Below are 56870 nucleotides of genomic sequence, written 5' to 3'. Positions count from 1 at the left end.
ATCGCTTTCGCGCCGCTGCACGGCGACGATCGCGAGAGCCTGATTCGCAACGCGGACACCGCGATGTATCACGCCAAAGAGAACGGGCGCGGCAAGTTCTGCGTGTTTGCGGCAGAGATGAACCAGCGGGTCTTTGAGTATCTGTGGCTGGATACTAACCTGCGCAAGGCACTGGAACTGGATCATCTGCTGGTGCACTATCAGCCAAAAATCGACAGCGACGGCCAGGTCCGCAGCGCTGAAGCACTGGTACGCTGGAACTCACCAGAACGTGGTCTGGTCTCGCCCGCTGACTTTATTCCCTATGCTGAAGAGTCAGGGCTGATTGTGCCGCTGGGACGTTGGGTCATGCTCAACGTGCTGAAGCAGATTATCGCCTGGCGTGAGCAGGGCATTTTTCTGCGCGTCGCCGTCAACGTTTCGGCCCGTCAGTTGATTGATCAGAGCATCTACACTGACCTGAAACAGGCGCTGCACGAGGCTAATATCACCGACTGTCCCATCGATATTGAGCTGACCGAAAGCTGCCTGATTGAGAATGAAACTGAAGCGCTGACACTGATGAAGCAGTTTCAGGAACTGGGCGCACAGGTGCACCTGGATGACTTTGGCACCGGTTACTCCTCGCTTTCTCAGCTGGCACGCGTGCCAATCAATGCCATCAAACTCGACCAGAGCTTTATCCGCGATATTAATAAGCAGCCGGTTTCACAATCGCTGGTGCGTGCTATCGTCGCCGTCGCCAAGGCGCTCGATTTGCAGGTAATCGCTGAGGGTATTGAGACCCCGGATGAAGAGAAATTTGTCCTCAAAAGTGGTGTCGATGGGCGTCAGGGTTACTATTACGCAAAACCAATGCCCGCGGAACAATTTGGGCATTGGCTGGCTAAGCATCCTGCCCGCGTTTAACGCTGGTGTAGATTAACCCGCTTTACGCAATGATGCGCTGTGGCGGTTTTGTAACTGTACCAGGCGTTCCATGTAAGCAATATCTTTGGGTTCGATAGTGAAGGCATAATCCACCCAATCTTCAGTGATATCCATCAGCTCAGCGCGTGACAGTTGCAGCACGCGCTGACGCGCTTTCAGCATTGCCCGCACGCCATTGAGCTTAGGCCGTAACGTATCGATAAAGGTGCGTGTGGCGCGATAGCTGTCGCCAGGCTGGAAGACTTTATCCACCAGTCCGCGCGTCTCATACCACTCCGCGCTATGGGACTCCCCTTCACAGATTAACTCCTCTGCCAGCTTCATGCCGGAACGACGTGCCACCAGCGAGTAGCCGCCCATGCCGGGAAACAGGTTAAAGGCAATTTCCGGGAAGCCCATCCGCGCGTTGTTCTGCGCCAGAATGAAGTGATGCGCCAGCGCCGCTTCAAATCCACCGCCCAGCGCACTGCCTTCAATCATCGCCAGCGTCACCGCGCCGGTGTCAAAACCGCGTGCTGCTGAATGGATGCAGTCCACACAGGCACGGGCATAAGCTCGCAACGCCTCACGACGGTTATTGCGAATGCACTCGACGAAGAAGCGCAGATCGCCACCGGCGTTAAACATCTGCGGCACCAGTGAGCCGGTGACCCAGAAATCGATTGGCAGACCGGCCCGCTGAGCGGCATAGCTCAGGTTCATGATCTCCTCAATCAGTTCGTGGTTGAAGCTTGGACGGGGCTGAGCGCGCAGCATCATCCACATGGTACGACGCCCCTCTTCGTAATAGGCGACTAACTGCGTAGTGTTGCCGACTTCGGTAAATAATCTGCACGTTGGTTGGTTAATAACTGTCATTGTCTCATCCTCTGTTTATATTTTGATGCGTTAAATACGCCACATCAGCGTAATGCAGAGTGAGGCCAGACCAAATGAGAGATTGATTTACAACATAAAATCCAGAGTGATCCCCGACTGGCGCGTCGGGGATTGATTAAGCGGGTTACTTAATAGCGGCACGCTGCCCGACGGCAACATGAAGACGCTTAAGACGTTTTGAATAGATGGCGGTGATGATGGGCACCAGCACAGAGGTTACAATCACGGAAGTGGCAACCAGTGCCGTGGCCGCCGGGGCAACCGGTTTAAAATGCGGCAGCATTTCGGCAATCAGCACCGGTGTTGCCACCGCCGCGCCTGCCGTACTGGAAGCGGCCACGCCAGCCGTGCCATCTCCCCCGCCAATCAGCCGATCGGCCAGAATAAGCGGGATGCCGGTAATGATGATGACTGCTACGCCCAGCATGATGCCCGGCAGACCGGTTTCCGCAATCACCCCAAGGTTAATGGTGTTACCCAGGGCAAAAGCGAAGAAGGGAATCAGCGTATGTACCGCTTTTCCGAAGAAGTCGCGCAACTCCGGATCAAGATTCCCTAATGCAAAGCCGACCACGAACGGCAGGATCGCGCCGACAAACACGTGCGGCTCGAATGAGGCGATGCCGGCGGTGCCCAGAATCACCATGGTCATCAATGGCCCGGACTCCAGCGACATCAATACGAAGGCGCCCGCTTCTTCTCTGGAACCATACTGTTGCATGATGGAGGCATAATGACCGCCATTGGTCATATCCATCGCGGCGACCAGCGCCAGCGTCGATAAGCCGGCAAACATCCCCACTTCTACGCCTTTTTTCGGCATCACCCGCGAGGCGATTGCCGCTACCACCCGTGCCACGGCAATTTTAGTGAGCACCAGCGTGCCTGATTTACGCAGTACTGTTCCAGTGGCGCTGAGTTTTATCGATGCCCCCATACAGAAGAACCAGACGGCCAGGATGGGCACGGTGCCGGTAATCAGACCGTTGGTGAAAGAACCGAAATATTTCCCGGCTCCTGGTGAGAAGGTGTGACAGAGTGCACCGATAAACAGCGGTATGAGCATCATGCCACCCGGAAGTTTATCTATTGCCCGTTTGATGTGCATATTAATGTCACCTTTGCTATGCCAGAGGATAGAGCTGGAAGTGCCCGAAGGCGATGCAGGCAAAGTAGTGACTTGAGGTAATCAAAACAGTGATCGATTCAATAGATTGAAACGGTGCTTTATTTTATTGATGCTTTGTTTTGTTAACTATGATGGGGATCGCCATACCCGTTTCATAAGAGACAAAAAACGGGACGCCATGGCGCCCCGCCTGTTATTTCTGGCCGTACCAGGCGTTCTCGCCATGCTTTCGCAGATAGTGCAAATCAAGCAGCGTCTGATTGATAGGCGGGAGGTTAGCGGTCAGTTGCTGGCTGAACAGACCCATATAGGCCACCTCTTCCAGCACAACCGCGCTGTGCACGGCGGCATGGGCATCTTTCCCCCACGCAAAGGGGCCATGGGAGTTAACCAGCACCGCCGGGATCGCCAAGGGTGACAATTCACGCTGCGCGAAGGTCTCGATGATCACCTGGCCAGTATTCCACTCGTAGTCGTGCTGAATCTCTTCATTGCGCATTGCGCGGGTACAGGGAATCTCGCCATAGAAGTCATCAGCGTGGGTGGTTCCCCATGCCGGAATGGGGCGTCCGGCCTGCGCCCAGATAGTGGCATGCCGCGAGTGAGTATGGACGATACCGCCCACCTCCGGCCAGGCAAGATAGAGCGCGCGGTGCGTCGCCGTATCCGATGATGGTCGTTTATCCCCTTCTGCCACCTCACCAGTCGCCAGATCGACTACAACCATATCGTCGCGCTTCATCACGTCATAGCTTACGCCTGAGGGTTTAATCACCAGCAAACCCTGTTCGCGATCAACCGCGCTGACATTGCCCCAGGTGAAGGTCACCAGGTTATATTTGGGTAAATCCAGATTCGCTTCCAGAACCTGTTGTTTAAGATGTTCCAGCATGCCTTTTCTCCTGCTGACAATCGTCCCTGAATTTTGCGGAGTCAGACGCCAAAGGGTTATGGAGCAAATGGCTATAAACGCAGAAGGAATGGCTGTGAATCCAAAAATGTGTGGTGATTTAAGAATTTTCTATCTTCGGGATTTATCCAGAATGCTTAGAATCTTCTCAGGCAATGCGTGGACCTGTCGGATCCGGCATTGTGCCTCACCCGCTACAAACGGTTTGTCCATGGTGATCACATTTCGATGCCGACACGGATGCGGCAATGATGCGACACAAGCGGGCTGAGTAAATATCGGAGCTATACTAAGAGTGTTGCCTCTGTGAGCACATCAAAGGAGAAGCATATGACAACAACAATGAAACGAATCACTGCCGTTGTACTGGCGACCACGTTAGCTGTTGCACTGAGCGGCTGTTCTAACTGGTCTAAACGTGACCGCAACACCGCGATTGGCGCGGGCGCGGGTGCAATTGGTGGTTCAGTATTGACCAATGGTAGCGCACTCGGCACAGTCGGTGGTGCCGCTGTCGGTGGTATTATCGGTCATCAGGTCCACTAAGGATCTTATTAAAAGAATAATCGGCTACGCTAAGCATCTGCATGACAATCGGGCTACTCTGGTAGCCCGATTTTTTTTATTCAGCCGCCCGCCAGTCTGACCTTCATTCCTTTGGCTTCCAGCAGCGTTTTCAGTAAGTCGCGTTTATCGCCCTGAATCTCAATAACGCCCTCTTTTACCGAACCGCCACAGCCGCACTTCTTTTTCAGTTCAGCTGCCAGCATCGTCAGAGCCGCATCATCCAGGTCGATGCCGGTGATCAGGCAGACGCCTTTGCCCTTGCGTCCGCTGGTCTGACGCTGGATCCGCACAACACCATCCCCTTTTGGCCGTTCCGCTTTTGGCTCAGGCTGCGTTATGCGCCCGCTGTCGGTTGAGTAAACCAGTGGATTGTCATTCGCCATTATTGTGTCTCCAGACTGTCCAGGATCGCCTGCAGGGCGGCGGCGGGATCGGCGGACTGCGTAATCGGACGCCCGATAACCATGTAGTCCACGCCCGCCTGCTTCGCCTGTTGCGGTGTCATGATACGACGCTGATCGTCGGCATCGCTGCCTGCCGGACGAATCCCCGGCGTGACCAGCGCAAACGCCTGACCCAGCGCCTGTTTGAAGCGGACCGCTTCATGTGCGGAACAGACCACACCATCCAGTCCGCACGACTGGGTCAGCTTTGCCAGTCGCTCTGCCTGTTCGGCAGGTGAAAGCGTAATGCCCAGCTCTCTGAGATCGTCGGCATCCATGCTGGTCAGTACGGTCACCGCAATCAGCAGGGGCGCATCTTTACCAAAGGGAAGCAGCGACTCACGCGCCGCATTCATCATCCGCGCCCCGCCGCTGGCATGGACATTGACCATCCAGACGCCAAGATCGGCCGCGGCAGCCACGGCATGCGCGGTGGTGTTAGGAATATCATGAAATTTAAGATCGAGGAACAGCTCAAAGCCGCGCTGCTGCAGAGTGTTAACCAGCGAAGGACCAAACAGCGTAAACATCTCTTTGCCCACTTTCAGGCGGCAACTGCTGGGATCGATCTGGTCGACAAAACGCAACGCGCTGTCGAGGTCATGATAATCCAGCGCTACCAGAATCGGCGAAGCGGTCACGTTGTGGGGTGAAGGCATGGCATTTCCTCTGCAGTGAGCACCCGCAGGCGCGATTGACAAACGGCAAGCATTCTACCTGCGGTGTCTGGTCATCACAATCGCCGGTGCCCCTCTGCCAGGCAATAAATGTACTTCTGCTGAAGCCTCCTGGTTATTACCTTTATAGTATGTTGTAACTATTAAGGGTGCTGATTCAGTTATAATGGCTGCTTTACTGGCCGTCGAGACCGCGGATAGGCTTTACTGAAGACCACGTCCGGCAGGATGGACAGTGCCAGTAAAGCGCATGTGCGGTAAAACCACACTTCTGGCAGCGATAGCGTGGCTTGGTGCGGATCTGTTCACCCACCATGTCGCGCAGTACCATCAGACTTTCTTTGGCCCGGCCATCTTCTGCTTCACGCAGGTTCAAATCCATCAGACGATGGAAAACACGCATTGTCGGATGCCGCTCAAGCTGACGACTGATGTAATTTTGTGCCGCTTCAGCGCCCTGCTGCTGTTCAAGAATATCTGAAAGATAAAGTTCCGCTGCCGCGCCGGTGTTCTGTTCCACACAGCGCTGCAGAAAGTCTGCCCATGCGTCATGCTGATTGAGCCGCTGGAAACAGGTCTCCAGCATGCCCAGCGTTTCACTCACCAGCTCTTTATCCTGATCCAGCACGCGCTGGAGATGGCTCACCGCTCTGGCGAAGTCTTCTTTTTCCATCAGAATACGGCCCATCATGATAGAGATGCGTGCACTGTTGCGATCGGCCGCCTCCCCTTTCTTCAGCAGGCTCATGGCACGATCCAGATCGTCGCTGCTCATCGCCTGTAACGCCAGTTCACAGTAGAAGTGGGCGATTTCACCTTTCTGTTTCTCTTTGCCGAGCTTAACCAGGCGTTCTGCGACCTCGATGGCCTGTTGCCAGTCACTGGTGGCCTGATGAATCAGCAACAGCTGCTGTAGCGCGCCAATACGAAAATCCGTTTCATCGGTGAGCTGCTTAAACATATCTTCTGCGCGGTCATATAAGCCCGCCGCCATATAGTCGCGACCCAGCTGCTGAACGGCAAGCAGACGCTGCTCGTAGCTCAGGGAAGCACTTTCCATTAAAGCCTGATGGATACGGATAGCGCGGTCGACTTCTCCACGCGATCGGAACAGGTTACCCAGCGTCAGATGTGCCTCTACCGTGCCGCTGTCCTCTTTTAGCATGTCGAGGAACAGATCAACGGCTTTGTCCTGCTGATTTGAGAGCAGGAAATTGACGCCCGCCACATATTCACGTGACAGCCTGTTGGCTTCCTGTTGCTTATCCTGATGCGCGCTGCGGCGGCCCATATACCAGCCATAGGCAGCCGCAACCGGCAGTAACAGAAACAGCAATTCATGCATTGAGGATTATTCCCGGCCAGCCGGAGAAGATGGCGTGGTCGCCAGGGCGGTGCCCTGCTCAATTTGCGTCTGCATACGCTTAATTTTACGGTTGGCATTGGCCAGTGAAACACGGGTCCGTAACCAGAACAGCCCGCATATGACCCAGCCAAGCACAAAACCTGCGCCAAACAGGGATGCCAGTAACGTCGAGATGCTGAACTCACCCTGCGCCAGCAGATAATTAAAAGTAATGACCTGATCGTTATGCGCACCTAAAGTGACGGAAATGATAAAAATGACCAGTACCACTAAAAAAATCAGCAAATATTTCACAGTGCATCCTGTTGTGAGGTTATCAGATAGAATTATGCCAAAAATCCAGCATAAATGCTGCTCCCAGCAGCATCGGGCGAGTCGCTTTTGCGCAGGCCCGACTAATAATATGGGGTCTCAAGGGAGAATTACAATCAGGGCTCCCGCTGTGCCACCTCTTTTTGCTCTTCCGGCGGCAGCGTCAGGGGGCCGCAGAAGCGCTGCGCCAGCCAGGTCGCAACGGTGACCAGCAACCAGGAGAGCACGGTTGCCATCGCCAGATCGCGCGGCCAGTGCATGCCCAGTAGCAGGCGGCTCGCCATCACGCCCATCGCCCACAGGAAAATCACCACCACGGTTTTATAATGCCGACGCGGCCAGAGCAGCCCCAGTGCCAGTAGTGCCCAGCTGGCGGCAAACATAGTATGCCCCGACGGAAAAGCAAAGCCGGTTTCAAATGCCCAGTGTCGTTTCAGCCAGCCCGGAATCTGCGTCTCATCGGCAATCAGTGACGTCACCATCTCACCACGCTGTTTACGCTTCAGTTCGTAAAACGTCTTCTCATCCAGCCCATGATGCTGCTCCAGCCAGATCACATAGGGACGCGGCTCCTGAATCTGCTCTTTGATAAAAGATTTGGTGTATTGACCTGCCAGAATAGTGGCGTTCATGATCAGCAGCAGCAGGATGGCAGGCTTCAGGCGAAAGCGCAGGCACCAGAGCATCCAGGCGCTCAGCAGCACGCTGGTGACAATACCCCACGGATTGGTGACGGTTTCCGTCATCCAGAAGAGACCTTTCAGCAGCGCATTGCTTTCGCCTGGCTGCCAGCGCCAGCCGGTAAGCCAGACGGCAACCGGCATGATGAGCAACAGCAGCATTCCGAAGGTGGTACGACGCGAAATCTTAAACATCCTCTTCCCTTATCCTGGTGTCAAATGGCAACATTTGCATAACTTTAGCTTAAAAAAGAATAACATAACCGTTGCCGATTGGATAATTGTGCTTTATCACTGCAATTGGTCGCAGAGATTACCAGCCCGCTTACGGGTTGTGGCACAATATTGCACGTTTGTCAGGCCACACTGGCCTGTGCGCTATCATGATGATAGTGCATCCTCTGAAGGTTCTGGAGAGTCACATGCAGCTTAAACGGGTGGCAGAAGCCAAACTGCCCACGCCATGGGGAGATTTCCTGATGGTTGGTTTTGAAGAATTGGCAACCGGACATGACCATGTTGCACTGGTCTTTGGCGATATTAATGACAACGAGCCGGTACTGGCGCGCGTTCACTCTGAATGCCTGACCGGCGATGCACTCTTCAGCCTGCGTTGCGACTGTGGTTTTCAACTGGAAGCCGCGCTCAATGCCATCGCAGAAGAAGGTCGCGGCGCGCTGCTCTATCACCGTCAGGAAGGCCGTAATATTGGTCTGCTGAATAAGATCCGCGCCTACGCATTGCAGGATAAAGGTTATGACACCGTAGAAGCGAACCATCAGCTTGGTTTTGCCGCCGATGAGCGCGACTTCACCCTGTGCGCAGATATGTTCAAACTGCTGGGCGTGAATGAAGTACGCCTGCTGACCAACAATCCGCGCAAAGTGGAGATCCTCAGCGAAGCCGGGATCAACATTATTGAACGTGTGCCGCTGGTCGTGGGACGTAATCCGAAGAATGCGCACTATCTGGATACGAAAGCGGAAAAGATGGGGCATCTGCTGCCGAAGTCATAAATGAAAAAGCCGGGTCTCCCCGGCTTTTTTGTCAGTCCAGCATATTGCGGATAACGTAGTGCAGGATGCCGTCGTTGCGGTAATAGGTCAGCTCATTACCGGTATCGATGCGACAGCGGGTGTCCAGCTCTTCTTTACTGCCGTCAGCACGGGTCAGCGTGACTTTCACGCTGCAGCCTGGCGTCAGTGCCTGAAGATCTTCCACGTCGATGTACTCTTCACCGGTCAGCCCCAGCGTTTTGCGGGTCACGCCCTGCGGGAACTCCAGTGGCAGAATGCCCATCCCAATCAGGTTAGAGCGGTGAATACGCTCAAACGATTCGGCAATCACGACCCTTACCCCCTGCAGACGTGGCCCTTTAGCAGCCCAGTCGCGGCTTGAACCAGAGCCGTACTCCTTGCCTGCAATGACCGCCAGCGGCACGCCTTCCGCCTGATATTTCATCGCCGCATCGTAGATGGCCAGCTGTTCGTCACTCGGGTAGTGTCGGGTATAGCCGCCCTCCACGCCTGGCACCATCTCATTGCGGATACGAATATTGGCAAATGTGCCGCGCATCATCACTTCATGGTTACCGCGACGCGACCCATAAGAGTTAAAGTCGTTGCGCTCAACGCCGTGTGACAGCAGATAGCGTCCGGCGGGACTTTCCGCTTTAATGCTACCCGCTGGTGAGATATGGTCCGTGGTGACAGAATCGCCCAATATGGCGAGCACCCGCGCACCGCGAATATCCTGCACCGGCTTAGGCTCTTTCTCCATATCATCAAAGAACGGTGACAGGCGAATGTAGGTCGAGCCTTCATCCCAGTCGTACGTTGCCGCTTCACTGACCCTGATCGCCTGCCACTCTGGCGTGCCATCGAAGACTTCGGCGTATTCTTTGTGAAACATATCGCTGGTGACCTGCTGCACGGCTGTGGCTATCTCTTCCGGCGACGGCCAGATATCTTTCAGATAGACCGGCTGTCCCTGGCGATCGTGGCCCAGCGGCTCCGTCTGCAGGTTGATCTTCATGTTACCCGCCAGCGCGTAAGCCACCACCAGCGGCGGCGAAGCCAGCCAGTTGGTTTTAATCAGCGGATGAATACGACCTTCAAAGTTGCGGTTGCCGGATAAAACAGCACCGACCGTGAGATCGCCCGCTTTGATCGCAGACTCAATCTCATCTTTCAGCGGACCGGAGTTACCAATACAGGTGGTGCAGCCATAGCCTACCAGGTTAAAGCCCAGCTCGTCGAGATACGAGGTCAGCTGCGCGACGGCCAGATAATCGGAAACCACTTTGGAACCGGGTGCCAGCGAGGCTTTAACCCACGGCTGACGTTTCAGACCACGCTCTACCGCTTTCTTCGCCAGTAAACCGGCTGCCATCAGCACACTTGGGTTAGAGGTGTTGGTACAGGAGGTAATCGCACTGATCACCACCGCGCCATCGGTCAGTGTGTGAGTCAGGCCGGTGTCGCTATCGGTATACTCAATAGTTTTATGCGGTTTTTGCGCCTGATTCACTTCCAGCTCATTGCTGGCATCAAACGCGGCGGGCACATCGCCCAGCGACACCCTGTCCTGCGGACGTTTGGGTCCGGCCAGGCTCGACTCTACCTGGTTCATATCCAGTGCCAGGGTACTGGTAAAACGCGGCTCATCGCCGGGATTACGCCACAGACCCTGCGCTCTGGCATAGGCTTCCACTAAGGCGACCTGATCGGCATCACGTCCGGTCAGCGTCATGTAGCTCAGCGTGACGTCGTCGACCGGGAAGAATCCGCAGGTCGCACCATACTCCGGTGCCATGTTGGCGATGGTCGCACGGTCGGCCAGCGGCAGATCGGCCAGGCCGTCACCGTAAAACTCAACGAATTTGCCGACGACGCCATGCTTACGCAGCATCTGAGTAACGGTCAGAACGAGGTCGGTTGCGGTAATGCCTGCGCGCAGTTTGCCGGTGAGTTTGAAACCTACGACATCCGGGATCAACATGGAGACAGGCTGACCCAGCATGGCTGCTTCAGCTTCGATGCCCCCTACTCCCCATCCCAGCACGCCGAGCGCATTGATCATGGTGGTGTGAGAATCGGTACCAACCAGCGTGTCGGGCCAGGCATACTCTTCGCCATTGAGGGTTTCATGCCAGATCGCCTTGCCGAGATATTCCAGGTTCACCTGATGGCAGATGCCGGTTCCCGGCGGCACAACGCGGAACTTATCAAACGCTTTCTGACCCCAACGAAGGAAAACGTAGCGCTCATGATTACGCTCCATTTCCAGCCGGACGTTCTCTTCAAAAGCGTCATCATCACCAAAATGGTCCACGGTGACCGAGTGGTCGATAACCAGATCGACAGGCGACAGCGGATTCACTTTAGCTACATCGCCGCCCAGACGATTCACCGCTTCGCGCATGGCCGCCAGGTCGACCACGGCCGGGACGCCGGTAAAGTCCTGCATTAATACGCGGGCTGGCCGGTAGGCGATTTCGCGGTCGGCATGAGCATCTTTCTGCCAGTCAACCAGCGCCTGGATGTCCTCTGTAGTGACAGAGTCGCCATCCTGCCAGCGCAGTAGATTTTCCAGCAGAACTTTAAGAGATTTTGGCAGGCTATCGATGTTGCCGAGATGTTGAGCCGCGCGGGGAAGACTGAAGATGTGATATTTGTTGGTGTCGACCTGCAATATTTCCTGACTCAGCTCGCGTAGGGTAGACGACATAGCTCCTCCTTTTTCGTTCATGGTCTTAAACCTTAGTGAGACAAAGGTTTATGTTAAAGATAGACCACAAATTCGTTAACGTTTTGATTACAACACAAATTGCTACAATCGCCGAAAACGAAAATGCCCCGTGAGAACACGAGGCATCAGAAAGAGGTGATTTAATTCAGATTACAGCGTTATCCACACCGCCGCAGACCAGAACGCAAAGGAGAAAGCATACGCGCTAAGCCAGGACATTTTAATAATATTCATTTGGTACACTCCTTCGCCGTAATCGGGCGTAAAAGTTTTTGTGGTCGCCTGTCAATCGGCGACACCCTTTGGTCTTACAGGATGTGGAAAGGGGCATTTAAAAGCCCACCGGGAACTCCGGTTATAAAAGAGCAGTGACGAATAAATGGTCTTACAACGTTATTTGTTTTCAGGGTCCAGAAACGACTCAATAAACAGTCGCTGGTTATCACTCAAATCCCATGACTTGGGGATAGACACTTTTTCGTCCTTTGCAAGAGCTTCTTTTCCTTTGCAGGATACTGGCTTGTGCTGACCCGTGGTCAAAGAACGTTTATGACTGAGTGTATGTGCCCACATGGCTTTAGCCCCAGATACGCCAAATCATTAACGCTACAACCACCCAGAACAGCGCAGAGGCAGCGAATACGGTTAACCAGGCATTGCGACGCGTATTGCCAGTACGCTCAACCTTGGTGCTTTTTACCGGGAAACCCGGTTGTACGGTCAGTCGTGTATTCATAGTTTTTGATAATCACTCTCAACAAAATGATTGATAACATCGATTAAGATTTAGGAGTAATCCTAAACGCGTTAAGGCCAAAAATCCAGTTATTTTTATTGAGTAAAACGATTAACGGTATTAATCAATAGGCTTAAGTAACGTAAGAAATCATTAACTCCTGAACGAATATTTAATTAAACAGTCAGCTGGTAAATTTGAGTTAATTTAAAAAAAGATCCATTCAAAACTAAAGACTCATCTAAAGAACCTTATGTTTACTGGCTTCACACATCAGCTCTTAACTGGAGTATGGGAATAATCCTGGCGAGTCGCAAAGTGACATCGTTAAAAGTGTGTTGTATTTCGCATTTAAGAAAGCCCAACCGAAAAACATGTGATCTATGTTTCATTTACAAAAAAACCATAACAACTTTTGATTCTCATTTGGCGCTAATGCCTGGCAACAAAAAAGGCTGCACCAGGCAGCCTTATGTTGTCGCGAAGAGCATCAACGCTATTTAAATGGCAGCTTAATGTCCTTAAACATCGCCTCAATGTCTTCGTTTGAGCGCAGCGCCACGGCGGTATCCACCACGTCGCGGGTCAGGTGTGGCGCAAAACGCTGGATAAAATCATACATATAGCTACGCAGGAAGGTGCTGCGGCGGAAGCCAATCTTAGTGGTACTGTTGGTAAAGATATCGGCGGCTTCAATACGAATCAGGTCAGGATCGGCCACCGGGTCAACCGCCATACTGGCAATAACCCCTACGCCCAGACCTAAACGGACATAGGTTTTGATGACGTCGGCATCAGTAGCGGTGAAGACGATACGAGGTGTTAACCCTGCCCGATTAAAGGCCGTGTCGAGTTCTGAGCGCCCTGTAAAGCCAAAGGTGTAGGTCACCAGTGGATATTCAGCCAGTTCTTCGATGCTCACCTGCCCCTTCCCGGCCAGCGGATGATCCGCCGTGACGACAATCGCACGGTTCCAGTGGTAGCACGGCAGCATGATGAGATCGTCATAGAGATGCAGGGCTTCAGTGGCTATCGCGAAATCCGCATTGCCCTTGGAGACCGCTTCGGCGATCTGGGTTGGTGAACCCTGATGCATATGTAAAGAAACACGCGGATAGCGTTCGATAAATCCCTTGATCACACCTGGCAGTGCGTAACGTGCCTGGGTATGTGTGGTAGCGACATAAAGCGAGCCTTTATCCGGCCAGGTGTGCTCGCCGGCCACGGATTTGATCGCATCCACTTTTGAGAGGACTTCACGCGCTATACGGATGATCTCTTCCCCTGCAGGCGTCACCTGAGTGAGATGTTTACCGCTGCGGGCAAAAATTTGCACGCCCAGCTCATCTTCCAGCATACGCACCTGTTTGCTGATGCCGGGTTGAGAGGTGTAGAGACCTTCCGCTGTCGAAGAGACATTGAGATTATGGTTCACCACTTCGACGATATAGCGCAACTGCTGTAATTTCATATCTATTCCATCCCGGTAAGTTACAGAGTCGCATCCCCGCTTGACGTATAGTCGCAAGGTTCAAGAAATGCTATGCATCAGGAAAGGTCGGAAATGCTATAACAACTATATCAGTTTAAGTGACAGAGTAGAACGGATTGATATAAGGCTCAGAAAAAGGCCAGCGAGCGCTGGCCTGGATGTGGTGCGTTGTCAGTGTCAGTGTCAGTGTCAGTGGTCAAATCGGGCAAGCACAGTAAGAAGAAGGCCAGCAAATGCTGGCCTGTGAATTACTTTTTCGCTTCCTGCCACTTGCCATCTATATAGAAGGCGGACCAGCCGGTTGCCTTACCCTCTTTTTCAGAAGAGACATATTGCTGTTTGGTTTTGCGGCTGAAGCGCACCAGCGTTTTATTGCCTTCCGGGTCGGCTGCTGGCGCGTCGGCCAGATATTTCAGCTTCTCGGGCAGACGATCTTTGAAGCGCTGAAGCTCCTCCACCAGCGGTGCACGTGTTTCGCGTGATTTTGGGAAGGTGTTGGCCGCGAGGAAAACACCCGCTGCGCCGTCACGCAACACGAAGTAAGCATCGGACTTATCACACGCCAGCTCTGGCAACGGAACCGGATCTTCTTTCGGCGGTGCAACTTCACCACTGCGCAGAATCTTGCGGGTGTTTTTGCACTCTTCGTTGGTGCACGCCATGTATTTACCAAAGCGTCCCATCTTCAGGTGCATCTCAGAACCACACTTCTCGCACTCCACCACCGGGCCGTCATAGCCTTTAATGCGGAACTCGCCCTTCTCGATTTCGTAACCGTCACACTCGGGGTTATTGCCACAGACGTGCAGTTTACGTTCGTTGTCGATCAGGTAGCTGTCCATCGCGGTGCCACACTTCTGGCAGCGACGACGGGCACGCAGGGCGTTGGTTTCAGCATCATCTCCTTCCAGAATATTGAGGACTTCATTTTCCGGAATCAGATTGATGGTCTGTTTGCAGCGTTCTTTAGGCGGCAGCGCATAGCCGGAACAACCCAGGAAAACACCGGTACTGGCGGTACGGATTCCCATCTGACGGCTACAGGTCGGACACTCAATCGAGGTCAGCACCATCTGGTTCGGCTGCATGCCTCCTTCTTCAGGATCTTTCTCAGCCAGCTCAAGCTGCTGAGTAAAGTCGGCGAAGAAGTGATCGAGAACTGCTTTCCATTGTGCCTCGTTATTGGCCACCTGATCGAGGTTGCTCTCCATGCGGGCAGTGAAATCGTAGTTCATCAGTTCGCGGAAGTTCTCTTCCAGACGATCGGTGACGATTTCACCCATTTTTTCCGCATAGAAGCGGCGGTTTTCTACCCGCACGTAGCCGCGATCCTGAATGGTTGAAGTTATGGCTGCGTACGTGGATGGACGACCAATGCCGCGTTTCTCAAGTTCACGCACCAGTGACGCTTCGCTGAAACGCGCCGGTGGCTTGGTGAAGTGCTGCCCCGGAAGAAGCTGTTGCAGATCCAGAACATCACCCACGCTGACGGCAGGCAATGTACGATCTTCATCATTCTTACGCAGCGCTGGCATGACTTTGGTCCAGCCATCGAAACGCAGAATACGGCCTTTTGCTTTGAGTTTAAATTCACCTGCCGCCGCTGTAATGGTGCTGGAATCATATTTTGCTGGTGTCATCTGACAGGCAACAAACTGACGCCAGATCAGCTGATAGAGTTTCTGCGCATCGGCTTCCATATCCTTCAGCTTTTCCGCCACCACTTCCACATCGGAAGGACGAATCGCTTCGTGCGCTTCCTGGGAATTCTCTTTGCTGGCGTAAGTAATGGCGGTTTCAGGCAGATACTTTTTACCGAAATTGCTTTCGATATAGCCACGCGCCATCGCGACCGCATCCTGACTCAGGTTGGTCGAGTCGGTACGCATATAAGTGATGTGACCGGCTTCGTACAGGCGCTGAGCCATCATCATCGTTTTCTTCACGCCAAAGCCCAGGCGGGTACTGGCAGCCTGCTGCAGTGTCGAGGTGATATAAGGCGCGCCCGGCTTGCTGCTGGTCGGCTTATCTTCACGGTCGATGATCTCATAGCGCGCTTTTTCCAGCAGCGTTACCGCGGCATAGGTCTCGTCGCGAGTGACCGGACGGAAGGCTTTATCACCTTTGTGCGTCACGTCCATGGACAGTTCATCGCCTTTTGGCGTAGTCAGTGCGGCATTAACTTCCCAGTACTCTTCGGGAACAAAGGCTTTGATCTCACGTTCACGTTCCACCACCAGGCGAACCGCAACAGATTGCACACGTCCGGCCGAGAGGCCACGGGCGATTTTTTTCCACAGCAGTGGCGAGACCATATAGCCTACCACGCGGTCCATGAAACGACGCGCCTGCTGAGCATTTACCCGGTCAATATTCAGTTCGCCCGGCTTTTCAAATGCCTGACGAATCGCATTCCTGGTGATTTCGTTAAAGACCACGCGGCTGAAGCGCGAGTCATCACCACCGATCACTTCCCGCAGGTGCCATGCAATGGCTTCCCCTTCGCGGTCAAGGTCGGTTGCGAGATAGATGTGGTCAGCATTGGCGGCTAACGCCTTCAGTTCAGCAACGACTTTCTCTTTGCCGGGCAGAATCTGATAGTCCGCTTCCCAGCCATGATAAGGGTCTACACCCATACGGCTGACGAGTGCGGCTTTCTCATCTTTTTTAACTTTTTTGACTTTCTTGTCAGTTGAAGCGTCTTTGACTTTCTTATCTGTCGAAGCGTCAGCACTCTTCTTCGCGGTTGAACCACTGGTCGGCAGATCCCGGATATGACCCACGCTGGATTTAACCACGTAGTCACTACCCAGGTATTTATTGATTGTTTTAGCCTTTGCCGGGGACTCAACAATAACGAGTGCTTTACCCATATTTACCTTTACCTAATGAAAACATCCTGCTTAACGGGAGAGGATTGGATGCCCAAAAACCCAGTGGGTTCAATATTGCTGCGCCTGTTTAACATTTCAAGGCGGAGGGGTCAATCTCAGATCAGATGATGTAGCCTGCTGCAACCGCATGATAAAGCGTGCTTTTTCCATCTGAACTCTTCGCACATCCCGGTGCAAAATCCCTGAAATCGGAATCGCCCACACTCTACCTGATAAAATCTGTTACGCAACTTAATTAGCACTCAGCCCGAACTTACGCCAGGTTTTCATCGTTCAGAGCGATTTGTCACAGCGTGTGACAGGCCAGTAATATAGAAAGGATTTGGATGCTGTCAAAAAGGAGCGAATAAATGCAGAGATCAACTCAGGCTATTTCCCACCAGGCGTTGCTGGAAAAGGCCAATGCGCTGATTAAAGAACATGATGATTATTTAGCAGGCATGCAGGCGGATGAGGTAAGTCAGCAGGCGGATGTGCTGGTCTTTCGCGGACCGTTCTTTCTTGATGCAGATGGACTGCCGACCGCGAAAACCACGGCGGTGTTTAACGTCTTCAAATACCTTGCTGTGGAGCTGTCACCACGCTATCACCTGGAATAAAAAACCCGGCACAGGCCGGGTTTTGCATCAGAGTAGTGGCTTTTCGCCGCGCTGCCAGAGTTTCAGCAGCAACCGCTCAGCCACCGAGCCGGCGCTCCGGGTAAAACGGTCCATCATTTTACGACGGCGGGCGTAATGCACGCCAAGTACGCTGAACTGATCCATCTGACGGATGATCAGGTCATCGCTGGTGCCGATTTCGTCAATCAGGCCGAGATCGAGCGCCTGTCGACCATACCAGTGCTCACCGGTTGCTACCCGATCGATGTCGAGCGACGGGCGCATCTGGTGAACAAACTGCTTGAAGAGCAGGTGCGTTTCATCCAGATCTTCCTGAAATTTCTCACGCCCTTCTTCGGTATTCTCACCAAACAGCGTGAGCGTGCGCTTGTACTGTCCTGCGGTATGCAGCTCAACATCAATATTGTTACGCTTCAGCAGGCGGTTGAAGTTAGGGATTTGCGCAACCACACCGATGGAGCCAATGATGGAGAACGGTGCCGCCACAATGCGATCAGCCACACAGGCCATCATATACCCCCCGCTGGCTGCTACTTTATCTACTGCCGCCGTGATGCGCAGACCCGCATCGCGCAGGCGCTGCAGCTGCGACGCTGCCAGGCCATAGCCATGCACCACGCCGCCAGGGCTTTCCAGCCGCAGCAGCACTTCATCGCCAGGCTGCTTCACCGCCAGCACAGCCGAAATCTCTTCACGCAGTGAGCTTACCTCACCGGCATCCATGCTGCCTTTGAAATCAAGAACGTAGAGCGTGGGCTTAACGCTCTCTGTCTGTCCTTGCTTTGCCGCCTGCTTTTCCGCTTTGGCTTTCAGCTTTTCGCTTTTTTTATGATTTTTTTGCCAGACTTTTTGCGCCTGAGGCTTCATTTTTGCCAGCTGCAAATCCTCTTTCATCTGCTGATAGTCATCACCCAGATGGGTCAGACGAAGCTGACCGCTTTGTGCCCGTTTGCGTAATGCGGCATTCATAATAATCATGACAATTGCAGCGACGGCAACCACCAGCGTCACCGCTTTTGCTAAAAACAGTCCATACGTTGAAATAAAATCCATCAGGTCGCCTTAGTCACAAAGAATAAAAAAACAATTCGCCAGTTTAGCCGTTTTAACCTGCTTCGTCGCCTGAAATGCCAGCAGCCGGCACAGAATGGGTGGTCTGGCGATTGCGCCCATTCGTAAATTCAGGCATAAAGCGGAATCATGCTGTTTTCGCTGGAGGACCCCGCTGTGCATTATCAACCGAAAAGCGACCTGCTCAATCACCGTATTATCCTGGTCACTGGCGCTTCAGATGGCATTGGCCGGGAAGCGGCGCTGACGTATGCCTGTTATGGCGCTGAAGTGATCCTGATGGGCCGTAACTCTGAGAAGCTTCAGCAGGTCAAAGAGGCAATCGATCAACTTAATAAATGTGCTGCTCATACCGTCGTGTTTGATCTGGCTGAAGCGACACCGGAACGTTGTCATCAGATAGCAGAACAGCTGTCACAGCAGTTTTCGCGTCTTGACGGCGTGCTGCACAATGCCGGTATCCTCGGCGAAATCGTGCCGCTGGCGGAACTCGACCCTCAAATCTGGCAGCAGGTAATGAACATCAACCTTGACGCTACTTTCTTCCTGACCCAGGCGCTGTTGCCGCTGCTGTTAAAGTCAGATGCCGGTTCACTGGTGTTTACCACCTCCAGCGTAGGCCGAACCGGTCGCGCGGGCTGGGGCGCTTATGCCGTCTCTAAATTTGCTACCGAAGGCATGATGCAGGTGCTGGCGGATGAGTATAAAATGCAGGCGCTGCGGGTGAACTGCATTAATCCGGGCGGAACGCGGACTAAAATGCGCGCCAGCGCCTTCCCGCAGGAAGATGCGAATAAGCTGAAAACCCCTGCCGATCTGATGCCGCTCTACCTTTATCTGATGGGTGATGATAGCCGGCGCAAAACCGGTATCAGCTTTGATGCGCAGCCGGGCAGAAAACCCGGAGCCGCAGAATAATGGCTGACGATCGTCATCAACAGCGTCAGCAGCGGCTAAAGGAGCAGGTTGATTCGCGAATTGCGGCAGCCACCGAGGTGCGTGGCATCCTGATGGTGTTCACCGGCAATGGCAAAGGCAAAACGACTGCGGCTTTTGGCACCGCCCTGCGCGCTACCGGACATGGCAAGCGTGCGGCGGCGATTCAGTTTATTAAAGGTGACTGGCCGAATGGTGAGCGTAACCTGCTGGAACAGCATGGTGTAGAGTTTCAGGTGATGGCAACCGGTTTCACCTGGGACACGCAGAACCGCGAAACGGATACCGCCGCCTGTCTGGCCGTGTGGCAGCATGCAAAACGGATGCTGGCCGATGCGCAGCTTGATCTTGTGGTGCTCGACGAAATTACCTATATGGTCAGCATGGATTATCTGCCGCTGGACGATTTGATTATCGCCCTGCAACAGCGCCCGGCGCATCAGAGCGTAATCATTACCGGACGTGGCTGTCATCGCAGCCTGACTGAAATGGCGGATACGGTGACGGAGATGCGGCCGGTGAAGCACGCCTTTGATGCCGGTATACAGGCTCAGCAGGGAATTGACTGGTAACAGAAAAAAAACGCAGCCCTGGGGCTGCATTTTTAGCGATCGGGCAACACGATTAACCGGAGTTACGTTTGCTGCCCGGATTGCGACGTGGCGTGCTGCTCACTTTGTTGTGGCGTTTCACAGCACGACGAATCTGGTTCGCCTTGGTACGACGACGATCTTTTTCGACCACCAGCCTGGTGACCGTTTCATCTTCCAGTTCCACCAGGTTACGCAGATAGTTAACCGCGGGCAGATTCAGCTCGGTCCAGCCACCGCGTGGCAGGCCTTTTGGTAACGTGATATCGCCATAACGGACACGCATCAGACGACTGACCTGCACACCGACCGCTTCCCACAGACGACGCACCTCACGGTTACGTCCTTCGGTCAGGGTGACGTTGTACCACTGGTTAATGCCTTCTCCACCACCAAACTTCAGGGTTTTAAACGCAGCCGGACCATCTTCCAGCTGAACGCCCTTGCTCAGCTGACGAATTTTATCGTCGTCAACCTGACCAAACACGCGTACCGCATATTCACGTTCCACTTCACGGCTCGGATGCATCAGGCGGTTCGCCAGTTCACCGTCGGTGGTGAAGAGCATCAGACCACAGGTGTTGACATCCAGACGGCCAACGGCAATCCAGCGTGAGCCTCGCAGACGCGGCAGACGGTCAAACACTGTCGGGCGGCCTTCAGGATCGCTGCGGGTACAGAGTTCGCCTTCCGGTTTGTAATAAGCCAGCACGCGGCAGACTTCGGATGCTGATTCAGCAATCGAAACCAGATGGCCATCAATACGGATTTTCAGGGATTTGCTGCTTTCGATGCGGTCGCCTAAGGTGGCGATCTTGCCGTCAACGCTGACACGGCCGGCAGCAATCATTGATTCGATTTCACGACGCGAACCATGACCGGCACGCGCTAAGACTTTCTGTAACTTCTCGCTCATTGAGCTTCCTCTTTGTCGCCTTCCCAGGCGTCATGATTAGGTGATAATCCTTTCTAAATCAATAGGTTAACCTAGTAAGGCTGCCCCATTATACAGGCATTTAACGCTGAAGTAACGCGCTTTATCAGTCGCCAACAGCGAATAAAGAAGAGTGAGCCTCTGATAGTTTCAACTCTGATAATCTTTACGATGATTAAAATAAGGTTCCTTGCAATGATTAGAAAATATGTTTAATAAAATGCATGTGTTGAAAACTTTATAGCTAAAGAGAGTTAAATTTCCTGACCACTCTTTTGCCGTTAATGTGATGTTCGGAAGATAAAAACCTTAACGCTATCTTACACTTCCACGACTCCGGCCTTACCTTTAATCTCCTGAAAAAAAACATCAGATCCAGCACAAAAAACCACATATAAACGTCTTTTTGATATAACAAGCCATAAACATCACAAAACATCAGATTATTCTTAATGAAGATTTATTTAAAACCTTATTTCTCATGACATTTGTTTTTTATAAGATTTAATAAATTGTACGACACTATTAAGCTGATACACTGTATCTCAGCAGCACAATAAAAAAGCAAAGCCCGTGATAAAGAGGCCTTGCGACATTGCAGTCTGGCTTTTGCCAATCGTTAATAAAAATAGTGTTTTTACATTAATCCAATAAACCGGCGCATCCGGAGTTGTTGCGTTAATACGGTTCAGTGATGAACCCTGCTTGCATGTCAAAAATCTTCACCAGGGATTTCCAGACATGCCTGAATAAAGAAAAACATCATGAGAAACCTGTTTCTGTGCCCGGTGCTTGCTGCACTGGTGCTGAGCGGGTGTTCCGTGGGCCACACCGAGTACAGTCGTACGGCGATGCAGCACGTAGATATGAGCGTGACTGGCATTCCGACGATCCTCGGTCTGGGGACACTGGGCACCAGCATTCCTCTGACGCCTGAGTATAGCCTCACGGCTGCGCACGTGGCTAAAACTGCCGTGCAGCGTGTGAAGTCTTATCACCCTTATTGCGACCTTGCGATTATTTATCACAAGAATGATGCCAGCACGCTGGCCAGGTTCCGCAGCAGCGACATCGGCGATCCGGTTAAAATGTATGGCTACAGCTTTATTTCCGCGATGCCGGTTGAATCGTCCGGGGTTAATTTAGCCCGCACGGCTATTCGGAATAAATGGAATAAAAGTCCCTGCTTAGCGATGGCCTCAAATGCAGGCGTCGTTCAGGGAATGTCTGGCGGTGGCGTTTATAATCGGGATGATACGCTGGGCGGCGTTATTGTTGGCTATTCTGACTCGATTAAGAATGGGCGTAATAACAAAGTGATCCTCAAAGATGTATCACTTTATATTCCTTACGGTCAGTTTAAGAACTGGTTAGAGTCAAATCTGGCCCAGACACCGACGCGCGGTGTCTGAAGCCTGACTTAATTACAGGAACGGGCGGGTATCGCCCACGCCTTCACGCACGATTTCCGGCGAATCGGTGGTCAGATCGACCACCGTGGTCGGCTGCTGACCCAGCGTACCGCCGTCGATAATCAGATCGACCAGCTTACCAATGCTGTGCTGGATCTCTTCCGGGTCTGACTCGGTAAAATCGTTGCCCGGCAAAATTAATGAGGTCGACATCATCGGCTGATTCAGCGCTTCCAGCAGCGCCAGCGCTACCGGATTGGAAGGCACGCGCAGACCAATGGTCTTACGCTTTTCATTCATCAGGCGGCGCGGCACTTCTTTGGTCGCCTTGAGAATAAAGGTGTAATTGCCAGGCGTGTTGTTTTTCAGAAGGCGAAAAGCCGAGTTACCTACCTGCGAATAAACCGACAGCTCCGAAAGATCCCGGCACATCACGGTGAAGTTGTGGTGCCCGTCGAGCTGACGGATACGGCAGATGCGCTCCATCGCGCCCTTCTCCTCGAGCCGACAGCCCAGCGCATAGCCGGAGTCGGTAGGATAGACAATGACGCTGCCTTTGTTCAGGTAGTCGACCGCCTGGTTAATCAGCCGTGGCTGGGGATTATCCGGATGAATGTGAAACAATTGACTCATAGAAACCTCGTGTCACCTTTCCGTGATTGTCAGGCCGGGCGCAAGATCCGGGAAGCGTTCCCAGACCGGCTCAACCGCTGCGGGCAGCCAGAGTTTACGGCCCAGTTCAATCCACGGGCAGGGTTGATGAAAATCAGAACCTTGTGATGCGGCCAGTTCATTATCTCTGGCATATTGTGCCAGTGTTATACGCTCATTGGGTGGCTGCTGGCACTGCGCGACCTCCATCGCATCGCCGCCCGCCTCGCGGAAATGGGCGACCAGCCGTTTAAGCCACTTCGCCGATAAGCCATACCGGCCAGGATGCGCCAGCACGGCACACCCACCAGAATGCTGAATCGCATCAATAGCTTGTTTAATTGTACACCATTGCGGCGGCACGTAGCCGGTTTTGCCACGCGCCAGATAATTTTTGAATACCTGCACCATATTGTCCGCTTTGCCCTGTTCAATCAGGAAGCGGGCAAAGTGACCACGAGTAACGATGCCGCCATCAGCCAGACGCATTGCACCCGCCAACGCATCCGGGATACGTGCCTTCGCGAGTCGCTCACCAATCTCCTGCGCCCGCGTCCGACGGCAGTCATGTTGTCCGGCCAGAAACGTCACCATCGCTGGATGATGAATATCAATGTTCAGGCCGACGATGTGAATCTCATGGTTCTCCCACAGCGTGGAGATCTCTGCCCCGGGCAGCACTTTTATCGGTAAATCGTGATCCCGTGCCGTCTGCTGCGCTTCCTCTACCCCTGCAACGCTGTCGTGATCGGTGATCGCCAGTACGCCAACGCGCATCTCAGCGGCTCGCTGCACCAGGTCTGCTGGCGTCAGTAAGCCATCGGAGGCGCGCGTGTGGCTGTGTAAATCATAAACCGGGAAACGGGCGATATCGCTCAAGAGAACTCCTGCTAAAACTAAACCGGCCAGCATGATAACGATTTTCACGGTCAGTGAAAAAGTGTATTGACATTTACGCCATGAACCCGTTAACTAGTACACAAGTTCACACGTAACGGGTATTCAATCATGGCTGTTGTAATCACGCATTTTAACGGTTGGCGCGATGTTCCCGAAAACGGGCGACAGGATCGTGCATATTTTGCGTAAGCGCTGTGCTAATACCTGAGCCCGCCACCGAGCGGGCTTTTTTTTGAGCGAAATTCAGAGAAATCATCATGCCAAATGCGAAACCTACAGTGAAGTTGATTACCGGCACCGCGCCTTACCGCGAAGATCCGGCCGCAGTGTTTCACCAATTGTGCGGCGCACGTCCGGCAACCCTGCTGCTCGAATCTGCAGATATCGACAGCAAGCGCAATTTAAAAAGTCTGCTGATTGTCGACAGCGCACTGCGTATCAGTGCCATGGGTAATACTGTGACCGTTCAGGCGCTGTCAGAAAATGGCCGCAGCGTGCTGCCGCTGCTGGATGAGGCTCTGCCCGCTTCCGTCAGCAATCAGGTCCGTCCCGATGGACGTGAGCTGACTTTTCCGCACGGCACCGATCCGCATCAGGATGAAGATTCCCGTCTCAAAGCGCTCTCGGTGTTTGATGCACTGCGACTGATTCCTCAGCTGATTAACGCCTCTGCCGACGAGCGCGAAGCCGTGCTGCTGGGTGGTCTGTTTGCCTATGACCTGGTGGCTGGTTTCGAAACCCTGCCGGAACTGGATAATCAGCAGCGCTGCCCTGACTACTGTTTCTACCTCGCAGAGACATTACTGGTGATCGATCACCAGACCCGCAGCGCGCGTCTTCAGGCCAGCCTGTTCTGCCCGTCCACCAGCGAGTTCCAGCGTCTCCAGCGCCGTATCGAGCAGTTGCATGGCCAGATGCTGCAGCCAGCACCTGCACTGCCGGTACAAAAGGTTGAACAGATGACGCTGACCATCAGCCAGAGCGATGAAGAGTATTGTGAAGTTGTTAGCACCATGCAGCAGGCGATACGCATCGGTGAAATTTTCCAGGTCGTGCCTTCACGCCGCTTCTCGCTGCCGTGCCCGTCGCCGCTGGCCGCCTACGACACGCTGAAAAACAGCAATCCCAGCCCGTATATGTTCTTTATGCAGGATCAGGATTTCTCCCTGTTTGGCGCGTCGCCAGAGAGTTCACTTAAGTATGACGCCACCTCGCGTCAGATTGAGATCTACCCGATTGCCGGTACCCGCCCGCGCGGCCGCCATGCTGATGGCTCACTGGACCGCGACCTCGACAGCCGCATTGAGCTGGAGATGCGCACTGACCATAAAGAGCTGGCTGAACACCTGATGCTGGTCGATCTGGCGCGTAACGATCTGGCGCGCATCTGCGTTCCTGGCAGCCGTTACGTAGCTGACCTGACCAAAGTTGATCGCTACTCGTTCGTGATGCATCTGGTTTCCCGCGTCGTCGGCACGCTGCGCGCCGACCTCGACGTGCTGCACGCGTATCGCGCCTGTATGAACATGGGCACGCTAAGCGGTGCGCCAAAAGTTCGTGCAATGCAGCTGATTGCCGGGGCTGAACGCACCCGTCGCGGCAGCTACGGCGGCGCGGTGGGCTACTTTACCGCTCTGGGCGATCTCGACACCTGCATCGTTATTCGTTCAGCCTATGTCGAAGATGGCGTTGCCACCGTTCAGGCGGGCGCCGGTGTGGTGCTGGATTCTAATCCGCAGGCTGAAGCTGATGAAAGCCGCAATAAAGCCCGCGCCGTTCTGCGCGCTATCGCGACTGCCCATCACTGCAAGGAGATCTTCTGATGGCCGATATTCTGCTGCTCGATAACATCGACTCTTTTACTTACAACCTGGTTGATCAGCTGCGGACCTTTGGTCACAACGTGGTGATCTACCGCAACAACCTGCCCGCTGAACTGTTAATTGCTCAGCTGGAGCGGATGGACGATCCGGTGCTGATGCTGTCACCGGGTCCCGGCGCACCAAAAGATGCCGGTTGTATGCCGGAGCTGCTGCGGGTGCTGCGTGGACGTCTGCCAATTATCGGCATCTGCCTGGGTCATCAGGCGATTGTGGAAGCCTATGGCGGCCATGTAGGCCAGGCGGGCGAAATCCTGCACGGTAAAGCCTCGTCTATCGTCCATGACGACGAGGCGATGTTTGCCGGCCTGAGTAATCCCCTGCCGGTGGCGCGATATCACTCGCTGGCAGGCAGCAACACGCCGGATGAGCTGACGGTTAATGCCAGCTTTAACGGTATGGTGATGGCGGTTCGTCATGAAACCGATCGCGTCTGCGGGTTTCAGTTCCATCCTGAATCGATTTTGACTTCTCAGGGCGCGCGTCTGCTTGAGCAGACGCTGGCCTGGGCGCTGGCGAAGTAACAGGGAGAATAACGATGCAACAGACACTGGAAAAACTTTACCAGGCGAAGACGCTGAATCAGGCGGAGAGTCATCAGCTGTTCAGCGCCATCATCACCGGACAGCTGGAACCCACGCAGCTCGCCGCTGCACTGATCGCCATGAAAGTGCGCGGTGAAACCCCGGAAGAGATTGCCGGGGCCGCGACGGCACTACTGGAAGATGCGAAACCCTTTCCCCGCCCGGATTACGCTTTCGCGGACATCGTCGGCACCGGCGGCGATGGCAGCAACAGCATTAATATTTCGACGGCCAGCGCCTTTGTTGCCGCCACCTGCGGTCTGAAGGTGGCGAAGCACGGCAACCGCAGCGTTTCCAGCAAATCGGGGTCGTCTGATCTGCTGGCCGCCTTTGGAATCAACCTCGATATGCCTGCTGACCGGGCACGTCAGGCGCTGGACGACCTTAACGTCTGCTTCCTGTTTGCACCGCAGTATCACACCGGCTTTCGCCACGCGATGCCAGTGCGCCAGCAGCTGAAGACCCGCACGCTGTTCAACGTGTTAGGCCCATTAATCAACCCGGCGCGCCCGCCACTGGCGGTGATTGGCGTCTACAGCCCGGAACTGGTGCTGCCGATTGCGCAGACCCTGAAAGTGCTGGGTTATCAGCGTGCAGCGGTGGTTCACGGTGGCGGTATGGATGAAGTCGCACTGCACGATATCACGCATGTGGCTGAGCTGCGTGAAGGTGAAATCACCCGCTATCAGCTCTCGCCGGAAGACTTTGGTTTCGGCTTCCATCCCAAAGAGGCGCTGGCAGGCGGCACGCCGGAAGAAAATCGTGACATTCTGACGGCTTTACTTCAGGGTAAGGGCCAGCAGGCCCATGAGGAAGCGGTCGCCGTTAACGTGGCGATGCTGCTTAAAGTATTCGGTCAGGAAGATCTGCGTGAAAACGCACAGCAGGCGCTTAACGCCATCCGCAGCGGACAGGCTTATGAACGCGTCGTCGCACTGGCAGCAAGAGGATAATCATGAAAGGCACCGTGTTAGAAAAAATTGTTCAGGACAAAGCGATTTGGGTTGAAGCCCGTCAGCAGCAGCAGCCTCTCTCCACCTTTCAGAACAGCATTGAACCTGCCAGCCGTCATTTCTACGACGCGCTGCAGGGTGCAAGAACCGCGTTTATCCTGGAGTGTAAAAAGGCGTCCCCCTCAAAAGGCGTGATTCGCGAGGATTTCGATCCGGCCGCCATTGCCGGGATCTACCGCCACTATGCTTCTGCGGTGTCCGTGCTGACCGATGAGAAATATTTTCAGGGCGACTTCGCCTTTCTGCCGATTGTCAGCGCAGCCATCACTCAGCCGGTGCTGTGCAAAGATTTTATTATCGACCCCTATCAGATCTATCTGGCCCGCTATTACCAGGCGGATGCCATTCTGCTGATGCTGTCGGTGCTGGATGATGAGCAGTATCGTCAGCTGGCCGCCGTGGCGCATAGCCTGAAGATGGGCATTCTGACTGAAGTGAGTAATGAAGAGGAACTGGAGCGGGCTATCGCGCTTCAGGCAAAAGTCGTGGGGATTAACAACCGCGACCTGCGCGATCTCTCTATCGATCTCAATCGCACCCGTCAGCTGGCGCCGCGCCTTTCACACGGCGTCACCGTGATCAGCGAATCGGGCATAAACAGCTACGCAGATATTCGTGAGCTGAGCCACTTTGCCAACGGCTTCCTGATTGGCTCTGCTCTGATGGAAGAAGCAGACCTGACTGGCGCGGTGCGTCGCGTCACGCTGGGTAGCAATAAAATGTGCGGTCTGACCCGTGCCGAAGACGCCCGTGCCGCCTATGAAGCTGGTGCAATCTATGGCGGTCTGATCTTCGCGGAAGGGTCACCCCGTCGGATTGACACCGCCACCGCACAACATGTGATCGCCGCCGCGCCGCTGCGTTACGTCGGGGTGTTCCGCAACGACTCCGTCAGTGACGTTGTCACGCAGGCCAGCGCGCTTTCGCTATCTGCAGTGCAGCTGCATGGTAATGAAACACCAGAATTTGTGGCCGAACTGCGCGAGGCTCTGCCAGCAGAGATTCAAATCTGGAAGGCGCTGCGCATTGAAGGTGCGCTGCCGGCACGCGACTGGCCGCACGTCGACCGTTATGTATTTGATAATGGTGATGGCGGAACCGGACAGCGTTTCGACTGGTCGTTGTTACAGGGGCAGACGCTGGACAATGTGCTGCTGGCCGGTGGCCTGAGTGCGGATAACTGTGTTGAAGCCGCGCAGCTGGGCTGTGCCGGACTGGACTTCAACTCCGGCGTGGAAAGCGCGCCTGGCATCAAAGATGCCCGTAAAATTGCCGCGGTGTTTCAGACACTGCGTGCCTACTGATTTGCCTGGCCTGCTCTACGGCGGGCCCGAGAAAGGAAGATAAAAAATGACGTTACTGAATCCCTACTTTGGCGAATTTGGCGGAATGTATGTTCCGCAGATCCTGATGCCAGCCCTGCGCCAGCTGGAACAGGCGTTTGTCGACGCCCAGAAAGATCCCGAGTTTCAGGCCGAGTTTACCGACCTGCTGAAGAACTACGCGGGCCGTCCTACTGCTCTGACGCTGTGTAAAAATCTGACGAAAGGCACCAAAACCCGCCTCTATCTCAAGCGTGAAGATCTGCTGCACGGTGGCGCGCACAAAACCAACCAGGTGCTGGGTCAGGCGCTGTTAGCCAAACGCATGGGCAAAAACGAAATCATTGCCGAGACCGGTGCCGGTCAGCATGGCGTCGCTTCCGCGCTGGCCTGTGCGCTGCTAGGCATGAAATGCCGCATCTATATGGGCGCGAAAGATGTCGAGCGTCAGTCCCCTAACGTGTTCCGTATGCGTCTGATGGGCGCAGAAGTGATCCCGGTTCACAGCGGCTCCGCCACGCTAAAAGATGCCTGTAACGAAGCGCTGCGTGACTGGTCTGGCAGCTATGAGACCTCACACTACATGCTCGGCACCGCGGCGGGTCCGCATCCCTTCCCGACTATCGTGCGTGAGTTCCAGCGCATGATTGGTGAAGAGACCAAAAAGCAGATTCTGGAAAGAGAGGGCCGCCTGCCCGATGCAATCCTCGCCTGCGTAGGCGGCGGTTCAAATGCCATCGGGATGTTTGCCGACTTTATCGATGAGACCAGCGTGAAGCTGATCGGCGTTGAGCCTGCGGGTCACGGCATTGAAACCGGTGAGCATGGCGCACCGCTTAAACATGGTCGCGTCGGCATCTACTTCGGTATGAAATCGCCGATGATGCAGACCCACGATGGCCAGATTGAGGAGTCTTACTCTATCTCTGCCGGCCTCGACTTCCCGTCTGTCGGTCCGCAGCATGCACATCTGAACAGCATTGGTCGCGCGGAGTATGTCTCCATTACCGATAACGAAGCGATGGATGCCTTTAAACAGCTGTGTCGCGCGGAAGGGATTATTCCGGCGCTCGAGTCCTCGCACGCGCTGGCACACGCCCTGAAGATGATTCACGCTGAACCAGAAAAAGAGCAGTTGATCGTGGTCAACCTCTCTGGCCGCGGCGATAAAGATATTTTCACCGTTCATGACATTCTGACAGCGCAGGGAGAAATCTGATGGAACGTTACAATCAACTGTTTACGCGGCTGTCAGCGAATAACGAAGGCGCTTTCGTTCCTTTCGTTACGCTGGGCGATCCCTCTCCGGCGCTTTCACTGCGCGTGATTGACGCGCTGGTGGAAGGTGGCGCAGATGCACTGGAGCTGGGTATTCCCTTCTCCGATCCGCTGGCAGATGGCCCGACCATTCAGAACGCGACGCTGCGTGCCTTTGCGGCGGGCACCAACACCAGCCAGTGTTTTGAAATGCTGGCGACTATCCGCCGTAAATACCCGGATCTGCCGATTGGCTTGCTGATGTACGCTAACCTGGTCTTCACCAACGGCGTGGATGAGTTCTATGCCCGTTGTGCTGAAGCCGGTGTGGATTCGGTGCTGGTGGCGGATGTGCCGGTTGAAGAGTCTGCGCCCTTCCGTCAGGCGGCGCTGCGTCATGGTGTAGCCCCTATCTTTATCTGTCCGCCTAACGCCAGCGATGAGCTGCTGCGTGAGATCGCGTCGCACGGACGGGGTTACACCTATCTGCTGTCACGCGCGGGTGTGACCGGTGCTGAAAACCGCGCCAGTCTGCCGCTGAAGCATCTGATCGACAAGCTGCGTGAATACCATGCCGCGCCGCCGCTGCTGGGCTTTGGTATTTCAGAACCTGAACAGGTGAAGGAGGCGATCGCTGCCGGTGCAGCGGGCGCTATCTCCGGCTCTGCAATTGTCAGAATCATTGAAAAACATCATGCAGAGCCTGAGGTCATGCTGAGTGAACTGAAGAATTTTGTCAGTCGCCTCAAGGCCGCCAGCTGTTAATCCTGCTATCATGCCTTATCGCGTGATAAGGCATGATTTGTTTCCTTTTTTTCATTCCGCTATTTGCCCTTTTTGCAAAATCTGCACCACAATGACAATGCGCCGTTACGGTAACGTCGCATCCATTTTGTGACAGGGAGAGAAAGCAATGAAATTCGTTAAACTGCTGACAGGTGCTGTACTGGCGGGCGTGGTTGCGCTGACACTGAGCGCCTGTGCGCCAACCGCAACCAAAGAGGGAACCGGTGGCTATATTGATGACACCGTGGTGACCACAAAAGTCAAAGGTGAACTGCTGAAAGATGACTCGCTGAAATCGACTGAAATCAACGTAGAAACCTTTAAAGGTAAAGTTCAGCTGAGCGGTTTTGTTTCATCACCCCAGATGGCGAACCGTGCCGTTCAGCTTACGCGCAGCGTGCCGGGCGTGAAATCAGTCGTCAACAATATGCAGATCAAATAACGTCTTAACAGACAAAAAAAGGCCGCTGACTCAGCGGCCTTTTTCTCATCAGAACCGGTAACCCGCTCCGAAGAAGAAGACCCATGGGTCGATGCGCATATTGATGTTCTGCTGCTCGCCAGCGGCTTTGAATTTCACTTCGGTATCGATATCCATGTACCACACCGACGCGTTCAGCATCCAGTCGCGGTTAATCTGATAATCCAGACCGACCTGACCCGCCACACCCCAGGAATCCTTGACGCTGAGATCGGTCAGGCCAGCATCGCGACCGGTCTGATTGAAATCGGCATCATAAAAGGTGGTGTAGTTGATCCCCACACCAACGTAAGGGCGCGCTTTGCTTTTACTGTCGAAGAAGTAGTACTGCGCCATCAGCGTCGGCGGTAACTGGCGTACGGTAGCCAGCGTACCGGTCGGGCCAAGACCTACTTTGTGACGGAAAGGCGTGGCGGCCAGTAACTCGACACCAATATTGTCTGTTGCCATGTACGTAAAGGTCAGACCCAGCTGCGTGTCGTTAGTGGCGCTGAACTCGCCCATTCCTAACACGTTATCGGAACCTTCAGTGGGCCGGACGGTGGCACTGCCTGCACGCATAAAGAAGTCGCCTGCTTCGTGGGCCATCGCCAGTTGAGGCAGAGCCAGGGCTATCAGCATCGCGCATTTTGCCAGTTTCATTATCACTCCTTTGCTTAATGTTAATGTCGCGAACGGAATCGCTTTTTTTGCTGGCAATTATTTAACGTGATTTACAGAAAATTGCACTCAGTAACCCTGAGATAAATTACTTAAAAAACAATGAATTGATTTAGATCAATTTCGGCGCTTTTGGCAGCACGCAAATAGGGCTTGCTGAATAATTTCATCAGCTCTATGTTGCTTATCTTCATTGTTGATTTTGGTTCGATGCCCTGGGAGGGGCGGGTGATCAAATGAGTGAGCTTTCTAACCCTTGTGTCAGCTGTGGCGCCTGCTGCGCCCATTTCCGCGTCTCATTTTACTGGGCTGAAGCCGATGATGCCGGCGGTCTGGTGCCCACTGAATTAACTGAGCCGTTAAGCTTGTTAATGCGCAACATGCGTGGTACGAACGATCGTGCGCCCCGCTGCGTCGCTCTGCAGGGTGATATTGGCGGCTGCGTCTCCTGCGGCATTTATGAACAACGTCCGACGCCCTGTCGGGAGTTTTCAATGTCGGGTGAAGCGGGTATCCATAATGAAGCCTGCGATCGCGCCCGCGCGCGTTACGGCCTCCCTCCCCTTTTTGCGCCCTCTTTACCTCATATTACAGAAAGTTATACCTTGCCGGGTGCCCCGGAGCTGCCAGAACATGTACAATCGCCGGGTTAATTAACCCGGTTCCTCCAAGGAGTGTACATGTCTATCACGGCAAGCTCGTTATACCGTGACACAGGAAATTTCGCGCGCCATCAACTGGCTACGATGCTGTTGATGTCGCTGCTGGCCGCGTTTGTCACCGTCATGCTGGTGCATGTGCTGACACCTGGTGCCGATCAGATGGCCATCCTGCAGCAGGGCGATGACAGCGCCAGTTCGTTGTTTGAGATAGTGCAGAATATGTCACCGGAACAGCAACAGGTGCTGCTGCGCGCCTCGGCGGCCAGCACCTTCTCCGCGCTGATGGGGAATACGCTGCTGCTTGGCGGTATGCTCTATCTGATTCCGATGGTCTCTTCCGGCCAGCGTGTCAGTGCCTTGCGAGCCATTGGCGCGTCAGCACCGCTGCTGCCAAAGCTGCTGCTGCTCACCTTCCTGATGACGCTGGTCGCGCAGCTGGGCTTTATGGTACTGGTCGTGCCAGGCATTCTGCTGACGATCCTGCTGTCACTGGCGCCAGTCATGGTGGCCAGTGAGAAGATGGGTGTCTTTGCCGCCATGCGCGCCAGCATGCGGATGGCATGGAAAAATGTCAGGCTGATCGCCCCGGCAATTCTGCTCTGGCTGCTGGCTAAAGTCATTGTGATGCTTTTCTTCTCATCGCTGACGGTATTACCCCTCAATGTCTCGTCGGTGATTTTTACCGCGGCAGGCAATGTGGTTTCAGCCATGTTGATTATTTATCTCTATCGGCTCTATATGCTGTTACGTTGACTGACGGTGTGCCTTCGGGCACATTCGCAGCCAACTCTGAATGGAAAAACTATGAAGCAGCTACTCGACTTTCTTCCCCTGGTGGTTTTTTTCATCTTCTACAAGCTGTATGACATTTTTGTCGCCTCGGGCGCACTGATTGTGGCCACCGGCCTGGCCCTTGTCGTCAGCTGGGTGCTCTATCGCAAACTGGAAAAGATGACGATTTTCACCTTTGTGCTGGTGGCCGTCTTTGGCACCCTGACGCTGGTGTTCCACAACGATGAGTTCATTAAGTGGAAAGTTACCGTGATTTACAGCCTGTTTGCCGCCGCCCTGCTTTACAGCCAGTGGTTTATGCAGCAGACGCTGATTCAGCGCATGCTGGGTAAAGAGCTGCAGCTGCCTGACGCAGTCTGGCGTCGGCTGAACGTCGCCTGGGCGCTGTTCTTTCTGATCTGTGGTCTGGTGAACATCTATGTCGCCTTTTGGTTATCTCAGGCGTTTTGGGTTAACTTTAAAGTGTTCGGTCTTTCCGGTCTGACCTTACTGTTTACCCTGCTCAGCGGGCTGTATATCTGGCGTCAGATGCCGCAGCAGGAACAAAAATAATCATCTGCCCGGTACGCCGGGCATTTTTTTAGCATTCATCTGCATAAGAAGTGGAAGCAATGAGCGAAAAACATAAATTGCCGCAAGGCGAAATGGTGCTGCGTACGCTCGCCATGCCGGCAGATACCAACGCCAATGGCGATATTTTTGGTGGCTGGCTGATGTCACAGATGGATATGGGCGGCGCAATCCTGGCGAAAGAGATCGCTGAAGGGCGCGTTGTTACCGTGCGCGTCGACGGCATGTCGTTTATGAAGCCTGTCGCGGTGGGTGACGTGGTGAGTTGTCATGCGAGCTGTCTTCGGACCGGCAACAGTTCGATGACGATTAACGTTGAAGTGTGGATCAAAAAAGTGTCGTCTGAACCCATCGGGCAGACCTACTGTGCTACAGAGGCGGTCTTTATCTATGTGGCGGTCGACAATGAGGGCAACTCACGTCCTCTGCCAGCCGGACGCGCCAATCAGCAGCCTGCCGGATAAGTGACGGGTCAGGCGGCGTCTGCCTGACCCGGTAACTTATTCAATGCTGGCGCCACCATTAATCTTAAACACGATATTCATGGTAAGACCCTGTCCAGGCTGTCCGCTCTGATAGCGCCATTTTTTCATCGCTTGCTTAACTTCCCGCTCAAACATATTGCGGGGTTCAGCAGAGAGAATCTGGATGTTATCCACCCGTCCGTCGCTGTCCACATCAAACTTCACCCTTACACGCCCTTCTACACGCAATGCAAAAGCACGTTGAGGATAGCCAGGCTTACTTACGCTCAATGCCTTAGGGCCTTTTGATGCCGACGCGGTGGGAGCCGGTGTCGCTTTTGGCGCAGTCGCCGGTTTGCTTTGCGTCGCCGGTGCTTCCTGCTTAAACGGATCGGCCTGAGGCTTACTCTCCGGACGCGGCTTCACCTCGCGTTTTGGCTGCTCCCGTTTGTGTTCCGGCTTTGGTTTAGGTTTAGGTTTAGGCTTCGGTTCAGGTTTCGGAATGGGCACCGGCTCCGCTTTTGGCGGTTCCTGCACGGGCTGCGGTTCAGGCTGCGGTTCAGGTTGTGGCGCAGGCGGCTCTGCGACAGCCGGTGCAGGCTCGGGCTGAACTTCAGGCGCGACCATGGTAACGCTGATGGGCTGGGATGCTTTGGGTACCTCAATTACCTGCTGGAATGAAGCATAAAGGATTCCGGCAATCACGACTCCATGCAAAGCAACAGACAACAACATAGAGACAGGCGTGCGTTTAGGTAATGGCATAGTCAGCGTGGTCATAACAGTCGCAGTGATTGAATAGAACAGCGATTTTAAATGCAAATAGCAATCAGTTTCAATAACTCCCGCCATCCGGCCTGAAGAAAAGCGCTTTTTAGCCCTTTATGCTGAGCCATTAACCGCCCACAGGTTTCGTTTGCACTCTAATCCTCAATCCCTTAACGTGTTGCAAAATTCTGATAACCAGGAGTTCCTTAGTGCTTTACGTCATTTATGCAGAAGATACTGCAGAGTCACTGGAAAAACGTAACGCTGTGCGCCCTGCCCACCTGGCGCGACTCAAATTGCTGCAGGAAGAGGGACGCCTGATCATCGCAGGCCCGATGCCTGCTGTAGATAGCAACGATCCTGGCGTGGCGGGCTTCACCGGCTCAACCGTTATTGCTGAGTTCCCATCATTAGAAGCCGCGCAGTCCTGGGCCCAGGATGATCCTTACTTTGCAGCGGGCGTGTACAAACAGGTCTCGGTTAAGCCATTTAAACGCGTCTTCTGATAACGTCTCTGCAGTCAGAATGGCTTCTGTGCATGACACAGAAGCCATTTTTGTTTTGAATATTCAGAGAGGAAAGATGCAGATAATCATTCTGGGGCTACTGGCAATTATCGCTTTACTGATTGGCGGTGCGCTATACCTTTGGCGAGCAAAGGGCTGGCGTGATAAAAAGCAATGGATTGTGATGCTGATCGTGCTGGCGGCAGCACTGCAGTTGGTAAATGTCACGCTGATAATGACGTCACAACGTCTTTCGGGTTAATTGTTCATACACCCTATTGCGACAGCAACGTAAACACCCTCTGCGAAACTGGGCTTTCGCACTTATTACTCCTCTGCCCGGACGGCTGAACGCAGCGATCGCTATATAGCCGTTAAGCGCTTATTCATGGCTAAGCGGGTCTGCCTGCTCAGCTAACCCGCTTTGATATCCCGTCATTCACTGGCATAGTTGGGTTGAATTAACCCCTGTCCAGAATCAGACCGATCAGCGCATGATAGTGCTGCTCTTCTTCCGGGCTGGTGACATGCTGTAAACGGCTGATGAGTTTTGAGCAAATCGCTTTACGATTCAGGCTACGGCCAGAGGCGATAATTTCTGTCACCACAGAACCCAGAATGGCCTGCTGGGAAGGCTGCGCAGCACTGTGTAAATAAGCTGAGATATCAGATACTGAAGCGGGAATATGAACGTTAGTCTGCATGGTTGACCCTCATAGTATTCATTAAAAGTTACTGACCGATGGGGTAAAGTTATACAACAACACCTTAGTTGTACAGGTATTTAACACAAAAGATCGCATTGCCTGCTGAATAAATCGATAAACCTATAAATATCAATAATTTGTTAAAATGTAAAGTTGTACAGATTTGACGTCAGCCGCTGTACACCCCCCCTGAATACACCTTGAGATGGCCTGTTTAACCTTAAAAAATGATCTCTGTGTCATTTTTTTAGCAGTCAGGAGGAATTATCTGGCAGAGCTGTCTACATTTAGCTTTTGTGAGTTAAACCTCTGAATGGAAGCACAGCGGAATCGCGGTCAAAATATGAATAAAACGTATCCCGGCCAGGCCATTACTCTGCTCGACCCACTGTTGACCCGAATTGTGGCGATTGTTGATCCGAAAATCGAAGTCATGAGTGGTTACCCTGCAAACTGCTCTGCCTGGCTGACCGTCTATTACCAGCGTAAATCGGGAAAATGGTCTTACGAATGGTACGATCGGACGGGATATCGCAGACCAGCGGCGCTGGGCAACACGATGGAGTGCCTGATGCGCGAAGTCAGCGACCGGGGTGCGTCGCGTCAGGAACATTCAATGGCGCGACGGGTCATGGCAGAATTGGGATTTTTTGAAGCCTGAACAGGGTTGCTCCCGACATAACCTAGACTAACTGCGTAATAAACAGGATCGAGCGTCGTTGCTGCTGGGCCAGCTGATGGCGAATGCAATGGATACGCTTGTAACGCCGCGACTGCCCTTCCAGCCAGCGGGAGCGACGGCGATGTACCTGACGTAACATTCTCCAGCGCGCTACCTCATTTCTGCTTCGTTTCATCACTTCCTCTCTGACTTCATACATGTAAGACCTGTGCGAGGGCATTATAGAGATCTCCGTCATAATGCCAAATCAGATCTCTCATCGAGACTGTCCGGGATAAAGGGTTTCGTTAGCGGTGATCTGCACGTAAACTTGCCAGACGAAAGCGCGAACGGGATGTCCACTTTATGACCACTTTTTATACCCTGATCAGCTGGTTGCTGGTATTTGGTTACTGGCTGCTGATTGCCGGGGTTACGCTGCGCGTGTTAATGAAGCGCCGGGCCGTAACTTCGGCGATGGCATGGCTGCTGGTTATTTATATTCTGCCGCTGGTGGGTATTATCGCTTATCTCTCGTTTGGCGAACTGCATCTGGGCAAACGTCGCGCGGAGCGCGCCCGCACCATGTGGCCGTCGACTGCCCGCTGGCTCAACGACCTGAAACAGTGCCGTGAAATTTTTGCCACCGAGCACAGCGACGTTGCCCGTTCACTGTTTGAGCTTTGCTACCATCGTCAGGGCATTGCCGGGGTCAAGGGCAACCAGCTCCAGCTGCTTACCAGCGCGGACGACGTCATGCAGGCGCTGATTCGTGATATCCAGCTGGCCCGTCATAACATTGAGATGGTGTTTTACATCTGGCATCCCGGCGGACTGGCGGATGAGGTCGCAGAATCGCTGATGGCCGCATCACGCCGTGGCGTTCATTGCCGACTGCTGCTCGATTCCGCAGGCAGCGTCAACTTTTTCCGCAGCCCGTGGGTCGGCATGATGCGCAACGCCGGTATTGACGTCGTGGAAGCCTTGCAGGTCAGCCTGCTGCGCGTGTTCCTGCGACGGATGGATTTGCGTCAGCATCGCAAAATCGTTCTGATTGATAATTATATCGCCTATACCGGCAGCATGAACCTGGTGGATCCGCGCTTCTTTAAACAGAGCGCGGGTGTGGGCCAATGGATTGACCTGATGGCGCGTATGGAAGGTCCGGTCGCGACCGCGATGGGCATTGTGTTCAGCTGTGACTGGGAGATTGAGACCGGTAAACGTATTCTTCCACCACCGCCCGATCGTAACATCATGCCGTTTGAGCAGGAGAGCGGCCACACCGTCCAGGTGATCGCCTCCGGTCCGGGCTTCCCGGAAGATATGATCCATCAGGCGCTACTGACCGCAGTTTATTCAGCGCGTGAACAGCTGATTATGACTACGCCCTATTTAGTGCCGAGCGACGATCTGCTGCATGCTATCTGTACGGCCGCACAGCGTGGCGTCAGTGTCAGCGTAATTGTGCCGCGTCACAATGACTCGCTGCTGGTCGGCTGGGCCAGCCGCGCCTTCTTCAGCGAACTGCTGGAAGCGGGCGTGAAGATCTATCAGTTTGAAGATGGGCTGCTGCACACCAAAAGCGTGCTGGTCGACGGACAGCTGAGTCTGGTGGGAACCGTCAATCTTGATATGCGCAGTTTATGGCTGAATTTTGAAGTGACGCTGGTAGTGGATGATGCAGGATTTGGCAGCGATCTCGCCTGTGTGCAGGATGACTACATCGCCCGCTCACGCCTGCTGGATGGCAAGCGCTGGGCAAAACGTGCGTGGTGGCAGCGCATCGTCGAACGACTGTTTTACTTCTTCAGCCCTTTACTGTAAAACGAGCCAGATTGTGTAAATGGCCGCAGGCCGACAGGACAGACTATGGATTTGAATAATCGCCTTACCGAAGATGAAACGCTGGAACAGGCCTACGATATTTTTCTCGAACTGGCCGTCGACAACCTCGATCCGGCAGACGTCATTCTCTTCAATCTGCAGTTTGAAGAGCGCGGTGGCGCAGAGCTGTTTGATCCCTCTGAAGACTGGAAAGATCATGTCGATTTCGATCTGAACCCGGACTTTTTCGCCGAGGTGGTCATCGGGCTGGGTGAAGCAGATGGTGAGCCGATCACTGATGTCTTTGCCCGCGTGCTGCTGTGCCGCGAAAAAGATCACAAGCTCTGTCATATCCTGTGGCGCGAGTAAGCATCAGATAACAAAACGCCGGGCACTTGCCCGGCGTTTTGCATTATAGCGGATCGACCTTCAGACAGGAGACCGCATGGTGGAAACTGCCTTCCAGCAGCGGCCGGGTTTTCGCACATTCCGGACCTGCGATCGGACAGCGGGTGCGGAACACGCAGCCAGACGGCGGATTAATTGGCGACGGCAACTCCCCTTCCAGCAGCTGAATCTGCTTGTTCTTTTCCAGATCAGGATCGGGAATCGGCACGGCAGACATCAGCGCACGAGTGTAAGGATGCTGCGGATTGCTGTAGACCTCGCTGTAGGTGCCCAGCTCCACCGCATGTCCCAGATACATCACCAGCACCCTGTCAGAGATGTGCTTCACCACGGCCAGATCGTGAGCAATGAAGATTAACGACAGCCCCATCTCACGCTGTAACTGCTGCAGCAGATTCACCACCTGCGCCTGAATTGAAACATCCAGCGCCGAGACCGGCTCATCGCAGATGATCAGCTTCGGTTCCAGAACCAGCGCACGCGCGATACCGATACGCTGACACTGACCGCCCGAAAACTCATGCGGGTAGCGGTTAATCAGGTTGGGCAGCAGCCCCACTTTCATCATCATATTTTTGACGCGGTCTTTCACTTCCTGCCGCGCCATTTTCGGATGGTAGGTGCGCAGTGGCTCGGCGATGATATCGCCGATGGTCATACGCGGGTTCAGCGACGCCAGCGGATCCTGGAATATCATCTGGATATCGCTGCGCGCTTTGCGCCACTCCTCTTCACTCTGGCCGAGCAGATCGCGGCCTAACCAGGCCACCCGACCTTCCGTCGCTTTAACCAGCCCGATGATGGCGCGTGCCAGGGTCGATTTGCCGCAGCCAGACTCGCCTACCACGCCCAGCGTTTCTCCCTCATAAAGGCGCAGGCTGACGCCATCCACCGCCTTCAGGGTCTTTGACGGCTGCCAGAACCATTGCCTGCCATCTTTGATGTCAAAATGGACTTTGAGGTCGGCGATTTCCAGTAATACTCTTTTTTCAGCTACGGTGCTCATACTAACTCCTCCACCGGCTTAAAGCAGGCACGCAGACGGCCATCGCCAAACGGCTCCAGCGGCGGAGCCTGGGTGCAGATATCCATTGCGTGCGGACAACGCGGCTGGAACGGACAACCCTGCGGCAGGCGCAGCAGATTGGGTGGATTACCCGGAATGGTGGTCAGGCTCTCGCCCTCCGCATTCAGGCGCGGCACTGCATTGAGCAGACCGATTGAGTAAGGATGCGCAGGTTGATAAAAGACATCGCGGGCGCGGCCATACTCCATAGTGCGTCCGGCATACATCACCAGCACCTTATCGCAGATCCCAGCCACCACGCCGAGATCGTGAGTGATCATGATAATGGCGGTATTGAATTCACGCTTCAGATCGTTGAGCAGCGTCATGATCTGCGCCTGCACCGTCACATCCAGCGCCGTAGTGGGCTCATCAGCGATCAGCAGTTTTGGCCGGCACAGCAGTGCCATCGCGATCATCACGCGCTGACGCATCCCGCCAGAGAACTCATGCGGGTACATCTTCATGCGTTTGCGCGCTTCCGGCATTTTCACCGCGTCCAGCATTTTCACTGACTCTTCAAACGCCTGTGCGCTGTTCATTCCTTTGTGCAGCTTAAGCACTTCCATCAGCTGCTCGCCCACCCGCATATAGGGGTTAAGCGACGTCATGGGGTCCTGGAAGATCATTGCAATCTGTTCGGCGCGCAGTTTATTGAGCTGGTTCTCAGGCAGGTTCAGAATCTCTTTGCCGTTGAACATCGCCGAGCCGCCAATGCGGCCATTTTTTGCCAGCAACCCCATCAGGGCAAAGGCCGTCTGTGATTTGCCGGAACCCGACTCACCAACAATGCCCAGCGTCTCACCAGCACGCAGCGAGAAATTCAGGTCATTAACAGCGGTCACATCTCCATCGTGCGTGCCAAAGGTCACACGTAAATCTTTGACCGTAAGTAGCTGTTCGCTTCCCGCGCGGGCCGCCATTGCTGGCTGAAATTCATGAATAGTCATCGGGAAACTCCTTAACGATCTTTCGGATCGAGGGCATCACGCAGGCCATCGCCGATAAAGTTGAAACAGAACAGCGTCACCACCAGGAAGCCTGCCGGATAGAGCAGCAGCCACGGCGACACTTCCATCGAGTTGGCGCCGTCGCTGAGCAGTGCGCCCCAGCTGCTTAATGGCTCCTGCGTACCCAGACCGAGGAAGCTCAGGAAGGACTCAAACAGGATCATGCTTGGCACCAGCAACGAGGCGTAAACCACCACCACGCCCAGCACGTTCGGCACGATATGGCGCACCACGATTTTCCAGGTTGATACCCCGCCGACATGGGCCGCTTCGATAAACTCTTTACGCTTCAGGCTCAGCGTCTGGCCACGCACAATACGCGCCATATCCAGCCACGAAACCATACCGATAGCGGCAAAAATCAGCAGGATGTTGCGACCAAAGAAGGTCACCAGCAGGATCACGAAGAACATAAACGGGAAGGAGTTAAGGATTTCCAGAATACGCATCATCACCGAGTCCGTTTTGCCACCGAGATAGCCAGCAATCGAACCATAAAGCGTGCCTACGATCACCGCGATCAGCGCAGAGGCCACACCCACCATCAGGGAGATGCGACCACCAATCGCCACGCGTACCAGCAGGTCACGACCCGATGAGTCAGTGCCGAACCAGTGGCCTGAAGTGGTATCCGGCGGCGAGGACATCATGGCCCAGTCCGTATCGTCGTAGGTGAACTGCGCCAGCATCGGCGCAAAGATCACGAACAGGGTAATCACTAACAGCACCAGCAGGCTGATTAAGGCCGCCCGGTTATGGATAAAACGACGACGCGCGTCCTGCCATAGACTGCGCCCTTCTACTTCCAGCTTCTCACTGAACGCATCAAGAGCTTCGCTGTTTTTCTTACTTAATATCATGGCGAACTCCGCAATCAGTAACGAATTTTTGGATCGATAACGGCATAGAGCACGTCAACAATCGCGTTGAAGATAATGGTCAGTAAACCGACCAGAATGGTCAGACTCATCACCAGTGAGTAGTCACGGTTCAACGCACCGTTCACAAACAGCTGACCGATACCCGGCAGACCGTAAATCGACTCAATGACCATCGAACCGGTAATAATGCCGACAAACGCCGGTCCCATGTAGGAGATCACCGGCAGCAATGCGGGCTTCAGCGCATGACGCAGCACAATGCGGCGCAGCGGTAAGCCTTTAGCACGTGCGGTACGAATAAAGTTGGAGTGCATCACTTCAATCATCGACCCACGGGTAATACGCGCGATACTGGCGATATACGCCAGCGACAGCGCCACCATCGGCAGCAGCATGTAGTTCCACTGCCCGCCATTCCAGCCGCCGCCCGGCAGCCATTTCAGGCTGATGGCGAACAGCAGGACCAGCAGCGGTGCGACCACGAAACTGGGTATGACCACGCCGGTCATTGCCACCCCCATCACCGCGAAGTCCCATAACGTATTTTGTTTGAGCGCGGCGATGACGCCAGCGGTCACGCCCAGCACTATCGCCAGCAGGAACGCGGCCAGGCCGAGTTTGGCAGAAACCGGAAACGCATGTGCGACCAGATAATTAACTGAATAGTCTTTGTATTTAAACGATGGGCCGAAATCGCCGTGCGCCAGCTGCACAAGGTAATCGACATACTGCTTACCAATAGGATCGTTGAGGTGGTACTTCGCCTCGATGTTGGCCATGACTTCGGGTGCCAGCGTACGTTCGCCGGTAAAGGGACTCCCCGGGGCCAGACGCATCATAAAGAAGGAGATGGTAATCAGGACGAACAGCGTCGGTAGCGCTTCAAGCAAGCGACGCAGGATGAATTTTAACATTGCCGTACCTACCAGGCTGTTGCTTCACAATATATAAAAAATTAAAAAAGGCGGCGCCAGACGCACCGCCACTGCTGATAGCCTGAATGCTATTAGTGTTTAATGATGTAGAAGTCTTTAGACAGCGTTTTATCCAGTGGATCTTTACCGGTGTAGCCACCGAGGTAAGGTTTTACCAGACGCGTATTCACGTAGTAGTAAACCGGTACGATGGTGCTGTCTTTATCCAGGATCTGTTCAGCCTTCTGATAGTCCGCTGCGCGGGCTTTGGCATCCGGCGCTTTGATCGCGTCACGCACCACTTTGTCAAACTCATCGCTTTTGTAGTGTGATGTGTTACTGCTGCTGTTGGACAACATGGTGTTCAGGAATGAGGTCGGTTCGTTATAGTCCGCACACCAGGCTGCACGCGATACATCGAAGTTACCCTGATGACGGGTATCCAGGAAGGTTTTCCACTCCTGGTTTTCCAGCTTGATGTTCACGCCGATGTTTTTCTTCCAGATCGACGAGGCGGCAATTGCCAGCTTCTTATGCAGATCAGAGGTGTTATACAGCAGGTTAAAGGTCAGTGGTTTGTCTGCGGTATAGCCCGCTTCAGCCAGCAGCTTCTTCGCTTCGGCATTACGTTTGTCCTGTGACCATGTAAACCAGTCTGGCGGCAGGATTTCCATGCCGTCGGTGGATGGCGGCGTGTAGCTGTAAGCCGGTTTCTGGCCCTGCGCCAGAACTTTGTTGACCATGATGTCACGATCCAGACCCAGCTTCAGGGCGGCGCGCACGCGGGGATCGGTGAATGGCGCTTTCTGGTTGTTGATTTCGTAATAGTAGGTGCAGAGGTAAGGATCGACGTGCAGCTCTTTACCATTGTCACGCTGCAGCTTTTTAAACAGCTCAATTGGCAGATTGTTGTAGGTCATGTCGCTACCGTTCTCAGAGAAGTAACGGTTAACGTCACTGACCTCAGAACTGATTGGCAGGTAGGTGACCTTGTTCAGCACGGTGTGTTCGTTGTCCCAGTAGTTCGGGTTACGGACCAGGGTGATGCGCTCGTTAATCACGTGCGCGTCCAGTTTAAATGCACCGTTGCCGACCCAGTTCTGTGGCTGGGTCCACTGCTCGCCAAACTTCTCAATTGCCGGTTTATAAACCGGTGACATGACGGAGTTAATCAGCAGCTTATCAAAATAGGGAACCGGCTCGCTCAGGGTGACTTCCAGCGTGTGGTCATCAATGGCTTTTACGCCCAGATCGGTAATCGGTTTTTTCCCGGCGATGATGTCATCGACATTGAGGATATGACCATACTGTGGATAGCTGGCGTACGGTGAAGCTGTTTTAGGATCGACCAGACGCTCCCAGCTGTAGACAAAGTCCTGCGCGGTAACCGGCTCGCCATTAGACCATTTGGCATTTTTACGTAAGTGGAACGTCCACACTTTGAAATCTTTGTTTTCGTAACTTTCCGCTACGCCCGGAATCGGTTTACCGTTGCTGTCATTGACCAGCAGACCTTCGTAAAGGTCGCGCGCCACGTTGTCTTCCGGCACGCCTTCAATTTTGTGCGGATCAAGCGACTGTACTTCATCGCCATTGCCGCGAACCAGCTCCTGTTTTGCAGCCAGTTCAACGCCCGCAGGCACGGTTGCTGAGAAAGCCGCATTCCCTGCCAGGGCACTCACTGCGGCGAAAACGCCCGCTGCAATCAGGCTTTTTTTCGTGATGTTGTTCATTATTACACTCCAGTTTTATTATCGTCTCCGTGGCGATGCTCCGCCCCGGCGTCCCCCGTCTCCGGGCTCCCTGGCCTGTTCCCAGGGAGATTGACCCCAAAATGGTCTGTACGCTGATGCGTGTCCCGACTGTCTCGCCGAAGCGGCGATCAGATCAGTGTTGTTTGATGAAATAGTACTTCAGGTCTGTCATGTCCTGCGGGTCTTTGCCCGTAAAGCCGCCAACCCAGGGCTTTACCAGGCGCACACTTACGCGGTAGTAAACTGGCACAATTGGTGAGTCTTTGTCGAGTTGTGTTTCAGCCTGCTGATACAGGTCGGCGCGCTGCGCCTCGCTGCCCGCCGTCAGCGTTTCCGTCATTAAGCGATCGAAAGTCGCGCTACTGTAAAATGCGGTGTTAATCGAGGCATTACTGATCAGCATGTTCAGGAAAGTGGAGGGCTCGTTGTAATCGGCACACCAGGTGGCACGCACCACGTCATACTGGGCCTGATGACGGGTCTCCAGCATGGTTTTCCACTCCTGATTCTGCAGCGTCACCTTCGCGCCCAGGTTTTTCTGCCACATCGACGCGGCTGCAATCGCCTGCCGCTTATTTTGATCAGAGGTGTTATAGAGCAGCGTAAACGTCAGCGGATGGCTGGCATCAAAGCCCGCCTCTGCCAGCAGCTTTTTCGCCGCCTCATTACGTTGCGCCTGTGTCCAGGTGAACCATTCAGGCGGAGATAGCGTAATACCAGCCGTGAACGGTGGCGTGAGGCTATAGGCCGGGATCTGCCCCTGGGCCATAATCTTCCTGGCAATCACCTCGCGATCGAGGGTCAGTTTCAGCGCGGCGCGCACTCTTGCGTCGGTGAACGGCGCTTTTTTGTTGTTGATTTCGTAATAGAAGGTGCAGAGCAGCGGACTGACCTTTACTTCATCGCCCAGCTCTTTGCGCAGCTTGCCAAACATCTCCGGCGGCACCGCACTATTGGTTATATCCGTGCCGCCGCTGCGGTAGCGATTGATATCACTGTTTTCAGAGGCGATCGGCAGGAAGGTCCCCTGCTCAATCACCGTATGCGCATTATCCCAGTAGTGGGGATTACGCTTCACGACGATTTTTTCATTCACCACCCAGTCGCTCAGCGTATAGGCACCGTTACCGATGTAGTGATCGGGACGGGTCCAGGCGTCGCCCCACTGCTTAATGGCAGGCGCATAAACCGGCTTCATCGCCGTGTGCGCTAACATCGCCACCAGGTAAGGCACCGGTTCACTCAGCGTAATTTGCAGCCGATGGGTATCCAGCGCTTTCACGCCCAATTGATCGGGTGACGCTTTTCCGGCGAGGATGGCATTGATACTGGCAAAATGAGCAGCCTGCAGATAACTGGAATAGGGCGATGCGGTTTTCGGGTCCACCAGCCGACGCCAGCTATAGACGAAATCATCGGCGGTCACCGGTTCACCATTGCTCCACTTCGCATCATCCCGCAGAGTAAAAATCCAGACTGTAGGTTGCGGATTTTCCCAGCTTTTAGCGACGCCCGGCACAACCTGACCAAAATTATCGGTGTTAACCAGGCCATCCAGCAGGTTATGAATAACATTAGATTCCGGCACGCCTTCGGTTTTATGCGGATCCAGTGAGGAGACTTCGCTTCCGTTATTGATCACTATTTGCTGTTGCGCTGCCAGAACCGTTGCGGGCGGAACCGTGGCGGCGTAAGCCGGAGAAAAGGCCGTGAACAAAAAGAGTGCGATTGCAGACCGCTGTTGTTGCAAGTTTTTCATCCCAATCATGCGAAACGCCAACCTTTAATTAAGTATCCCGATAGGCTTAAGCAAAAAGCGTTCTCACTTTGGACTTTCGGAGAAAAAATTTACGCTGGGCCAAAAATTATCAGAAGCCGTGAAGGGGCGCCAAAGCAAAATAGCTAAAATGTTAACTAATTCTCTTTTATCATGAGATGTCAGGCAGCGGAAGTGTTAATTTTCGTCCTGAAAATATTATATCGATATGAAAAATAGACTATTTAGCTGTAAACCTGTTTCCAGGGCGTTATGGAGACACAAAAAGCGTCTGTTTTAGTATTTGTATTGATAAAAGCGGCAAGGCCGTGATGAAATTCAGTCTGAGAACTGGAGTATGGAGATTTGTCGGGTTGAGTTGATTTCAGACAGCAGATTATCGTGTGAAAATAATGACATTCTTTTGCAAAAAAAAGTCTGTGACTAAACCCGCAGTAACGGAATTTATAATCGACTGTTTTTATTAAGCAGGATGAATAAATGCATTATTATGGTGCAATAAAACGCCTTACTGCACCACTTCAGGTCACCAGGTCTCTTCGCTGCATGAAATAAGTGAGTTTCTAGTTCAATAAGCCGGGGAAAATCGACTTCATACCGGTAACGACAAATTCAATTCCCAGCGCCATCAGTAACAGACCCATAATTCGGGTAATGACGTTAATACCGGTTTGCCCAAGAATGCGCACCATTAAGGGTGCTGCCCGGAACAACAGCCAGCAGCAGAAAGCAAAGATGGCAATGGCCAGTGTGAATCCCAGCAGATTCATCCAGCTGTGGTAACGGGTACTCCAGACAATGGTCGAGCTGATGGCCCCTGGTCCCGCCATGAGTGGTAATGCCAGCGGTACAACCCCCACGCTTTCACGAATCGCCGTTTCTGACTTCTCCTGTTTATTCTGCTTATCCTCGCCCAGCTTGCCGCTGATCATCGACATCGCAATGGTGACTACCAGAATACCGCCCGCAATACGGAACGAGTCAATTGAAATGCCAAACACACGCAAAATCGCATCGCCGAGGAAAAGTGATGTCCAGAGAATAATGGCAACGGCCAGATTAGCCGTAAGGTTGGTTTTGTTACGCTCAGTCACCCCCTGATAACGCGTCATGCTGATGAACACCGGAATAATGCCTACCGGATTGACCAGCGCAAAAAGCCCGACAAAAAATTTTATATAGCCTGATAAATCTAACAATGCTGGATTCACAACATTACTCCGTACCACAGGGGGAAAACGCGCCTAATGTATGTGAAAACGTGCAGAGACGCCAGATGTACGCCTGGCTATTTATCCTGATGAACAGCAAAGCATTTAGCGCTTTCCGCCAGAGATTAAAAAGTGGCTGGATTTAGCCACTGCAATAAGGGCTAAGCGCAGGAGCAGACCGACTTAACAGAAAAGCAGCAAAAAGGGGTGCTGAAAGGTGTCAGCTTGCGCTTAAATTGATCTGCATCAGAATTGACCTACCCCAAACCAGGTAATCTTTTCTCAACGGAAGTATAAGCGTCAGCGTGACTAAGCTTGTTAACGCTAACAGAAGACTCGTTCAGTAAACAGTTGAAAATCCGGGCGTTCCCTGTCATTAACTCACGTTATTTCAGCGTGACTATACTCAGGACGCAGGATTGTTTACTTAAAAAGTTTAACTTCCTTCAGGAGATCACCATGGCCGTAACCAATGTCGCTGAACTTAATGCACTGGTCGAACGTGTAAAAAAAGCCCAGCGTGAATATGCCAACTTTTCTCAACAACAGGTCGACGCCATCTTCCGTGCCGCCGCCCTTGCCGCCGCAGACGCCCGAATCCCGCTAGCCAGGATGGCCGTTGCCGAATCCGGTATGGGCATCGTCGAAGACAAAGTCATTAAAAACCACTTTGCTTCTGAGTATATTTACAACGCCTATAAAGATGAAAAGACCTGTGGCGTGTTAGCCACTGATGATACGTTTGGTACCATTACCATCGCCGAGCCGATTGGCCTGATTTGCGGTATCGTCCCGACCACCAACCCAACCTCAACCGCCATCTTCAAAGCGTTAATCAGTCTTAAAACCCGTAACGGTATTATCTTTTCGCCCCATCCACGCGCCAAAGACGCAACAAACAAAGCTGCCGATATCGTCTTACAGGCAGCCATTGCTGCCGGTGCGCCTAAAGACATTATCGGCTGGATTGATGCCCCGTCTGTTGAGCTGTCAAACCAGCTGATGCATCACCCTGACATCAACCTGATTCTCGCCACTGGCGGTCCGGGCATGGTGAAAGCGGCATACAGTTCCGGTAAACCGGCGATTGGTGTCGGTGCCGGTAACACGCCGGTCGTAATCGATGAAACCGCCGATGTAAAACGTGCCGTTGCCTCCATTCTGATGTCGAAAACCTTTGATAACGGGGTGATCTGCGCCTCTGAACAATCTGTCATTGTGGTTGATTCAGTTTATGACGCCGTGCGTGAACGTTTCGCCAGCCATGGCGGCTACATGCTGCAGGGTGCTGAACTGAGCGCTGTACAGAATATCATCCTGAAAAACGGCGGCCTGAATGCGGCCATCGTAGGTCAGCCTGCCTTCAACATTGCAGAGATGGCGGGTCTCAGCGTGCCACCGAGCACTAAGATCCTGATTGGTGAGGTCAAACTGGTAGATGAGTCTGAGCCATTCGCCCATGAAAAACTCTCACCTACCCTCGCGATGTATCGGGCAAAAGATTTCCAGGATGCCGTAGATAAAGCGGAGAAACTGGTCGCCATGGGCGGTATCGGTCACACCTCCTGCCTTTACACCGACCAGGATAACCAGACTGAGCGCGTGCACTACTTCGGCGACAAAATGAAAACCGCGCGTATTCTGATCAACACCCCTGCCTCTCAGGGCGGTATCGGTGACCTCTACAACTTTAAACTGGCGCCGTCTCTGACGCTGGGTTGTGGTTCCTGGGGCGGTAACTCTATTTCAGAGAACGTCGGTCCAAAACACCTGATCAATACCAAAACTGTCGCCAAGCGAGCTGAGAATATGTTGTGGCATAAACTTCCTAAATCCATCTACTTCCGTCGGGGTTCACTGCCAGTTGCGCTGGAAGAGGTGGCAACGGACGGCGCGAAACGTGCCTTTATCGTCACTGACCGTTTCCTGTTCAACAACGGTTATGCTGACCAGGTGACCCGCGTGCTGAAATCACACGGCATCGAGACTGAAGTGTTCTTCGAAGTTGAAGCTGACCCAACGCTGAGCATCGTACGTAAAGGTGCAGAGCAGATGAACAGCTTTAAACCTGACGTCATCATTGCGCTGGGCGGCGGTTCCCCAATGGATGCTGCGAAAATCATGTGGGTGATGTACGAACATCCCGAAACCCACTTCGAAGAGCTGGCGTTACGTTTCATGGACATCCGTAAACGTATCTACAGGTTCCCGAAAATGGGCGTTAAAGCACGCATGGTTGCCATCACAACTACCTCAGGTACCGGTTCAGAAGTCACACCTTTCGCTGTGGTGACCGATGATGCGACCGGTCAGAAATATCCTCTGGCTGACTATGCATTGACGCCGGATATGGCGATTGTTGATGCCAACCTGGTGATGGATATGCCGCGCTCACTCTGCGCTTTCGGTGGTCTGGATGCGGTAACCCACGCGCTGGAAGCCTATGTTTCCGTGCTGGCGAATGAATACTCTGATGGTCAGGCGCTGCAGGCACTGAAACTGCTAAAAGAGAACCTGCCGGCCAGTTATGCCGACGGTGCTAAAAACCCGGTGGCGCGTGAACGCGTACACAATGCCGCGACTATTGCCGGTATTGCGTTTGCCAACGCCTTCCTCGGGGTCTGTCACTCAATGGCACACAAACTGGGTTCAGAGTTCCATATCCCACACGGTCTGGCGAATGCCCTGTTAATCTCGAACGTTATTCGCTACAACGCGAATGACAACCCGACCAAACAGACCGCGTTCAGCCAGTATGATCGTCCACAGGCGCGCCGTCGTTACGCTGAGATTGCTGACCATTTAGGTCTGAGCGTTCCAGGCGACCGCACCGCGCAGAAAATTGAGAAGCTGCTGGCCTGGCTGGATGAGATTAAAACTCAACTCGGTATTCCGACCTCAATCCGCGAAGCTGGTGTGCAGGAAGCGGACTTCCTGGCGAAAGTTGACAAACTGGCCGATGATGCGTTCGATGACCAGTGTACCGGCGCGAACCCACGCTATCCGCTGATTGCTGAATTGAAACAGATTATGCTCGATACTTACTACGGACGTGAATTTGTCGAACCGTTCTCAAGTATCGCCGAAGCCGTAGCTGAGCAGCCGGTGAAAGGTGTGAAGGTTGACAAGAAAGTGAAGAAAGTCTGATAGTCCGCTTCTGACTTCTGTTAAAAAACCCGCCTCGGCGGGTTTTTTATTGCCTGAATGACGCGGTTAATTCAGCGGAGTCTGTGCGCCGTGAATCGCCTGTAACGATCCCTGCTCTATCGCCTGTTTGTAATGCTTACGGCAGACGGAGATATAACGTTCGTTACCGCCAATGACCACCTGCTCGCCTTCGCTGAAAGGTTTACCTTCGCTATCCAGTCGCAGCACCATGCTCGCCTTGCGGCCACAGTGACAAATGGTTTTAAGTTCAACCAGCTTATCTGCCCATGCCAGCAGATACTGACTGCCCACAAACAGTTCACCGCGAAAATCGGTTCTCAGGCCATAGCAGAGCACCGGAATATCCAGATCGTCTACGACATCAGAGAGCGCTTTAACCTGCTCCCGGGTCAGGAACTGACTCTCATCAACCAGCACGCAGTGGATTGGCTGCGCAGCATGTTCGGCGGCTATGTCTCTGTAGAGTGCGGTTTCAGCATTGTAGAGCATGGCCGGCGACGAGAGTCCGATACGGGAACTCACCTGCCCGGCACCGAACCGGTTATCGATCTCAGCGGTATAGACCAGCGAACGCATGCCGCGCTCCTGATAGTTATAGGAGGATTGCAGCAGTGCCGTCGATTTCCCTGCATTCATGGCAGAGTAATAAAAATAGAGTTGAGCCATAGGAGCGTATCTTCATCAGGACTTAACGGAATGGCGCGCATATTAACACAAAGTGCAGGTAATACATTGCGCTGTAGCGGTAATTAAAGCGTAACGGCTGAGCGGTTATTCCTCGTCGTGCTTCAATGGGAGCCGGTTATGTACACTTCACTCTGGATAAGTTTTGCTTATTTTACCCGCAACAAAAGGAATGACATTTTTGTTACTACGCTAAATACATTAAATTTATTGCATATCAGACCCGCGGAAACTATTTTTTATTTGCCAAAAACGCGAAATTTTGACGGTGATTATTTTAATTACTCTGGCAATTATCGTTCTGAATATTTTTTTAAGATTGAAGTTATTTAATGTCACCACTACTATTAGCGGGCAACACAACTTTTCCCTTATTCAGAGACCAGGACAATGAGCGAAGCACTAAAAGTTCTTAATAATATCCGTACGCTGCGCGCCCAGGCCAGAGAGTATTCCGTCGAAACACTGGAAGAGATGCTGGAAAAACTGGACGTGGTGGTAAAAGAACGCCGCGAAGAAGAGTCACACTTTCAGGCAGAAAATGAAGAACGCACGCGTAAGCTTAATCAGTATCGTGAAATGCTGCTGGCGGATGGAATCGACCCGAATGAACTGATTAACACGCTGACCGCCACTCCCCGAGCTGCGGCAAAAGGTAAACGCTCAGTGCGTCCGGCCAAATATGGTTATACCGATGAAAAAGGCGAGTCCAGAACTTGGACAGGTCAGGGACGGACTCCGGCCGTGATTAAAAAGGCGCTGGAAGAACAGGGTAAATCACTGGACGATTTTTTACTGTAATGCATACGGCTTCGCCGCTTAAGCGTTAGCCTGATAACCAATATAAAAGGAAGCCGAAGCTTCCTTTTTCTGTTAATCAGACGCGGTAGAAATCGCGATACCAGTCAACGAAGTTTTTAACGCCCTCTTCGACCCCGGTCTGCGGTTTAAAACCAATGGCCTTATACAGCGCTTCGGTATCCGCACTGGTTTCCAGTACGTCGCCGGGCTGCATTGGCATCAGATTTTTCTTCGCCGTAATCCCCAGGGCTTTCTCAATCGCTTCGATATAGTTCATCAACGTAACCGGCTGACTGTTACCAATATTGTAAACCCGATAAGGCGCAGAGCTGGTTGCGGGTGAACCGGTTTCAACGGTCCAGTTATCATCCTGTTGCGGAATAACATCCTGCAGGCGGACAATCGCTTCAGCAATATCGTCAATATAGGTAAAGTCGCGTTTCATCTGGCCCTGGTTATAAACATCTATCGCTTCACCCGCAATCATTGCCCGGGTGAACTTAAAGAGTGCCATATCGGGACGGCCCCATGGACCGTAAACGGTAAAAAAGCGCAATCCGGTTGTCGGTAACTGATAAAGATGCGAGTAAGTGTGCGACATCAACTCATTAGCTTTTTTGGTCGCCGCATATAAAGAAACCGGATGATCAACGCTGTCTTCGGTTGAGAAAGGCATTTTCCGATTCAGGCCATAAACTGAACTGGATGAGGCGTAGAGCAGATGTTCAATTTTATGGTGACGGCAGCCTTCAAGAATATTGAGGTGGCCGATCAGATTTGAGTCTGCGTAAGCATGGGGGTTTTCAATGGAGTACCTGACGCCAGCCTGAGCGCCAAGGTGAATAACGCGCTGAAATGTGTGCTGGTCGAACAGTGACGCAATTGCGTCACGGTCCGCCAGATCCATCTCAATAAATGTAAAACCGGAATCAGCTTTAATTAAATCGAGACGGGCATGCTTGAGATTTACGTCATAATAATCATTCAGGTTGTCGATACCGACAACCTGGTGACCGGCGGCCAGCAGACGCTGACTGACATGAAAACCAATAAAGCCTGCGGCGCCGGTGACCAGAAAGTTCATAAATCCCTCGTTAATTATGCAGTTTGAATAGACGCTCCGCGGCCGATTGCATAATAAACGAAACCGCGTTTGCTGATACGCTCTGGATCATACAGGTTACGACCATCAAAAATCACGGCTTCTTTCAGTGCATTTTTGATAACGTCGAAGTCAGGCGCACGGAAGTTTTGCCACTCCGTACAAATGACCAGACCGTCTGCGCCCTGCAGTGCGGCTTCTTTGGTACCCATCAGCTTCAGATCGCTGCGGTGACCATAGATGCGCTGCGCTTCATCCATCGCTTCAGGATCAAACGCCTGAACAGATGCGCCCGCTTCCCACAGTGTCTCCATCAGCACACGGCTGGAGGCTTCACGCATGTCGTCAGTGTTCGGCTTGAATGACAGGCCCCAAAGTGCAAACGTTTTACCTTTCAGATCGTCACCAAAATGACGCTTAATGAAGGTAGGCAGCTTGTTTTTCTGGTTGTCATTGACATCTTCCACCGCCTGCAACAGACGTGGCTGATAGCCTATGGACTCAGCGGTACGGATTAACGCCTGCACATCTTTCGGGAAGCAGGAGCCGCCGTAGCCACAGCCAGGATAGATAAAGTGGTAGCCAATGCGGGGATCAGAACCGATACCCTGGCGTACTTTCTCAATATCCGCGCCTAAACGTTCAGCCAGGTTAGACATCTCGTTCATAAAGCTGATTTTGGTTGCCAGCATGCAGTTTGCGGCATACTTGGTCAGCTCTGCGCTGCGGATATCCATCATAATCATACGATCGTGATTACGGTTAAACGGCTCGTAGAGCTCGCGTAACAGTTCAACCACGTCGTCGTTGTCGGTACCGACAACAATACGCTCCGGACGCATACAGTCATTAACTGCTGCACCCTCTTTCAGGAATTCCGGGTTTGAAACCACATCGAAAGTGATGTTGGCGTCACGCGCTTTCAGCGTTTCCGTCATTACTGCACGAACTTTGTCTGCTGTGCCAACCGGAACGGTTGATTTGTCGATAACCACTTTGTGATCGTTCATATGCTGCGCAATGGTGCGCGCTACGGCGGTCACATATTTCAGATCGGCAGAGCCGTCTTCGTCCGGTGGTGTACCGACTGCAATAAACTGCATAACACCATGGTTAACGCCCAGCTCAGCATCAGTGCTGAACTTCAGACGACCCGCTTCGTAATTCGACATTACCAGCGGCGTTAAACCTGGTTCGAAAATAGGAATGATGCCTTTTTTCAGATTTTCGACTTTATTAGCGTCGACATCAATGCAGAGAACGTCATGTCCGACTTCGGCTAACACCGCAGCCTGAACCAGACCGACATAGCCGATACCAAATACAGTGACTTTCATCGAGTTATCCTGTGTTTATGAATTACTTTTTGTTGCCAACTGCGCTATCGAGCCATTCAGAGAAATCTTTGCCCAATACCGGATGACGAACACCGTACTCAACGAAAGCCTGCATGTAACCCAGCTTGTTACCACAGTCATGGCTCACGCCTTTCAGGTGATAAGCTTCAACAGTCTCTTTTTCCATCAGCATAGCAATGGAGTCAGTCAGCTGAACTTCGCCGCCTGCACCTGGAGGCGTTTTCGCCAGCAGAGGCCAGATGTCTGAAGACAGCACATAACGACCTACGACGGCCAGGTTTGATGGGGATTCTGACGCTTTAGGCTTCTCAACCACACCGACCATAGGTGCGCTGTCGCCTGGATTCAGTTCTGCGCCCTGGCAATCAACAACACCGTACGCGGTAACATCAGCAACCGGCTCAACCATGATCTGGCTGCGGCCAGACTCTTCATAACGGCTCAGCATCTCTGCCAGGTTATCTTTGGTTGGGTTGGATTCATATTCATCGATGATGACGTCTGGCAGGATGACCGCAAATGGCTCATCACCGATCAGTGGGTGTGCGCACATCACAGCGTGACCCAGACCTTTAGCGATGCCCTGACGGACCTGCATGATAGTAACGTGTGGCGGGCAGATAGACTGAATTTCATCCAGCAGCTGACGCTTAACGCGTTTTTCCAGCATTGATTCCAGTTCGAAGCTGGTATCAAAGTGGTTTTCGATGGCATTTTTTGATGAATGCGTAACCAGCACAATTTCGTTGATGCCAGCAGCGATACACTCGTTAACGACATACTGGATTAACGGCTTATCAACCAGCGGTAACATCTCTTTTGGAATCGCTTTGGTAGCCGGGAGCATACGCGTACCCAAACCCGCTACCGGGATTACCGCTTTTTTTACTTTGGTATTATTGGCAGACATTAAGATACCTCTCTCATAGGCCGTTCAAGTTAATACTTGATATGTCGGTTTAAAATCGGAAATGAGTATATCAGTTAGTATCGAACGGATTTATCCTGGAAGGGACTAAACCGTCGAAATTAAGACTATTACCCAACTGTAAAGCTAAACTCTGGCCCTGAGATCAGCGCCAGAATCTCTCTGTTTTTCACTTACTCTTCTGTGGACAGCATAAGCCGGATACGACCGCCCGCGCCCCAGACGTGGCACTGCCAGTTGTCTGCGCGCTGACTGATTTGATTAAGATGGGTGCTGCCCATAGTGCCAAGCGGGACACCATTACTGAGCTGAATCTGATGGGCATGAACATGAAGCGTGGCGTTTAATCCGGCCGAAACCAGAATCAGATTTTTTAAAGCGCGATGATAGTAACCCACCAGCAACGGGAACTGACCGATCAGGTTTGCCTGACGCAGCAGCAGATTGACCTGTCTGAGTAATCCATTCAGCTCCGGCAGACGCTGTTTTTGGCCCGTGAGCTGCTCCTGCAGCAAGCCATTAAACAGTGCTCGCAGCAATAGCGCCGCCAGAACGCCGTTATCTCCGGCGCGCGTCACGTCGAGACAGTAGAACGCCAGATCTTTATCGGATAGTGCCGCGATATCAAGTACCAGCCCAGGCTGCTCGGCCATCGTCAGCTGGCGATAGTTAATCCGGCAGTTAGCAATGGTCTGCTGCACCGGCGGCTGGAGTTGCTTGAGCAGCTTGGCAGCTGCTTTTGGATCGCGAACCAGCGCATCCCAGTCCTGAAAAAGCTGCTCATCCTCTTCCACTTTCGAGGTGAACATTGAGGGATAAAGGCATTCATAAACCGCTTCACGGAAACGTTCGAAGTTTTTGAGTGGCTTAAGCAGCACATCCTGCACCCCAAGACGCAGTACATGGGCGATATCGGACATGTTTTCAGTGGCCGAGATAATTAAAATCGGCACAACATTGCCACGGGTACGAATATGCTCTACGAACTG

The 56870-nt window shown here is 53.2% G+C and carries 56 protein-coding genes, 1 pseudogene and 1 other annotated feature (2 of these 58 only partly in view); of the genes and pseudogenes, 24 read left to right on the top strand and 33 right to left on the bottom strand.

Going from position 1 to position 56870, the window contains the following annotated elements:
• On the top strand, positions 1–909 hold the end of the coding sequence (gene pdeR, locus QSK07_RS04510) for a cyclic di-GMP phosphodiesterase (RefSeq protein WP_285720554.1). It extends 1077 nt beyond the left edge of the window; 909 of the gene's 1986 nt are visible here — the last part of the coding sequence; its start codon lies off the left edge, out of view; the stop codon is at positions 907–909.
• Between the two features lie 12 nt (positions 910–921).
• On the opposite strand, the gene QSK07_RS04505 is transcribed toward pdeR, so the two are convergent.
• The 3 genes from QSK07_RS04505 to araD form a co-directional block, all read right to left on the bottom strand.
• On the bottom strand, positions 922–1788 hold the full coding sequence (locus tag QSK07_RS04505; protein ID WP_098050409.1) for a crotonase/enoyl-CoA hydratase family protein: 867 nt from the start codon (positions 1786–1788) through the stop codon (positions 922–924).
• A 145-nt stretch (positions 1789–1933) separates the two neighbouring features.
• Entirely contained in the window at positions 1934–2917 is a 984-nt protein-coding gene (gene kdgT / locus QSK07_RS04500; RefSeq protein WP_285720553.1) for a 2-keto-3-deoxygluconate transporter, read from the bottom strand.
• A gap of 214 nt (positions 2918–3131) precedes the next feature.
• On the bottom strand, positions 3132–3830 hold the full coding sequence (araD, locus tag QSK07_RS04495) for an L-ribulose-5-phosphate 4-epimerase (protein ID WP_098050407.1): 699 nt from the start codon (positions 3828–3830) through the stop codon (positions 3132–3134).
• Between the two features lie 348 nt (positions 3831–4178).
• On the opposite strand from araD, the gene osmB reads away from it, so the two are divergent.
• Positions 4179–4394: an osmotically-inducible lipoprotein OsmB gene (gene osmB, locus QSK07_RS04490; protein ID WP_003853848.1), complete on the top strand. Its 216-nt coding sequence runs from the start codon at positions 4179–4181 to the stop codon at positions 4392–4394.
• 80 nt (positions 4395–4474) lie between these two features.
• On the opposite strand, the gene yciH is transcribed toward osmB, so the two are convergent.
• The 5 genes from yciH to pgpB all read right to left on the bottom strand — a co-directional run bounded on the left by yciH (position 4475) and on the right by pgpB (position 8088).
• A complete protein-coding gene (gene yciH, locus QSK07_RS04485; RefSeq protein ID WP_285720552.1) occupies positions 4475–4798 on the bottom strand; it encodes a stress response translation initiation inhibitor YciH in 324 nt (107 codons plus the stop codon).
• Positions 4798–5517, bottom strand: a complete 720-nt coding sequence (gene pyrF / locus QSK07_RS04480) for an orotidine-5'-phosphate decarboxylase (protein WP_285720551.1) — start codon at positions 5515–5517, stop codon at positions 4798–4800. The genes yciH and pyrF overlap by 1 nt, the downstream gene beginning before the upstream one ends.
• 193 nt (positions 5518–5710) lie before the next feature.
• On the bottom strand, positions 5711–6880 hold the full coding sequence (lapB, locus tag QSK07_RS04475) for a lipopolysaccharide assembly protein LapB (protein ID WP_285720550.1): 1170 nt from the start codon (positions 6878–6880) through the stop codon (positions 5711–5713).
• Positions 6881–6886: 6 nt separating this feature from the next.
• Entirely contained in the window at positions 6887–7195 is a 309-nt protein-coding gene (locus tag QSK07_RS04470; RefSeq protein WP_285720549.1) for a LapA family protein, read from the bottom strand.
• 134 nt (positions 7196–7329) lie between these two features.
• On the bottom strand, positions 7330–8088 hold the full coding sequence (pgpB, locus tag QSK07_RS04465) for a phosphatidylglycerophosphatase B (RefSeq protein ID WP_285720548.1): 759 nt from the start codon (positions 8086–8088) through the stop codon (positions 7330–7332).
• 227 nt (positions 8089–8315) lie between these two features.
• On the opposite strand from pgpB, the gene ribA reads away from it, so the two are divergent.
• A complete protein-coding gene (ribA, locus tag QSK07_RS04460) occupies positions 8316–8909 on the top strand; it encodes a GTP cyclohydrolase II (RefSeq protein ID WP_045140307.1) in 594 nt (197 codons plus the stop codon).
• A 31-nt stretch (positions 8910–8940) separates the two neighbouring features.
• Here the strand turns inward: ribA and acnA are convergent, their stop codons facing one another.
• The 5 genes from acnA to topA all read right to left on the bottom strand — a co-directional run bounded on the left by acnA (position 8941) and on the right by topA (position 16744).
• Positions 8941–11622, bottom strand: coding sequence for an aconitate hydratase AcnA (acnA, locus tag QSK07_RS04455; protein WP_285720547.1), 2682 nt, complete (start codon positions 11620–11622; stop codon positions 8941–8943).
• Between the two features lie 414 nt (positions 11623–12036).
• Complete coding sequence (locus tag QSK07_RS22915) at positions 12037–12216, bottom strand: YciX family protein (protein ID WP_098050401.1); 180 nt, start codon at positions 12214–12216, stop codon at positions 12037–12039.
• 4 nt (positions 12217–12220) lie between these two features.
• Positions 12221–12379 carry a YmiA family putative membrane protein gene (locus QSK07_RS04450; protein ID WP_098050400.1) on the bottom strand — a complete coding sequence of 53 codons (159 nt, stop codon included), beginning with the start codon at positions 12377–12379 and terminating at the stop codon, positions 12221–12223.
• 496 nt (positions 12380–12875) lie between these two features.
• Positions 12876–13850 (bottom strand): HTH-type transcriptional regulator CysB, encoded by a 975-nt coding sequence (cysB, locus tag QSK07_RS04445; RefSeq protein ID WP_013358012.1) that lies wholly within the window; start codon positions 13848–13850, stop codon positions 12876–12878.
• A 269-nt stretch (positions 13851–14119) separates the two neighbouring features.
• Complete coding sequence (gene topA / locus QSK07_RS04440) at positions 14120–16744, bottom strand: type I DNA topoisomerase (protein ID WP_285720546.1); 2625 nt, start codon at positions 16742–16744, stop codon at positions 14120–14122.
• A gap of 371 nt (positions 16745–17115) precedes the next feature.
• Between topA and QSK07_RS04435 the strand changes: the two genes are divergently transcribed.
• On the top strand, positions 17116–17364 hold the full coding sequence (locus QSK07_RS04435; RefSeq protein ID WP_285720545.1) for a YciN family protein: 249 nt from the start codon (positions 17116–17118) through the stop codon (positions 17362–17364).
• A gap of 27 nt (positions 17365–17391) precedes the next feature.
• On the opposite strand, the gene sohB is transcribed toward QSK07_RS04435, so the two are convergent.
• A complete protein-coding gene (sohB, locus tag QSK07_RS04430) occupies positions 17392–18438 on the bottom strand; it encodes a protease SohB (protein ID WP_098050397.1) in 1047 nt (348 codons plus the stop codon).
• Positions 18439–18612: 174 nt separating this feature from the next.
• Here sohB and QSK07_RS04425 point away from each other — a divergent pair, with 174 nt between their 5' ends.
• Together QSK07_RS04425 and cobO are read left to right on the top strand one after the other, a co-directional pair.
• A complete protein-coding gene (locus tag QSK07_RS04425; RefSeq protein ID WP_275219363.1) occupies positions 18613–19374 on the top strand; it encodes a YciK family oxidoreductase in 762 nt (253 codons plus the stop codon).
• Positions 19374–19964, top strand: a complete 591-nt coding sequence (gene cobO / locus QSK07_RS04420) for a cob(I)yrinic acid a,c-diamide adenosyltransferase (protein ID WP_098050396.1) — start codon at positions 19374–19376, stop codon at positions 19962–19964. The genes QSK07_RS04425 and cobO overlap by 1 nt, the downstream gene beginning before the upstream one ends.
• 52 nt (positions 19965–20016) lie before the next feature.
• On the opposite strand, the gene rluB is transcribed toward cobO, so the two are convergent.
• A complete protein-coding gene (gene rluB, locus QSK07_RS04415) occupies positions 20017–20898 on the bottom strand; it encodes a 23S rRNA pseudouridine(2605) synthase RluB (protein ID WP_285720544.1) in 882 nt (293 codons plus the stop codon).
• Between the two features lie 782 nt (positions 20899–21680).
• Between rluB and QSK07_RS04410 the strand changes: the two genes are divergently transcribed.
• Complete coding sequence (locus tag QSK07_RS04410) at positions 21681–22328, top strand: hypothetical protein (protein ID WP_098050394.1); 648 nt, start codon at positions 21681–21683, stop codon at positions 22326–22328.
• A gap of 12 nt (positions 22329–22340) precedes the next feature.
• Here QSK07_RS04410 and QSK07_RS04405 read toward each other — a convergent pair whose 3' ends face one another.
• Together QSK07_RS04405 and rnm are read right to left on the bottom strand one after the other, a co-directional pair.
• Positions 22341–22961, bottom strand: coding sequence for an L-threonylcarbamoyladenylate synthase (locus QSK07_RS04405; protein ID WP_285720543.1), 621 nt, complete (start codon positions 22959–22961; stop codon positions 22341–22343).
• Positions 22962–22973: 12 nt separating this feature from the next.
• Positions 22974–23858 (bottom strand): RNase RNM, encoded by an 885-nt coding sequence (gene rnm / locus QSK07_RS04400; protein WP_502921700.1) that lies wholly within the window; start codon positions 23856–23858, stop codon positions 22974–22976.
• Positions 23859–24011: 153 nt separating this feature from the next.
• Positions 24012–24113 (top strand) — a sequence feature (Trp leader region).
• Positions 24114–24136: 23 nt separating this feature from the next.
• On the opposite strand from rnm, the gene QSK07_RS04395 reads away from it, so the two are divergent.
• The 6 genes and pseudogenes from QSK07_RS04395 (at position 24137) to QSK07_RS04370 (ending at position 31163) form a co-directional block, all read left to right on the top strand.
• Positions 24137–25702, top strand: coding sequence for an anthranilate synthase component 1 (locus QSK07_RS04395; protein WP_098050391.1), 1566 nt, complete (start codon positions 24137–24139; stop codon positions 25700–25702).
• Positions 25702–27296, top strand: a pseudogene (gene trpD, locus QSK07_RS04390) (bifunctional anthranilate synthase glutamate amidotransferase component TrpG/anthranilate phosphoribosyltransferase TrpD). Before QSK07_RS04395 ends, trpD begins: the two are co-directional and overlap by 1 nt.
• A gap of 2 nt (positions 27297–27298) precedes the next feature.
• The gene (gene trpCF, locus QSK07_RS04385; RefSeq protein WP_285720541.1) at positions 27299–28660 is read left to right on the top strand and encodes a bifunctional indole-3-glycerol-phosphate synthase TrpC/phosphoribosylanthranilate isomerase TrpF; all 1362 of its coding nucleotides are present in this window, start codon (positions 27299–27301) and stop codon (positions 28658–28660) included.
• A 46-nt stretch (positions 28661–28706) separates the two neighbouring features.
• Positions 28707–29897 (top strand): tryptophan synthase subunit beta, encoded by a 1191-nt coding sequence (trpB, locus tag QSK07_RS04380; protein WP_013358026.1) that lies wholly within the window; start codon positions 28707–28709, stop codon positions 29895–29897.
• Positions 29897–30700, top strand: a complete 804-nt coding sequence (gene trpA, locus QSK07_RS04375; RefSeq protein WP_098050386.1) for a tryptophan synthase subunit alpha — start codon at positions 29897–29899, stop codon at positions 30698–30700. The genes trpB and trpA overlap by 1 nt, the downstream gene beginning before the upstream one ends.
• A gap of 148 nt (positions 30701–30848) precedes the next feature.
• Positions 30849–31163: a BON domain-containing protein gene (locus QSK07_RS04370; protein WP_098050385.1), complete on the top strand. Its 315-nt coding sequence runs from the start codon at positions 30849–30851 to the stop codon at positions 31161–31163.
• Between the two features lie 48 nt (positions 31164–31211).
• On the opposite strand, the gene ompW is transcribed toward QSK07_RS04370, so the two are convergent.
• Entirely contained in the window at positions 31212–31844 is a 633-nt protein-coding gene (gene ompW, locus QSK07_RS04365; RefSeq protein WP_098050384.1) for an outer membrane protein OmpW, read from the bottom strand.
• A 254-nt stretch (positions 31845–32098) separates the two neighbouring features.
• On the opposite strand from ompW, the gene QSK07_RS04360 reads away from it, so the two are divergent.
• Genes QSK07_RS04360 through yciA form a run of 4 tightly spaced genes read left to right on the top strand, consistent with a single transcriptional unit; the run spans position 32099 to position 34350 of the window.
• Entirely contained in the window at positions 32099–32515 is a 417-nt protein-coding gene (locus QSK07_RS04360) for a YkgJ family cysteine cluster protein (protein ID WP_098050383.1), read from the top strand.
• Positions 32516–32542: 27 nt separating this feature from the next.
• Positions 32543–33277 carry a YciC family protein gene (locus QSK07_RS04355; RefSeq protein ID WP_098050382.1) on the top strand — a complete coding sequence of 245 codons (735 nt, stop codon included), beginning with the start codon at positions 32543–32545 and terminating at the stop codon, positions 33275–33277.
• A 51-nt stretch (positions 33278–33328) separates the two neighbouring features.
• Positions 33329–33868 (top strand): septation protein A, encoded by a 540-nt coding sequence (locus QSK07_RS04350; protein ID WP_098050381.1) that lies wholly within the window; start codon positions 33329–33331, stop codon positions 33866–33868.
• 59 nt (positions 33869–33927) lie between these two features.
• Complete coding sequence (yciA, locus tag QSK07_RS04345; RefSeq protein WP_013358032.1) at positions 33928–34350, top strand: acyl-CoA thioester hydrolase YciA; 423 nt, start codon at positions 33928–33930, stop codon at positions 34348–34350.
• Between the two features lie 36 nt (positions 34351–34386).
• Here the strand turns inward: yciA and tonB are convergent, their stop codons facing one another.
• Entirely contained in the window at positions 34387–35130 is a 744-nt protein-coding gene (gene tonB / locus QSK07_RS04340; RefSeq protein ID WP_285720539.1) for a TonB system transport protein TonB, read from the bottom strand.
• Between the two features lie 197 nt (positions 35131–35327).
• Here tonB and QSK07_RS04335 point away from each other — a divergent pair, with 197 nt between their 5' ends.
• Both QSK07_RS04335 and QSK07_RS04330 read left to right on the top strand, forming a co-directional pair.
• Positions 35328–35624 carry a YciI family protein gene (locus QSK07_RS04335; RefSeq protein WP_003853909.1) on the top strand — a complete coding sequence of 99 codons (297 nt, stop codon included), beginning with the start codon at positions 35328–35330 and terminating at the stop codon, positions 35622–35624.
• 76 nt (positions 35625–35700) lie between these two features.
• A complete protein-coding gene (locus QSK07_RS04330; RefSeq protein WP_098053032.1) occupies positions 35701–35886 on the top strand; it encodes a hypothetical protein in 186 nt (61 codons plus the stop codon).
• 199 nt (positions 35887–36085) lie between these two features.
• On the opposite strand, the gene ycgZ is transcribed toward QSK07_RS04330, so the two are convergent.
• Entirely contained in the window at positions 36086–36328 is a 243-nt protein-coding gene (gene ycgZ / locus QSK07_RS04325; protein ID WP_098050379.1) for a regulatory protein YcgZ, read from the bottom strand.
• Between the two features lie 346 nt (positions 36329–36674).
• Here ycgZ and QSK07_RS04320 point away from each other — a divergent pair, with 346 nt between their 5' ends.
• Entirely contained in the window at positions 36675–36992 is a 318-nt protein-coding gene (locus tag QSK07_RS04320) for a hypothetical protein (protein WP_098050378.1), read from the top strand.
• A 22-nt stretch (positions 36993–37014) separates the two neighbouring features.
• Here the strand turns inward: QSK07_RS04320 and QSK07_RS04315 are convergent, their stop codons facing one another.
• Positions 37015–37188: a YciY family protein gene (locus tag QSK07_RS04315; RefSeq protein ID WP_095707117.1), complete on the bottom strand. Its 174-nt coding sequence runs from the start codon at positions 37186–37188 to the stop codon at positions 37015–37017.
• A 170-nt stretch (positions 37189–37358) separates the two neighbouring features.
• Between QSK07_RS04315 and cls the strand changes: the two genes are divergently transcribed.
• Positions 37359–38819 (top strand): cardiolipin synthase, encoded by a 1461-nt coding sequence (cls, locus tag QSK07_RS04310; protein WP_285720538.1) that lies wholly within the window; start codon positions 37359–37361, stop codon positions 38817–38819.
• 45 nt (positions 38820–38864) lie between these two features.
• Positions 38865–39188, top strand: a complete 324-nt coding sequence (locus tag QSK07_RS04305; RefSeq protein WP_003853921.1) for an HI1450 family dsDNA-mimic protein — start codon at positions 38865–38867, stop codon at positions 39186–39188.
• Positions 39189–39231: 43 nt separating this feature from the next.
• Here QSK07_RS04305 and oppF read toward each other — a convergent pair whose 3' ends face one another.
• From oppF to QSK07_RS04270, 7 genes are all read right to left on the bottom strand, one after another.
• On the bottom strand, positions 39232–40233 hold the full coding sequence (gene oppF / locus QSK07_RS04300; RefSeq protein WP_098050374.1) for a murein tripeptide/oligopeptide ABC transporter ATP binding protein OppF: 1002 nt from the start codon (positions 40231–40233) through the stop codon (positions 39232–39234).
• Entirely contained in the window at positions 40230–41243 is a 1014-nt protein-coding gene (locus QSK07_RS04295) for an ABC transporter ATP-binding protein (RefSeq protein WP_285720537.1), read from the bottom strand. The genes oppF and QSK07_RS04295 overlap by 4 nt, the downstream gene beginning before the upstream one ends.
• Positions 41244–41254: 11 nt before the next feature.
• Positions 41255–42163: an oligopeptide ABC transporter permease OppC gene (oppC, locus tag QSK07_RS04290; protein WP_098050372.1), complete on the bottom strand. Its 909-nt coding sequence runs from the start codon at positions 42161–42163 to the stop codon at positions 41255–41257.
• A 14-nt stretch (positions 42164–42177) separates the two neighbouring features.
• Positions 42178–43098, bottom strand: coding sequence for an oligopeptide ABC transporter permease OppB (oppB, locus tag QSK07_RS04285; protein ID WP_061062598.1), 921 nt, complete (start codon positions 43096–43098; stop codon positions 42178–42180).
• 92 nt (positions 43099–43190) lie between these two features.
• Entirely contained in the window at positions 43191–44831 is a 1641-nt protein-coding gene (gene oppA, locus QSK07_RS04280; RefSeq protein ID WP_285720536.1) for an oligopeptide ABC transporter substrate-binding protein OppA, read from the bottom strand.
• 154 nt (positions 44832–44985) lie between these two features.
• The gene (locus tag QSK07_RS04275; RefSeq protein ID WP_285720535.1) at positions 44986–46611 is read right to left on the bottom strand and encodes an ABC transporter substrate-binding protein; all 1626 of its coding nucleotides are present in this window, start codon (positions 46609–46611) and stop codon (positions 44986–44988) included.
• A gap of 581 nt (positions 46612–47192) precedes the next feature.
• Complete coding sequence (locus QSK07_RS04270) at positions 47193–47840, bottom strand: YchE family NAAT transporter (RefSeq protein ID WP_098050369.1); 648 nt, start codon at positions 47838–47840, stop codon at positions 47193–47195.
• A 459-nt stretch (positions 47841–48299) separates the two neighbouring features.
• Here QSK07_RS04270 and adhE point away from each other — a divergent pair, with 459 nt between their 5' ends.
• Complete coding sequence (adhE, locus tag QSK07_RS04265) at positions 48300–50987, top strand: bifunctional acetaldehyde-CoA/alcohol dehydrogenase (RefSeq protein ID WP_285720534.1); 2688 nt, start codon at positions 48300–48302, stop codon at positions 50985–50987.
• Between the two features lie 66 nt (positions 50988–51053).
• On the opposite strand, the gene tdk is transcribed toward adhE, so the two are convergent.
• Positions 51054–51674: a thymidine kinase gene (tdk, locus tag QSK07_RS04260; protein WP_285720533.1), complete on the bottom strand. Its 621-nt coding sequence runs from the start codon at positions 51672–51674 to the stop codon at positions 51054–51056.
• A gap of 408 nt (positions 51675–52082) precedes the next feature.
• Between tdk and hns the strand changes: the two genes are divergently transcribed.
• Positions 52083–52493: a histone-like nucleoid-structuring protein H-NS gene (gene hns / locus QSK07_RS04255; protein ID WP_033732837.1), complete on the top strand. Its 411-nt coding sequence runs from the start codon at positions 52083–52085 to the stop codon at positions 52491–52493.
• 76 nt (positions 52494–52569) lie between these two features.
• On the opposite strand, the gene QSK07_RS04250 is transcribed toward hns, so the two are convergent.
• The 4 genes from QSK07_RS04250 to rssB form a co-directional block, all read right to left on the bottom strand.
• Complete coding sequence (locus QSK07_RS04250) at positions 52570–53577, bottom strand: NAD-dependent epimerase (RefSeq protein ID WP_013358050.1); 1008 nt, start codon at positions 53575–53577, stop codon at positions 52570–52572.
• Between the two features lie 14 nt (positions 53578–53591).
• Positions 53592–54932, bottom strand: a complete 1341-nt coding sequence (locus QSK07_RS04245) for a UDP-glucose dehydrogenase family protein (protein WP_098050365.1) — start codon at positions 54930–54932, stop codon at positions 53592–53594.
• 22 nt (positions 54933–54954) lie between these two features.
• The gene (gene galU, locus QSK07_RS04240; RefSeq protein ID WP_285720532.1) at positions 54955–55863 is read right to left on the bottom strand and encodes a UTP--glucose-1-phosphate uridylyltransferase GalU; all 909 of its coding nucleotides are present in this window, start codon (positions 55861–55863) and stop codon (positions 54955–54957) included.
• A 191-nt stretch (positions 55864–56054) separates the two neighbouring features.
• Positions 56055–56870, bottom strand: partial view of a two-component system response regulator RssB gene (rssB, locus tag QSK07_RS04235; protein ID WP_098050364.1) — the 3' portion only. The gene runs 201 nt beyond the window's last position; 816 of the gene's 1017 nt are visible here — the last part of the coding sequence; its start codon lies beyond the right edge, outside the window; it ends in the stop codon at positions 56055–56057.

The organism is Pantoea sp. QMID4 (assembly GCF_030270445.1).
Lineage (GTDB): Bacteria > Pseudomonadota > Gammaproteobacteria > Enterobacterales > Enterobacteriaceae > Pantoea > Pantoea vagans.
This window is presented reverse-complemented; position numbering and strand designations above follow the sequence as displayed.

Bases quoted from the DNA above. Each gene is read 5' to 3' on its own strand.
- QSK07_RS04505 (WP_098050409.1), bottom strand. From the start codon at position 1,788: ATGACAGTTATTAACCAACCAACGTGCAGATTATTTACCGAAGTCGGC.
- kdgT (WP_285720553.1), bottom strand. From the start codon at position 2,917: ATGCACATCAAACGGGCAATAGATAAACTTCCGGGTGGCATGATGCTC.
- araD (WP_098050407.1), bottom strand. From the start codon at position 3,830: ATGCTGGAACATCTTAAACAACAGGTTCTGGAAGCGAATCTGGATTTA.
- osmB (WP_003853848.1), top strand. From the start codon at position 4,179: ATGACAACAACAATGAAACGAATCACTGCCGTTGTACTGGCGACCACG.
- yciH (WP_285720552.1), bottom strand. From the start codon at position 4,798: ATGGCGAATGACAATCCACTGGTTTACTCAACCGACAGCGGGCGCATA.
- pyrF (WP_285720551.1), bottom strand. From the start codon at position 5,517: ATGCCTTCACCCCACAACGTGACCGCTTCGCCGATTCTGGTAGCGCTG.
- lapB (WP_285720550.1), bottom strand. From the start codon at position 6,880: ATGCATGAATTGCTGTTTCTGTTACTGCCGGTTGCGGCTGCCTATGGC.
- pgpB (WP_285720548.1), bottom strand. From the start codon at position 8,088: ATGTTTAAGATTTCGCGTCGTACCACCTTCGGAATGCTGCTGTTGCTC.
- ribA (WP_045140307.1), top strand. From the start codon at position 8,316: ATGCAGCTTAAACGGGTGGCAGAAGCCAAACTGCCCACGCCATGGGGA.
- acnA (WP_285720547.1), bottom strand. From the start codon at position 11,622: ATGTCGTCTACCCTACGCGAGCTGAGTCAGGAAATATTGCAGGTCGAC.
- QSK07_RS22915 (WP_098050401.1), bottom strand. From the start codon at position 12,216: ATGTGGGCACATACACTCAGTCATAAACGTTCTTTGACCACGGGTCAG.
- QSK07_RS04450 (WP_098050400.1), bottom strand. From the start codon at position 12,379: ATGAATACACGACTGACCGTACAACCGGGTTTCCCGGTAAAAAGCACC.
- cysB (WP_013358012.1), bottom strand. From the start codon at position 13,850: ATGAAATTACAGCAGTTGCGCTATATCGTCGAAGTGGTGAACCATAAT.
- topA (WP_285720546.1), bottom strand. From the start codon at position 16,744: ATGGGTAAAGCACTCGTTATTGTTGAGTCCCCGGCAAAGGCTAAAACA.
- QSK07_RS04435 (WP_285720545.1), top strand. From the start codon at position 17,116: ATGCAGAGATCAACTCAGGCTATTTCCCACCAGGCGTTGCTGGAAAAG.
- sohB (WP_098050397.1), bottom strand. From the start codon at position 18,438: ATGGATTTTATTTCAACGTATGGACTGTTTTTAGCAAAAGCGGTGACG.
- cobO (WP_098050396.1), top strand. From the start codon at position 19,374: ATGGCTGACGATCGTCATCAACAGCGTCAGCAGCGGCTAAAGGAGCAG.
- rluB (WP_285720544.1), bottom strand. From the start codon at position 20,898: ATGAGCGAGAAGTTACAGAAAGTCTTAGCGCGTGCCGGTCATGGTTCG.
- QSK07_RS04410 (WP_098050394.1), top strand. From the start codon at position 21,681: ATGAGAAACCTGTTTCTGTGCCCGGTGCTTGCTGCACTGGTGCTGAGC.
- QSK07_RS04405 (WP_285720543.1), bottom strand. From the start codon at position 22,961: ATGAGTCAATTGTTTCACATTCATCCGGATAATCCCCAGCCACGGCTG.
- QSK07_RS04395 (WP_098050391.1), top strand. From the start codon at position 24,137: ATGCCAAATGCGAAACCTACAGTGAAGTTGATTACCGGCACCGCGCCT.
- trpCF (WP_285720541.1), top strand. From the start codon at position 27,299: ATGAAAGGCACCGTGTTAGAAAAAATTGTTCAGGACAAAGCGATTTGG.
- trpB (WP_013358026.1), top strand. From the start codon at position 28,707: ATGACGTTACTGAATCCCTACTTTGGCGAATTTGGCGGAATGTATGTT.
- trpA (WP_098050386.1), top strand. From the start codon at position 29,897: ATGGAACGTTACAATCAACTGTTTACGCGGCTGTCAGCGAATAACGAA.
- QSK07_RS04370 (WP_098050385.1), top strand. From the start codon at position 30,849: ATGAAATTCGTTAAACTGCTGACAGGTGCTGTACTGGCGGGCGTGGTT.
- ompW (WP_098050384.1), bottom strand. From the start codon at position 31,844: ATGAAACTGGCAAAATGCGCGATGCTGATAGCCCTGGCTCTGCCTCAA.
- QSK07_RS04360 (WP_098050383.1), top strand. From the start codon at position 32,099: ATGAGTGAGCTTTCTAACCCTTGTGTCAGCTGTGGCGCCTGCTGCGCC.
- QSK07_RS04355 (WP_098050382.1), top strand. From the start codon at position 32,543: ATGTCTATCACGGCAAGCTCGTTATACCGTGACACAGGAAATTTCGCG.
- QSK07_RS04350 (WP_098050381.1), top strand. From the start codon at position 33,329: ATGAAGCAGCTACTCGACTTTCTTCCCCTGGTGGTTTTTTTCATCTTC.
- yciA (WP_013358032.1), top strand. From the start codon at position 33,928: ATGAGCGAAAAACATAAATTGCCGCAAGGCGAAATGGTGCTGCGTACG.
- tonB (WP_285720539.1), bottom strand. From the start codon at position 35,130: ATGACCACGCTGACTATGCCATTACCTAAACGCACGCCTGTCTCTATG.
- QSK07_RS04330 (WP_098053032.1), top strand. From the start codon at position 35,701: ATGCAGATAATCATTCTGGGGCTACTGGCAATTATCGCTTTACTGATT.
- ycgZ (WP_098050379.1), bottom strand. From the start codon at position 36,328: ATGCAGACTAACGTTCATATTCCCGCTTCAGTATCTGATATCTCAGCT.
- QSK07_RS04320 (WP_098050378.1), top strand. From the start codon at position 36,675: ATGAATAAAACGTATCCCGGCCAGGCCATTACTCTGCTCGACCCACTG.
- QSK07_RS04315 (WP_095707117.1), bottom strand. From the start codon at position 37,188: ATGAAACGAAGCAGAAATGAGGTAGCGCGCTGGAGAATGTTACGTCAG.
- cls (WP_285720538.1), top strand. From the start codon at position 37,359: ATGACCACTTTTTATACCCTGATCAGCTGGTTGCTGGTATTTGGTTAC.
- QSK07_RS04305 (WP_003853921.1), top strand. From the start codon at position 38,865: ATGGATTTGAATAATCGCCTTACCGAAGATGAAACGCTGGAACAGGCC.
- oppF (WP_098050374.1), bottom strand. From the start codon at position 40,233: ATGAGCACCGTAGCTGAAAAAAGAGTATTACTGGAAATCGCCGACCTC.
- QSK07_RS04295 (WP_285720537.1), bottom strand. From the start codon at position 41,243: ATGACTATTCATGAATTTCAGCCAGCAATGGCGGCCCGCGCGGGAAGC.
- oppC (WP_098050372.1), bottom strand. From the start codon at position 42,163: ATGATATTAAGTAAGAAAAACAGCGAAGCTCTTGATGCGTTCAGTGAG.
- oppB (WP_061062598.1), bottom strand. From the start codon at position 43,098: ATGTTAAAATTCATCCTGCGTCGCTTGCTTGAAGCGCTACCGACGCTG.
- oppA (WP_285720536.1), bottom strand. From the start codon at position 44,831: ATGAACAACATCACGAAAAAAAGCCTGATTGCAGCGGGCGTTTTCGCC.
- QSK07_RS04275 (WP_285720535.1), bottom strand. From the start codon at position 46,611: ATGAAAAACTTGCAACAACAGCGGTCTGCAATCGCACTCTTTTTGTTC.
- adhE (WP_285720534.1), top strand. From the start codon at position 48,300: ATGGCCGTAACCAATGTCGCTGAACTTAATGCACTGGTCGAACGTGTA.
- tdk (WP_285720533.1), bottom strand. From the start codon at position 51,674: ATGGCTCAACTCTATTTTTATTACTCTGCCATGAATGCAGGGAAATCG.
- hns (WP_033732837.1), top strand. From the start codon at position 52,083: ATGAGCGAAGCACTAAAAGTTCTTAATAATATCCGTACGCTGCGCGCC.
- QSK07_RS04250 (WP_013358050.1), bottom strand. From the start codon at position 53,577: ATGAACTTTCTGGTCACCGGCGCCGCAGGCTTTATTGGTTTTCATGTC.
- QSK07_RS04245 (WP_098050365.1), bottom strand. From the start codon at position 54,932: ATGAAAGTCACTGTATTTGGTATCGGCTATGTCGGTCTGGTTCAGGCT.
- galU (WP_285720532.1), bottom strand. From the start codon at position 55,863: ATGTCTGCCAATAATACCAAAGTAAAAAAAGCGGTAATCCCGGTAGCG.